Source organism: Leifsonia sp. PARNA 1/14 (genome assembly GCF_055720965.1).
On the sequence record NZ_JBVQSP010000002.1, the window covers coordinates 266,855 to 322,778 of the forward strand.

Annotated in this window: 49 protein-coding genes, 3 rRNA genes and 1 pseudogene; 22 read left to right on the forward strand and 31 right to left on the reverse strand. The window is 68.6% G+C overall.

The window, feature by feature from the left end:
- Positions 1-349: pseudogene (locus AC0HS0_RS06270) on the forward strand (hypothetical protein); the annotation flags it as partial.
- Positions 350-355: 6 nt separating this feature from the next.
- On the opposite strand, the gene AC0HS0_RS06275 reads toward AC0HS0_RS06270, so the two are convergent.
- From AC0HS0_RS06275 to ddaH, 5 genes are all read right to left on the reverse strand, one after another.
- Positions 356-1,018: an MOSC domain-containing protein gene (locus AC0HS0_RS06275; protein WP_472962519.1), complete on the reverse strand. Its 663-nt coding sequence runs from the start codon at positions 1,016-1,018 to the stop codon at positions 356-358.
- Positions 1,019-1,080: 62 nt separating this feature from the next.
- Positions 1,081-1,374, reverse strand: coding sequence for a hypothetical protein (locus AC0HS0_RS06280; RefSeq protein WP_472962521.1), 294 nt, complete (start codon positions 1,372-1,374; stop codon positions 1,081-1,083).
- A gap of 42 nt (positions 1,375-1,416) precedes the next feature.
- Positions 1,417-2,922 (reverse strand): peptide MFS transporter, encoded by a 1,506-nt coding sequence (locus AC0HS0_RS06285; RefSeq protein ID WP_472962523.1) that lies wholly within the window; start codon positions 2,920-2,922, stop codon positions 1,417-1,419.
- 67 nt (positions 2,923-2,989) lie between these two features.
- Positions 2,990-4,255 (reverse strand): ornithine--oxo-acid transaminase, encoded by a 1,266-nt coding sequence (gene rocD / locus AC0HS0_RS06290; protein ID WP_472962526.1) that lies wholly within the window; start codon positions 4,253-4,255, stop codon positions 2,990-2,992.
- Between the two features lie 43 nt (positions 4,256-4,298).
- Positions 4,299-5,159: a dimethylargininase gene (gene ddaH, locus AC0HS0_RS06295; protein WP_472962527.1), complete on the reverse strand. Its 861-nt coding sequence runs from the start codon at positions 5,157-5,159 to the stop codon at positions 4,299-4,301.
- A gap of 204 nt (positions 5,160-5,363) precedes the next feature.
- On the opposite strand from ddaH, the gene AC0HS0_RS06300 reads away from it, so the two are divergent.
- The 3 genes from AC0HS0_RS06300 to AC0HS0_RS06310 all read left to right on the forward strand — a co-directional run bounded on the left by AC0HS0_RS06300 (position 5,364) and on the right by AC0HS0_RS06310 (position 8,037).
- A complete protein-coding gene (locus tag AC0HS0_RS06300; RefSeq protein WP_055921605.1) occupies positions 5,364-5,801 on the forward strand; it encodes an Lrp/AsnC family transcriptional regulator in 438 nt (145 codons plus the stop codon).
- Between the two features lie 89 nt (positions 5,802-5,890).
- Positions 5,891-6,607 (forward strand): response regulator transcription factor, encoded by a 717-nt coding sequence (locus AC0HS0_RS06305; RefSeq protein ID WP_472962528.1) that lies wholly within the window; start codon positions 5,891-5,893, stop codon positions 6,605-6,607.
- The gene (locus AC0HS0_RS06310; RefSeq protein WP_472962530.1) at positions 6,604-8,037 is read left to right on the forward strand and encodes a sensor histidine kinase; all 1,434 of its coding nucleotides are present in this window, start codon (positions 6,604-6,606) and stop codon (positions 8,035-8,037) included. The genes AC0HS0_RS06305 and AC0HS0_RS06310 overlap by 4 nt, the downstream gene beginning before the upstream one ends.
- Before the next feature lie 36 nt (positions 8,038-8,073).
- Here the strand turns inward: AC0HS0_RS06310 and AC0HS0_RS06315 are convergent, their stop codons facing one another.
- Positions 8,074-8,925, reverse strand: coding sequence for an aldo/keto reductase (locus AC0HS0_RS06315; RefSeq protein WP_472962531.1), 852 nt, complete (start codon positions 8,923-8,925; stop codon positions 8,074-8,076).
- A 49-nt stretch (positions 8,926-8,974) separates the two neighbouring features.
- Between AC0HS0_RS06315 and AC0HS0_RS06320 the strand changes: the two genes are divergently transcribed.
- The gene (locus AC0HS0_RS06320) at positions 8,975-9,220 is read left to right on the forward strand and encodes a hypothetical protein (RefSeq protein WP_472962533.1); all 246 of its coding nucleotides are present in this window, start codon (positions 8,975-8,977) and stop codon (positions 9,218-9,220) included.
- Positions 9,221-9,235: 15 nt separating this feature from the next.
- Here the strand turns inward: AC0HS0_RS06320 and AC0HS0_RS06325 are convergent, their stop codons facing one another.
- Positions 9,236-12,868 carry a proline dehydrogenase family protein gene (locus AC0HS0_RS06325; RefSeq protein ID WP_472962534.1) on the reverse strand — a complete coding sequence of 1,211 codons (3,633 nt, stop codon included), beginning with the start codon at positions 12,866-12,868 and terminating at the stop codon, positions 9,236-9,238.
- A 163-nt stretch (positions 12,869-13,031) separates the two neighbouring features.
- On the opposite strand from AC0HS0_RS06325, the gene AC0HS0_RS06330 reads away from it, so the two are divergent.
- The 3 genes from AC0HS0_RS06330 to AC0HS0_RS06340 all read left to right on the forward strand — a co-directional run bounded on the left by AC0HS0_RS06330 (position 13,032) and on the right by AC0HS0_RS06340 (position 16,204).
- Positions 13,032-13,970, forward strand: a complete 939-nt coding sequence (locus AC0HS0_RS06330; protein ID WP_472963527.1) for a LysR family transcriptional regulator — start codon at positions 13,032-13,034, stop codon at positions 13,968-13,970.
- A complete protein-coding gene (locus AC0HS0_RS06335; protein WP_472962535.1) occupies positions 13,967-15,556 on the forward strand; it encodes a phytoene desaturase family protein in 1,590 nt (529 codons plus the stop codon). The genes AC0HS0_RS06330 and AC0HS0_RS06335 overlap by 4 nt, the downstream gene beginning before the upstream one ends.
- 93 nt (positions 15,557-15,649) lie before the next feature.
- Positions 15,650-16,204 carry an SRPBCC domain-containing protein gene (locus tag AC0HS0_RS06340; RefSeq protein WP_472962536.1) on the forward strand — a complete coding sequence of 185 codons (555 nt, stop codon included), beginning with the start codon at positions 15,650-15,652 and terminating at the stop codon, positions 16,202-16,204.
- Positions 16,205-16,237: 33 nt separating this feature from the next.
- On the opposite strand, the gene AC0HS0_RS06345 is transcribed toward AC0HS0_RS06340, so the two are convergent.
- Complete coding sequence (locus tag AC0HS0_RS06345) at positions 16,238-17,191, reverse strand: DNA-3-methyladenine glycosylase family protein (RefSeq protein ID WP_472962538.1); 954 nt, start codon at positions 17,189-17,191, stop codon at positions 16,238-16,240.
- 59 nt (positions 17,192-17,250) lie between these two features.
- On the opposite strand from AC0HS0_RS06345, the gene AC0HS0_RS06350 reads away from it, so the two are divergent.
- Positions 17,251-18,621, forward strand: a complete 1,371-nt coding sequence (locus tag AC0HS0_RS06350; protein ID WP_472962541.1) for an FAD-binding oxidoreductase — start codon at positions 17,251-17,253, stop codon at positions 18,619-18,621.
- Positions 18,622-18,652: 31 nt separating this feature from the next.
- Here the strand turns inward: AC0HS0_RS06350 and AC0HS0_RS06355 are convergent, their stop codons facing one another.
- Positions 18,653-19,198 (reverse strand): acyl-CoA thioesterase, encoded by a 546-nt coding sequence (locus AC0HS0_RS06355; protein WP_472963528.1) that lies wholly within the window; start codon positions 19,196-19,198, stop codon positions 18,653-18,655.
- Positions 19,199-19,386: 188 nt separating this feature from the next.
- On the opposite strand from AC0HS0_RS06355, the gene AC0HS0_RS06360 reads away from it, so the two are divergent.
- On the forward strand, positions 19,387-20,205 hold the full coding sequence (locus tag AC0HS0_RS06360) for a LysM peptidoglycan-binding domain-containing protein (RefSeq protein WP_472962543.1): 819 nt from the start codon (positions 19,387-19,389) through the stop codon (positions 20,203-20,205).
- Positions 20,206-20,227: 22 nt separating this feature from the next.
- Here AC0HS0_RS06360 and menD read toward each other — a convergent pair whose 3' ends face one another.
- Together menD and AC0HS0_RS06370 are read right to left on the reverse strand one after the other, a co-directional pair.
- Positions 20,228-22,027 carry a 2-succinyl-5-enolpyruvyl-6-hydroxy-3-cyclohexene-1-carboxylic-acid synthase gene (menD, locus tag AC0HS0_RS06365; protein WP_472962545.1) on the reverse strand — a complete coding sequence of 600 codons (1,800 nt, stop codon included), beginning with the start codon at positions 22,025-22,027 and terminating at the stop codon, positions 20,228-20,230.
- Positions 22,020-22,376 carry a PLDc N-terminal domain-containing protein gene (locus AC0HS0_RS06370; RefSeq protein WP_472962547.1) on the reverse strand — a complete coding sequence of 119 codons (357 nt, stop codon included), beginning with the start codon at positions 22,374-22,376 and terminating at the stop codon, positions 22,020-22,022. The genes menD and AC0HS0_RS06370 overlap by 8 nt, the downstream gene beginning before the upstream one ends.
- 42 nt (positions 22,377-22,418) lie before the next feature.
- On the opposite strand from AC0HS0_RS06370, the gene AC0HS0_RS06375 reads away from it, so the two are divergent.
- Complete coding sequence (locus tag AC0HS0_RS06375; protein WP_472962548.1) at positions 22,419-22,724, forward strand: DUF4229 domain-containing protein; 306 nt, start codon at positions 22,419-22,421, stop codon at positions 22,722-22,724.
- On the opposite strand, the gene AC0HS0_RS06380 is transcribed toward AC0HS0_RS06375, so the two are convergent.
- The 3 genes from AC0HS0_RS06380 to AC0HS0_RS06390 are packed head-to-tail and all read right to left on the reverse strand — an operon-like array spanning position 22,712 to position 25,852.
- The gene (locus AC0HS0_RS06380; protein ID WP_472962550.1) at positions 22,712-23,695 is read right to left on the reverse strand and encodes a 1,4-dihydroxy-2-naphthoate polyprenyltransferase; all 984 of its coding nucleotides are present in this window, start codon (positions 23,693-23,695) and stop codon (positions 22,712-22,714) included. The two genes, AC0HS0_RS06375 and AC0HS0_RS06380, sit on opposite strands and share 13 nt — an antisense overlap.
- A gap of 26 nt (positions 23,696-23,721) precedes the next feature.
- A complete protein-coding gene (locus AC0HS0_RS06385; RefSeq protein WP_472962551.1) occupies positions 23,722-24,927 on the reverse strand; it encodes an AMP-binding protein in 1,206 nt (401 codons plus the stop codon).
- Between the two features lie 13 nt (positions 24,928-24,940).
- Entirely contained in the window at positions 24,941-25,852 is a 912-nt protein-coding gene (locus AC0HS0_RS06390) for a 1,4-dihydroxy-2-naphthoyl-CoA synthase (protein WP_472962553.1), read from the reverse strand.
- A 57-nt stretch (positions 25,853-25,909) separates the two neighbouring features.
- Here AC0HS0_RS06390 and AC0HS0_RS06395 point away from each other — a divergent pair, with 57 nt between their 5' ends.
- Positions 25,910-26,902 carry an o-succinylbenzoate synthase gene (locus AC0HS0_RS06395; RefSeq protein ID WP_472962555.1) on the forward strand — a complete coding sequence of 331 codons (993 nt, stop codon included), beginning with the start codon at positions 25,910-25,912 and terminating at the stop codon, positions 26,900-26,902.
- Positions 26,903-26,923: 21 nt separating this feature from the next.
- On the opposite strand, the gene AC0HS0_RS06400 is transcribed toward AC0HS0_RS06395, so the two are convergent.
- A complete protein-coding gene (locus tag AC0HS0_RS06400) occupies positions 26,924-27,943 on the reverse strand; it encodes an HAD-IIA family hydrolase (RefSeq protein ID WP_472962557.1) in 1,020 nt (339 codons plus the stop codon).
- Positions 27,918-28,607 (reverse strand): hypothetical protein, encoded by a 690-nt coding sequence (locus tag AC0HS0_RS06405; protein ID WP_472962559.1) that lies wholly within the window; start codon positions 28,605-28,607, stop codon positions 27,918-27,920. Before AC0HS0_RS06405 ends, AC0HS0_RS06400 begins: the two co-directional genes overlap by 26 nt.
- Between AC0HS0_RS06405 and AC0HS0_RS06410 the strand changes: the two genes are divergently transcribed.
- A complete protein-coding gene (locus tag AC0HS0_RS06410; RefSeq protein ID WP_472962561.1) occupies positions 28,566-29,300 on the forward strand; it encodes a hypothetical protein in 735 nt (244 codons plus the stop codon). The two genes, AC0HS0_RS06405 and AC0HS0_RS06410, sit on opposite strands and share 42 nt — an antisense overlap.
- A gap of 427 nt (positions 29,301-29,727) precedes the next feature.
- Here the strand turns inward: AC0HS0_RS06410 and rrf are convergent.
- From rrf to AC0HS0_RS06450, 8 genes are all read right to left on the reverse strand, one after another.
- Positions 29,728-29,844: ribosomal RNA gene (gene rrf, locus AC0HS0_RS06415) — 5S ribosomal RNA — on the reverse strand.
- 133 nt (positions 29,845-29,977) lie between these two features.
- A 23S ribosomal RNA gene (locus tag AC0HS0_RS06420) occupies positions 29,978-33,091 on the reverse strand.
- 415 nt (positions 33,092-33,506) lie between these two features.
- Positions 33,507-35,030: ribosomal RNA gene (locus tag AC0HS0_RS06425) — 16S ribosomal RNA — on the reverse strand.
- Together the 16S, 23S and 5S rRNA genes form the textbook arrangement of a ribosomal RNA operon.
- A gap of 667 nt (positions 35,031-35,697) precedes the next feature.
- A complete protein-coding gene (ccsB, locus tag AC0HS0_RS06430; protein WP_472962563.1) occupies positions 35,698-36,783 on the reverse strand; it encodes a c-type cytochrome biogenesis protein CcsB in 1,086 nt (361 codons plus the stop codon).
- 9 nt (positions 36,784-36,792) lie between these two features.
- On the reverse strand, positions 36,793-38,418 hold the full coding sequence (gene resB, locus AC0HS0_RS06435) for a cytochrome c biogenesis protein ResB (protein ID WP_472962565.1): 1,626 nt from the start codon (positions 38,416-38,418) through the stop codon (positions 36,793-36,795).
- Positions 38,402-39,139 carry a cytochrome c biogenesis CcdA family protein gene (locus AC0HS0_RS06440; protein WP_055921658.1) on the reverse strand — a complete coding sequence of 246 codons (738 nt, stop codon included), beginning with the start codon at positions 39,137-39,139 and terminating at the stop codon, positions 38,402-38,404. Before AC0HS0_RS06440 ends, resB begins: the two co-directional genes overlap by 17 nt.
- A gap of 2 nt (positions 39,140-39,141) precedes the next feature.
- Positions 39,142-39,765 (reverse strand): TlpA family protein disulfide reductase, encoded by a 624-nt coding sequence (locus AC0HS0_RS06445; RefSeq protein WP_472962567.1) that lies wholly within the window; start codon positions 39,763-39,765, stop codon positions 39,142-39,144.
- Positions 39,762-40,469: a histidine phosphatase family protein gene (locus AC0HS0_RS06450; protein ID WP_472962568.1), complete on the reverse strand. Its 708-nt coding sequence runs from the start codon at positions 40,467-40,469 to the stop codon at positions 39,762-39,764. The genes AC0HS0_RS06445 and AC0HS0_RS06450 overlap by 4 nt, the downstream gene beginning before the upstream one ends.
- Before the next feature lie 106 nt (positions 40,470-40,575).
- Between AC0HS0_RS06450 and aspS the strand changes: the two genes are divergently transcribed.
- Entirely contained in the window at positions 40,576-41,904 is a 1,329-nt protein-coding gene (aspS, locus tag AC0HS0_RS06455; RefSeq protein WP_472962570.1) for an aspartate--tRNA(Asn) ligase, read from the forward strand.
- On the opposite strand, the gene AC0HS0_RS06460 is transcribed toward aspS, so the two are convergent.
- Positions 41,828-42,580, reverse strand: a complete 753-nt coding sequence (locus AC0HS0_RS06460) for a JAB domain-containing protein (protein WP_472962571.1) — start codon at positions 42,578-42,580, stop codon at positions 41,828-41,830. The genes aspS and AC0HS0_RS06460 overlap by 77 nt on opposite strands.
- Before the next feature lie 131 nt (positions 42,581-42,711).
- Here AC0HS0_RS06460 and AC0HS0_RS06465 point away from each other — a divergent pair, with 131 nt between their 5' ends.
- A complete protein-coding gene (locus tag AC0HS0_RS06465) occupies positions 42,712-43,917 on the forward strand; it encodes an acetyl-CoA C-acetyltransferase (protein WP_472962573.1) in 1,206 nt (401 codons plus the stop codon).
- A 123-nt stretch (positions 43,918-44,040) separates the two neighbouring features.
- Here the strand turns inward: AC0HS0_RS06465 and AC0HS0_RS06470 are convergent, their stop codons facing one another.
- On the reverse strand, positions 44,041-45,168 hold the full coding sequence (locus AC0HS0_RS06470; RefSeq protein ID WP_472962574.1) for a bifunctional 2-methylcitrate synthase/citrate synthase: 1,128 nt from the start codon (positions 45,166-45,168) through the stop codon (positions 44,041-44,043).
- Positions 45,169-45,343: 175 nt separating this feature from the next.
- Here AC0HS0_RS06470 and AC0HS0_RS06475 point away from each other — a divergent pair, with 175 nt between their 5' ends.
- Positions 45,344-45,982 (forward strand): LysE family translocator, encoded by a 639-nt coding sequence (locus AC0HS0_RS06475; protein ID WP_472962575.1) that lies wholly within the window; start codon positions 45,344-45,346, stop codon positions 45,980-45,982.
- A 23-nt stretch (positions 45,983-46,005) separates the two neighbouring features.
- On the opposite strand, the gene AC0HS0_RS06480 is transcribed toward AC0HS0_RS06475, so the two are convergent.
- Positions 46,006-46,536 (reverse strand): YbhB/YbcL family Raf kinase inhibitor-like protein, encoded by a 531-nt coding sequence (locus AC0HS0_RS06480; RefSeq protein ID WP_472962577.1) that lies wholly within the window; start codon positions 46,534-46,536, stop codon positions 46,006-46,008.
- 10 nt (positions 46,537-46,546) lie between these two features.
- Positions 46,547-47,326 (reverse strand): polyprenol monophosphomannose synthase, encoded by a 780-nt coding sequence (locus AC0HS0_RS06485; protein ID WP_472963529.1) that lies wholly within the window; start codon positions 47,324-47,326, stop codon positions 46,547-46,549.
- 81 nt (positions 47,327-47,407) lie between these two features.
- On the opposite strand from AC0HS0_RS06485, the gene trhO reads away from it, so the two are divergent.
- Together trhO and AC0HS0_RS06495 are read left to right on the forward strand one after the other, a co-directional pair.
- Positions 47,408-48,292, forward strand: coding sequence for an oxygen-dependent tRNA uridine(34) hydroxylase TrhO (trhO, locus tag AC0HS0_RS06490; RefSeq protein ID WP_472962579.1), 885 nt, complete (start codon positions 47,408-47,410; stop codon positions 48,290-48,292).
- A 75-nt stretch (positions 48,293-48,367) separates the two neighbouring features.
- Entirely contained in the window at positions 48,368-49,951 is a 1,584-nt protein-coding gene (locus AC0HS0_RS06495) for a Na+/H+ antiporter (protein WP_472962581.1), read from the forward strand.
- A 6-nt stretch (positions 49,952-49,957) separates the two neighbouring features.
- Here AC0HS0_RS06495 and AC0HS0_RS06500 read toward each other — a convergent pair whose 3' ends face one another.
- Positions 49,958-51,433 carry an LssY C-terminal domain-containing protein gene (locus AC0HS0_RS06500; protein ID WP_472962583.1) on the reverse strand — a complete coding sequence of 492 codons (1,476 nt, stop codon included), beginning with the start codon at positions 51,431-51,433 and terminating at the stop codon, positions 49,958-49,960.
- Positions 51,434-51,478: 45 nt separating this feature from the next.
- On the opposite strand from AC0HS0_RS06500, the gene AC0HS0_RS06505 reads away from it, so the two are divergent.
- Genes AC0HS0_RS06505 through AC0HS0_RS06515 form a run of 3 tightly spaced genes read left to right on the forward strand, consistent with a single transcriptional unit; the run spans position 51,479 to position 53,732 of the window.
- Positions 51,479-52,255: an isocitrate lyase/PEP mutase family protein gene (locus AC0HS0_RS06505; RefSeq protein ID WP_472962584.1), complete on the forward strand. Its 777-nt coding sequence runs from the start codon at positions 51,479-51,481 to the stop codon at positions 52,253-52,255.
- A gap of 47 nt (positions 52,256-52,302) precedes the next feature.
- Positions 52,303-53,325, forward strand: coding sequence for an acrylyl-CoA reductase (NADPH) (acuI, locus tag AC0HS0_RS06510; RefSeq protein WP_472962586.1), 1,023 nt, complete (start codon positions 52,303-52,305; stop codon positions 53,323-53,325).
- Positions 53,326-53,351: 26 nt separating this feature from the next.
- The gene (locus AC0HS0_RS06515; RefSeq protein ID WP_472962587.1) at positions 53,352-53,732 is read left to right on the forward strand and encodes a DUF1304 domain-containing protein; all 381 of its coding nucleotides are present in this window, start codon (positions 53,352-53,354) and stop codon (positions 53,730-53,732) included.
- 15 nt (positions 53,733-53,747) lie between these two features.
- Here AC0HS0_RS06515 and AC0HS0_RS06520 read toward each other — a convergent pair whose 3' ends face one another.
- Positions 53,748-54,968 carry an FAD-dependent oxidoreductase gene (locus AC0HS0_RS06520; protein WP_472962589.1) on the reverse strand — a complete coding sequence of 407 codons (1,221 nt, stop codon included), beginning with the start codon at positions 54,966-54,968 and terminating at the stop codon, positions 53,748-53,750.
- Positions 54,969-54,992: 24 nt separating this feature from the next.
- On the opposite strand from AC0HS0_RS06520, the gene AC0HS0_RS06525 reads away from it, so the two are divergent.
- Complete coding sequence (locus AC0HS0_RS06525) at positions 54,993-55,382, forward strand: DUF1304 domain-containing protein (protein WP_472962591.1); 390 nt, start codon at positions 54,993-54,995, stop codon at positions 55,380-55,382.
- 4 nt (positions 55,383-55,386) lie between these two features.
- On the opposite strand, the gene AC0HS0_RS06530 is transcribed toward AC0HS0_RS06525, so the two are convergent.
- Positions 55,387-55,773 (reverse strand): hypothetical protein, encoded by a 387-nt coding sequence (locus AC0HS0_RS06530; RefSeq protein ID WP_472962592.1) that lies wholly within the window; start codon positions 55,771-55,773, stop codon positions 55,387-55,389.
- Positions 55,774-55,924 lie beyond the last annotated feature (151 nt).

The following is a 55,924-nucleotide window of genomic DNA, read 5'->3' on the forward strand; positions in this document are numbered from 1 at the left end:
CTTCGACCCGACGATCATCTCCACAGACATCGAGTCGGTGCTCCTCGACAAGGATCGCGGGGCGCAGCGCGCGTTCGACTACTTCGCCGAGCGCGGTCCGCTCCCGCACCGCTGGCGCTCGGTCGGCGACTCGCGCAGCGACTACAAGATGGCCGACTTCGTGCACAGCACCGGCCGGGAGATCGCCCACGTCGACGTGCGCCCGGCGGACGGCGTGCTCGAGCGTCCGTACGAGGTCATCACGATCGGCGACGAGATCCACGACAGCGCGGGTGCCGAGTTCCTCGCCCATTGGAGGCGCGAGCTCGGGCTGGACGAGGACGCTGACGGCGGTGCCCCCGCCCACTGAGGCACCTCAGGCCGCGCGACCGCGCACCTTCGCGATCGACTCGGTCATCTCGCGGTAGAGCCCGAGCCGACCGTCGGCCTCGGCGGCGAGCAACGCCTCCGCCTGCTCCGCGTCGGCGCCCGAGAACCACGACGCGACCGTGACCCCGTGCCCGGGCCGGCGCACGACCTCCACCGCGTCGCCCGCGCCGACCGTGCCCGTGTGCACGACCGCCAGGTAGGCGCCGACGCGCCCCGCCTCGGTGAAGCGCCGCACCCACTGCGGCTCGCGCATCCGGCGCTGGAAGGTCGCGCACGGCGTGCGCGGGCAGGTGACCTCCACGACGAGCTTGTCGCCGATGTGCCAGCGCTCGCCGATCTCGGCGCCGTCGACGTCGAGGCCTGATGTCCGCAGGTTCTCGCCGAACAGCCCGGGCGGGATGGCGCGGCCCAGCTGCGCCTCCCAGTAGTCAGCGGCTTCGTCCGCGTACGCGTAGAGCGCCTTGCCGACGCCGCCGTGGTGCTTGCGGTCGGCCTGCACATCGCCGTAGAGGCCGAGCGTGCGCACCTTCAGCCGCGGCTCGACCGGTTGCTTGTCGATCGCGGTCACGCCGACGTTGCCCGCGTCCGGGCGCAACTGCGCCACGCGGCAGACGGCGAGGATGCGTGCGGTGCTCTCGTGCGGTGCCATGCCCTCCAGTATGACCGGGAGGTCCCGGCCCTGCTGACGCACGGTGCGGCCGCGCGCCGGCCTCACACCACCCGTGGTCGCGCGAAGGCCGCGACCGCGCCGGCCAGGAGGAGGAGCGCCCCGACGGCCGCCACGATGAGACCCAGCCAGAGTCCCGTGTAGTCGGGCACGACGGCGTGCTGCGTGTACTGGGCGTACGTGTGGACCGGCAGCGTGGGCATCGGGCCGGAGAGCGTCGCGGACCGTTGCGCCGCCTCGACCGCGATCAGCCCCCAGACGACGCCCACGATCGTGGCCAACGCGCCCACCCCGATCAACCACATCACGTAGGGTCTGGGCCGGCGACGCTCATGCATGAGAAGACCTTAGACCAGACGGCCCCGCCGACCCGAGCACCGCTACCGCACCCCGCGCATCATCCGCAGCACCCACGGGCTCAGGAGCGCGAGGATGAGGCCGATCACCACGGCGACGGCTCCGATCACGCCGAAGTAGATGCCCTCCGTCGCCGGCGAGTAGAGCTTGGCGAGCTGACCCGACATCGCCGTTCCGAGGGCGACGGACAAAAAGTACAGCGCCACCATCTGCGCCTGGAACGCGTGCGGCGCCAGCTTGGTCGACGCCGAGAGCCCGACCGGCGAGATCAGCAACTCGGCGATTGTGAACACCAGCAGGATGCCGACCATCGCGAGCAGCGGCGTGCTGTTCTCGCCGCCGCCGGCCCAGAACAGGAACAGGAAGAACGCCAGGCCCATGATGACCGTCCCGGCCGCGAACTTCAGCGGCGTCGACGGCTGCCGGTCGCCCCACTTGGTCCAGATCGCAGCGAAGACACCCGACAGGATGATGATGAAGATCGGGTTGATGGACTGCACCCACGAGACTGGGAACTCCCACCCGAACAGCATGCGGTCGAGCCGCTTGTCGGAGTAGATCGTGACGACCGTGAACTGCTGCTGGTAGAGCGACCAGAACGCCGCGTTGGTGATGAAGAGCGGGATGAACGCGAGGATCCGGCTGCGCTCGTCGCCGCTCAGCAGGCGCGAACTGAGGATGACGATGAAGTAGGCGATCGCGGCCACGATCGTGATGCCGATCACCCAGAGCGCCAGGTTGATCGCGTTGATCACGCCCGTGAGCACCAGCGCCACGATCACGATGATCCCGACCACGGCGATCCCGATCATGAGCGGGTAGCGCGAGCCGGGCAGCGGGTTCGGCACCTCGCGCGCGCGGTCGGGGAGGCGCTTGCGGCCCAGCGAATACTGGATGAGGCCGATCGCCATCCCGACCGCCGCGAGCCCGAAGCCCCAGTGGAACCCGAGCGTCGACTGCAGCAGTCCGGTGAGCAGCGGCCCGAAGAACGCCCCGAGGTTGATGCCGAGGTAGAACAGCGAGAAGCCCGCGTCGCGCCGTGAGTCGTGCTCGTCGTAGAGCGTGCCGACGATGCGGGTGGCGTTCGCCTTCAGCCCTCCACTGCCGACCGCGACGAGCAGGAGGCCGACGATGACGCCGGCGTAGCTCGGCAGCAGGGCCAGCGAGATGTGCCCGGCCATGATGACGACGGCGCTCCAGAACAGCACGCGCTCCGAACCGAACAGCCGGTCGGCGAGCCAGGCGCCGAGGATGGTCGACAGATACACCGCGCCGCCGTACGCGCCGACGATGCCGGCAGCGGTCGCCTGGTCGATGCCGAGGCCGCCCCGTTGCGCGGAGTAGTAGAGGTAGATGAGGAGGATGCCCTGCATCCCGTAGAACGAGAACCGCTCCCACATCTCCACGCCGAAGATGTTCGCGAGCGAGCGCGGCTGCCCGAAGAAGCCGTGACTCGCGTCGGTCGTGGTGGTCGCCCCCGCACCGCGGGTCTGCCCTTCCGGTCCGTTGCTGCTCCCCGTGTCGGTCATGCCGACCATGCTCCCACTGCGAGCGGCGACGGTGAACGCTGCGTTCTAGGTGGAGGATTTGCGGAGGCTACGACCGCGACGCCAGCTCACCCAGCACAGCCTCCAGCTGCTCGACCGCCCAGTCGAGATCGGCCGGTTCGACCACGATCGGCGGGGCCAGCCGGATGGTGGAGCCGTGGGTGTCCTTCGCGAGCACTCCCCGCTCCATCAGCAGTTCGCAGACCTCGCGGCCCGTCGCGAGTGCCGGGTCGATGTCGATGCCCGCCCACAGCCCGGCGCCGCGCACCTGCAGCACCCCCTGCCCGATGAGCCGCTCGAGGTCGCTGCGGAGGCGGCGGCCGAGGAGCTCGGCGCGCTCCTGCGGTTCCCCGGTCGCGAGCAGCGCGACGACCGCGCGGCCCACCGCGGCCGCGAGCGGGTTGCCTCCGAAGGTCGAGCCGTGCTCGCCAGGGCGGAGCACGCCGAGGACGTCCCGATCGCCGACCACCGCCGACACCGGCACGATGCCGCCGCCGAGCGCCTTGCCGAGCAGGTAGAGGTCGGGCACCACGCCGACGAGGTCGCAGGCGAACGTCGACCCGGTCCTCCCGAGGCCCGACTGGATCTCGTCCGCGATGAGGAGCACCCGATGCTCGTCGCACAGCGCCCGCAGCGCGGGGAGGAACCCGGCAGGAGGCACGACGATGCCGGCCTCCCCCTGGATCGGCTCCACCAGCACCGCGACCGTGTCCGCGTCGATCGCCGCCGCAACGGCGCCGGCATCACCGTACGGGACCGTCCGGAATCCCGGCGTGTAGGGGCCGAATCCGTCGCGCGCGTCCGGGTCGTCGGAGAAGCTCACGATGGTGGTGGTGCGGCCGTGGAAGTTGCCCGCCATCACGATGATGTTGGCGCGGCCGTCCGCGACGCCCTTGACCCGGTAACCCCACGCGCGCGCGACCTTGATGGCCGACTCCACCGCCTCCGCACCGGTGTTCATCGGCAGCACCATGTCCTTGCCGGCGAGCGCCGCGAGCTCGGTGACGAACGGACCGAGCTGGTCGTTGTGGAACGCGCGGCTGGTCACCGTGATGCGCTCGAGCTGGGCGCGGGCGGCATCCAGCAGCAGCGGGTTGGAGTGCCCGAAGTTGACAGCCGAGTAGGCGGCGAGGCAGTCGAGGTACCGGCGGCCGTCGACGTCGGTGACCCAGGCGCCCGCCCCTTCGGCGATGACGACGGGGAGCGGATGGTAGTTGTGCGCCGCGTGCTCGTCCTCGACTGCGATCGCCTGCGCCTGACGCTGAGTCGGGGCGTCGCTCGAGGGGTGGATGCGGTGGGCGACGGTGTCGGTCATGGTCGTCCTCTCAGCGGTTCTGTCTCTTCCTGGGGGTCCAGCCTCATCGCCGGAGTTCGAGGGTGCAGCACTTGACGCCGCCTCCGCCGAGCAGCAGCTCGGAGAGGTCGACGCCGATGGGTTCGTACCCGTGCTCGCGAAGCTGCCGCGCGAAGTCGAAGGCGCGGGAGGCGACCACCACGTGGTACCCGTCGGAGTAGGCGTTGAGCCCGAGCACCGCGGCGTCCTCCCCGTCGACGAGGATCGCGTCCGGAAAGCGCTCGGCGAGCAGGGCACGGCTGTCCGCATCGAACGCGCGCGGGAGGTAGGCGATGTGTTCCCGTCCCGGGGCGTCGTCCAGCACGGCGAGCGCCGTGTCCAGGTGGTAGAAGCTGGGGTCCACGAGCCGCAGCGTGAGAACTTCTCGCCCGAACACGTCCGCCAGCTCGCGATGGCTGGCGTCACTGCTGCGAAACCCGGTGCCGGCCAGTATCGTCTCGCCGACCAGCAAGAAGTCGCCCTCGCCCTCGTTGACCTCCCGCGGCGACACGACCTCGAAGCCGGCGGCTCGCAGCCATGCGCGATACGCCGGCCCCTCCGGCTGCCGTTCGGGATAGGCGAAGCTCGCGCCGTAGGCGACGTTGCCGACCACGAACGCTCCGTTGGCGGCGTAGACCATGTCGGGCAGCCCGGGGAGCGGATCGATGAGCCGCACGTCGAAGCCGAGCCCGACGTAGAGGCGGTGCAGCTCGTCCCACTGGCGCAGCGCGAGCGGAGTATCGGTCGGCAGGCCCGGGTTCATCCACGGATTGATGCGGTACACCACGTCGAAGTGCTCCGGCCGGCACATCAGCACCGTCCGTGCCCGGGGAGTGCGCAGTGGTCGCTCCGCGCGGGCGCGCGCCTCCTCGTCGGTGATGGACATGAGGACAGTGTCACACACGGTTGTCGGCGATTGTCTGCGTCGTCACGCACGAAATCGCCGCCAGAGGCCGTCGCGCGCAGACTTCCTGCGTTTGTGGTGCCGCGGTGTGGCGGCGCGAATCAGCCGCGCTCATCCCTTGCGCACAGGCGCACGATACTCGCGTAATCTTCCCCTGCGCGCAACGATCCACCGTATGCTTGCGCCGTGGACAACCTCGATCGCAGCATCCTCGACCTGCTCCGCCAGAACGCGCGCGCCGGCTACGGCGACATCGGCGGCGTCGTCGGCCTGTCGGCCTCGGCCGTCAAGCGCCGCGTCGACAAGCTCGTCGCCGACGGGGTCATCCGCGGCTTCACCATCCAGGTCGACCCCGCGATCGACGGCATGAGCACCGAGGCGTACGTCGAGCTGTTCTGCCGGGGCACGGTCTCGCCTGAAGAGCTGCTGCGCATCCTCTCCGCGGTTCCGGAGGTCGTGGACGCCGGAACCGTCACCGGGAGCGCCGACGCGATCGTCCACATCCGCTCGCGCGACATCCCGAGCCTGGAGGCCGCGCTCGAGAAGGTCCGCCTGGCGCCGAACGTCGACCACACCCGCAGTGCCATCGTGCTCTCGCGGCTCATCAACCGCGGCAACAACTGACAGCCGTTCTGCGAGAACGTTCAGCAGACGCTCAGCGGCGGAGGGCTTGAACCGGCCACGCATTCGGCGATCAGTGGCACGATGGGCGCATGAAGCTCCTCGTTGTCGAAGACGATCCGGACATGGGAGGCCTCGTCGAGCGAGGCCTGGCCGCCGAAGGCTACGACGTCACCCTGGTCACGAACGGCGTCGACGCCCTCATCGCCCTGCGCGGCGACGCGTTCTCCGCGGCAGCGATCGACGTGATGCTGCCCGGGATGAGCGGCTTCGAGCTGTGCCGCCATATCCGCGAGGCCAACAATCCGATGCCGATCCTCCTCCTCACCGCGCGCGACGCGATCGAGGACCGCGTGCACGGGCTCGACTCGGGTGCAGACGACTACCTGACCAAGCCGTTCGCGTTCGCAGAACTGGCCGCGCGCGTCCGTGCCCTGCTGCGCAGGGAGCCGAGCGGGATGCGTCCCCAGGTGAGCGTCGGCCGTCTGACCATCGACTCGCACGAGCACCAGGCGCTGGTCTCCGGGCACGAGATGCCGCTGAGCCGCCGGGAGTTCACCCTGCTGCGGCTGTTCGCGACGAACCCCGACAAGACTCTGTCGCGGTCCGACATCCTCGAGTCGGTGTGGGGCACCACGGACAACATCGGGACCAACGTCATCGACCAGTACGTCTCGTACCTCCGAAAGAAGCTCGACCTCGCCGGCGCCGGCCTCTCGATCGTGACCGAGCGCGGCCGCGGGTATCGCCTCGACGCGAAGAACGCGCTCGACTCCAAGCAGCCGACGGCGGAGGCTCCGGCGCCGTGACGTGGTTGCGGCGCCTGTCGATCACCGCGCGCATCACGATCGGCAGCCTCGTCGTCGCCACTCTCTTCGGCCTCGTCGCCGTCGTGGTGATCCGGGTGGGGGTCGCCTCCATCCTCCACAACGCCACCAATACGCTGCTGACCAACGACGTCACCGCACCCGCGGCATCGGTCGAGGCCAACCCGGCCGGCCCGTTCGACCTGCCGGGCGGAGGCCAGGAGCTGGCCGTCGTCGACGCGGACGGCGATATCCTCGCCTCGACGCTGCCCGAGTCGCTGGAGGACCGGATCCCCCGGCTCCTCGCGCTCGGCCCCTCCCCGTCGACGATCTCGGTCAACGGCAACACCTACGACGTGTTGGTGCGCAGCGTGCAGACGACCGCCGGCGAGATGCACGTGATCGCTGCGCGCAACGACGAGACGACGTCGCTCATCCTCGACCGGCTCACCCTGGCGCTGCTGGTGGGCGCGCTGGTCCTGATCCTCGGTTTCGGTGCCGCATCGTGGTTGCTGGCCCGCGCGGCCTTGCGCCCGGTCAGCAGGATGCGCGAGCAGGCCGACCGCATCGCTGGCAGCGAGCGCAGCGGGTCGGGCGACGACCCGGAGGGGCTGCTGACGGTCGGCCCCGCCCAGGACGAGCTGTCCGAGTTGGCGACGACCCTGAACGACCTCATCCGGAGGCTGCGGGCCTCCGCGGACCGCGAGCGGCAGATGGTGTCTGACGCCAGCCACGAGCTGCGCACGCCGCTCGCTGTGCTGCGCGGGCAGCTCGAGCTCGCCGAGCTCGACGCGGGCGACGCCGACGCGCTCCTCGACGACATCCGCTCCTCGCACTCGACGGCGCTGCGGCTCGGGCAGCTGGCCAACAACCTCCTCGAGCTGTCACGCATCGAGGCCGGCCCGTCGAGCGGCCGCATCGACTGGCGCACGCTCGTCGACGAGCTGACGGATGCCATCGACCGGGCGCGCCTTCTGGTCAGCAGCGACGAGGACGCCCGCCCGATCTCGGTCGACTTCGACTACGATCCCAAGCGACGCCCCGACCCGGAGTCCCGTGTCGCGCTCTCACCGACGGACTTCGGGCGCATCCTCGACAACCTCCTCGGCAACGCCATCACCGCGATCCGCGGCCAGAAGGACGGCGCAGGGCTGGAGGACGTCGTGAGCGCCTCCTTGCACGTCGAGGCGCACTCGGTCGTGCTCACGGTGCACGACTCGGGCCCGGGGATGCCCGAGGGCTTCATCCCGGTAGCCCTGGACCGCTTCACGCGGGCTGACGGCGCCCGCACGTCGACCTCGGGAGGCAGCGGCGGGCTCGGCCTTGCGATCGTGGCGGCGCTGGCGGGCGCGGCGGGGGGCGATGTGCAGCTCGCGAACGCGGCGAGCGGCGGCCTCGTGGCGACCGTGCGGCTGCCGCTCGTGCGGATGTAGCGGCTCCGCGCGGGAGTTGCCCGGGTCAGCTTCCGCTCAGTGCCCCGTGTGGTCGGAGTCGACGCCCGCGTGCGGACCCTGGTCGAGCCCGTCGAGCGACGCAAGATCGTCCGTGTCGAGCGCGAAGTCGAAGACGGCGAGGTTCTCGGCCATCCGCTGGCGGTTGCGCGACTTGGGGATCGCGACGAGTCCGTTCTGAACGTGCCAGCGCAGCACGATCTGGCCGGGCGTGCGTCCGTGCTTCTCGGCGAGCGCGGCGAGCACGGGCGACGCCAGCAGGTCGCCGGAGCCGCCGATCGGGCTCCACGACTCGGTCACGATCCCGTGCTGGGCTCCGTAGGCGCGCTGTTCGAGGCGCGGGATGGCGGGGCTGAGCTCGATCTGGTTGACTGCCGGCGCCACGCCGGTCTCGGCGATGAGCCGGTCGATGTGGGCGGGCTTGAAGTTGGAGACGCCGATCGCGCGGGCTTTGCCGCTCTGCTGCAGCCCGATGAAGGTCTGCCAGGTGGAGACGTACTGGTCGCGCGCCGGCAGCGGCCAGTGGATGAGCAGCAGGTCGACGTAGTCTGATCCGAGCCGCTGGAGGCTGGCGTCGAGTCCGGCGACCGCGCGGTCGTCGCCCTGGTAGCCGCCGTCGAGCTTGGTGGTCACGAACCAGTCCTCGCGCGCGAGACCGCTCGATTGGAGACCGCGACCGACTCCGGTCTCGTTTCCGTACTTGGCGGCGGTGTCCACGTGCCGGTAGCCGACCTCTGCCGCCGCGACGATCGCGCGCTCGACCTCCGCGTCGTCGAGCGGCCAGGTGCCGAGCCCGAGCTGCGGGATGGTGGTGCCGGAGTTCAGTGCGATCGCGGGCACAGCCGTGGAGAGGGAGGGATTCTCGGTCATGCGTCTCAGGGTACGCCCGGGTAAGGTGGCGCTCGTCGGAAGGAGCGCCATGACCGCCATCCCCCCTGTCCCGTCCGATCCGGACGAGGTCGCCCTCGCCGTGGAGGCCGCGATCGAGGTCGAGGACCTCGCCGAGCTGCGCCGCCTGGCCGATGCGGGAAGCCGGGACGCCGAAGACGCCCTCGTCGAGCTGGCTGCCGAACGGGGCGACCTCGACGAGCTGCGCCGCCTCGCCGCCGCGGGCAACGCCGACGCCGCCGACGAGCTCCTCGAGCTGGAGGAGGAAGAGGAGTAGCCGCCGCCGCTCCCTCTAGATCACTCCTTCCGACAGGCGCGTCGGGTTGCCGAAGCGGTGGTTGGTGATCGAGATCGCCTGCTCGTGCACGAAGGGGAGCACCTCGATCCTCCCGGACGGCGTCACGGCGCCGCTGTAGACCGCGACGTCGGGGGTCCCGCCCAGTGCGGCCGCGATCGCGGACGGGTCGCCGCCGATGAGGCGGATGCGGTGGGCGGCGATGCGGCGTCCACGCACCCGGGAGAGCCAGTGTGCGTCGGTCTCTACGACGACCTCCACGTCTCTGGCCTTGAGCACCTGCTGCGTCGCTCGGGGGAGGGCGATGCTCGTGCTCACGGTGAACGGCGAGCGCGCGACCGTTCCCGCCGCCAGCACGCGCAGCAGTTCGGGGAGTCCGCTGCCTTCCGACAGCCGGATCGCCACGGGGACGGGCCGGTACCGGAAGACGTTGCGCTCGACCCCGAGCCCGCTGACGTCCTTCGCCTGGTGGAACTCGGTGGCGACCGCGATCGCGTCGCTGAGCGCGGAGCGGCGCACGAGATCGAAGGCCGGGTAGTCCATGGCGGACTGTCCGGACTCGATGAGTTCGGTCACCCGCGGCTCCAGGCCGCGCAGGTGCAGGCTGGAGCTCGAGGATCCGGTCTCGGCCTCCCACGACCCCAGCCCGATCAGATAGTTGGGTCCGCCCGCCTTGGCTCCCGCTCCGACGGACGACCGCTTCCAGCCGCCGAACGGCTGCCGCCGCACGATGGCGCCGGTGATCCCACGGTTCACGTAGAGGTTGCCGGCCTCCACCGTGTCGAGCCAGTGCCCCAGCTCCTCCGAATCGAGAGAGTGCAGGCCGGCGGTGAGGCCGTACTCGATGGCGTTCTGGTACCGGATCGCGTCGTCGAGCGTGCGCGCCGTCATCACGCCGAGCACCGGACCGAAGAACTCCGTGAGGTGGAAGTACGACCCCGGCTGCACGCCCGTGCGGATGCCCGGCGACCAGAGCCTGCCGCTGTCGTCGAGGGGCTGCGGACGGACGAGCCACTCCTCATCCGCGCCCAGAGTCGTGAGCGCGTGCAGGAGCTTGCCGGATGCCGGTTCGATGAGCGGACCCATCTGCGTCACCGGATCGCTCGGGTAGCCGACCCGCAGGCTCTTGGTCGCGTCGACCAGCTGGTTGCGGAACCGCTCCGAGCGGGCGACCGACCCGACGAGGATGACGAGGCTGGCCGCCGAGCATTTCTGCCCGGCGTGGCCGAAGGCGCTCTTCACGATGTCGGCGACGGCGAGGTCGTAGTCGGCGCGGGGCGTGACGGTGATGGCGTTCTTGCCGCTGGTCTCGGCGAGCAGCGGGAGGTCGGGCCGCCACGAGCGGAACAGCTTCGCAGTCTCGTACGACCCGGTGAGGATCACCCGGTCGACGCGCGGGTCGGCGACGAGCTGCTGCCCGAGTTCGTTCTCGGCGACGTCGATGAGCGCCAGCAGTTCCTGAGGGATGCCGGCCTCCCACAGCGCTTCGACCATTACCGCGGCCGCGCGCCGCGCCTGGGGCGCTGGCTTGATGATCACGCCGCTTCCCGCGGCGAGTGCCGCCAGCACTCCGCCGGCCGGGATGGCGACGGGAAAGTTCCAGGGAGGCGTGATGACCGTCAATGCCGACGGCACGAAGCGTGCACCCTGCACGACGTCGAGCTCACGAGCGAGCGACGCGTAATAGTGGGCGAAGTCGACCGCCTCGCTCACCTCCGGGTCGGCCTCGGCGATGGTCTTGCCGGTCTCTGCCGCCATGACCTCGATGAGTCGATCGCGGTTCGCCTCGAGAGCGTGGCCCGCCCGGTCGAGCAGAGCGCCGCGCTCAGCCCCGCTGCGTCCACCCCACGCCTGCCCGGACGCGCGCACAGCGGCGATGATCCGGTCGAGGTGCCCGGCGTCGACGACCTTGGCGTCCGCGATGGTGCGCGCGCCCAGCTCGCTCGACACCGACCGGGCGAGGATGCGACGACCCCACCCGCGGTTCGCCGCGAGCGACGGGTCGGTGTCCGCGGTGTTGTGGAACCCCGTCACCGGCGGCTCGAGCCGACCTCCACCCGATCCACGGCTCAGTCCGAGCACGACACTCGTGAGTCCTTCCGCGGCCGACGGCTCGGTCTCGACCGCCGGCGGTCGGAGGAACGACTCGGCGGTCTCCTGCTCCCACTCGCGCGAACGGTCCTGCCTGCGGTTGGGCAGCGGCGCCGCGCCGTACGCGAGCGGGTCGGCTTCGAGATCGGCCACGGAAGCCAGGAACCGGTCGCGCTCGCGATCGAAGAGCGCGGGGTCGGAGTCGAGCTCGAACACGGCCGACATGAAGTTCTCCTGGCTGGCGTTCTCTTCGAGCCGGCGGATGAGGTACGAGATCGCGACGTCGAACTCGCCCGGGTCGACGACCGGCGTGTAGAGCAGGAGCTGGCCGACGGTGCGCTTCACGGCCTCCGCCTGAGCGGTGGCCATGCCGAGCAGCATCTCGAAATCGATGCTGTCGGCCACCCCGCGTCGCGAGGCGAGCAGCCAGGCATAGGCGACGTCGAAGAGGTTGTGGCCGGCCACGCCGATCTTGACAGCATCGGTGTGCTCGGTAGTCAGCGCCCAGTCGAGGACGCGCTTGTAGTTGGCGTCGGTGGCCTGCTTGCTGCCGTAGGTCGCGAGCGGCCAGTCGTGGATGGCCGCGTCGACGCGCTCCATCGCCAGGTTGGCACCCTTGACGACGCGCACCTTGATCGGCGCCCCGCCCTGGGTGCGGCGCTGCGAAGCCCACTCCGTCAGCCGCTGAAGAGCGTCCAGCGCGTCGGGCAGGTAGGCCTGGAGCACGATGCCGGCCTCCAGCCCGAGCAACTGCGGGCGGCTCAGGATGCGCTCGAAGACGGCGATCGTCAGGTCGAGATCGCGGTACTCCTCCATGTCGAGGTTGATGAACTTCGGCGTCGGCGACGATGCCGCGAGCTCGTACAGCGGCACGAGCCGCTCGACCACGCGGTCGACCGTCTCGTCGAACGACCACATCGAGAGCTGCGACGCGATCGACGACACCTTGATGGAGACATAGTCGACATCGTCCCTGGCGAGGAGGGCACGGGTGCCCTCGAGTCGCCGAGCGGCCTCGGCCTCGCCGAGCACGGCCTCGCCGAGCAGGTTGAGGTTGAGCCGGGCGCCGTGACCGGCGGGATCGCGCGGAGCGCGCAGGTGCGCGATGGCGGGGCCGAGCTTCTCGGGAGTGGCGTCCACGACGAGGTGCCCGACCATGCCGCGCAGCACGCGACGTGCGATCGGGATGACCACCCACGGGACGACGGGACCGAAGACGCCTCCGAGCCAGATGGCGGCACGCATGTACCAGGGCAGGAACCGCGGAATCCTCTTGGCGACGCGCTGGAGGTTGTAGCCGGCGACGAACAGATCCTGCGGGCGGGCGACCCCGTCAACGAACCCGACCGCGAAGTCGAGGCCGTCGGGGTCGCGGAGCACGCCGGCGAGGCGCTCGGCGGCCGGATCGCGTGGCGCCTGCGCACCACCCTCCGCGCTGCCTGCCGCACCGCCCGCGCTCTCGGCCAGCCAGCGCCGAACGAGCTCGACCGCCTCCTGGGCCAGCACCGCGGGCCGTACCTCGTCCGTGTGTTCAACCATGTCCACGACTGTAATTCCTCGCTTCTGAGGCGACGCGGGACCACTCCCGATCGGTGGAGAAGTCACAGCCGGCGACGCCTGTGGATACATTCTCGACGGGCAGTACCATCAGGAGAAGCGAACGTTTCCGAACGATATCGTTCACCCCAGCCGAATGGTCATCATGCTCGACCTCCGCAAACTCCGTCTGCTGCACGAACTGAGGATTCGCGGCACCGTGGCAGCCGTCGCCACGGCTCTCTCGTACAGTCCGTCCTCCGTCTCGCAGCAACTCGCCGCACTCGAACGCGAGGCCGGCGCCGTCCTGCTCGTGAAATCCGGGCGGCGCCTGCAGTTCACGCCGCAGGGCGAGCTCCTCGCGCAGCGCGCGGCGGAACTCCTCGACGCGCTGGAGGCCGCCGAGTCCGCTGTCGCCGGATCCAGCACCACCGTCGCCGGGATCGTCCGGGTCGCGGTCTTCCAGTCCGCCGCGCACGCCATCCTGCCCGCCGCGATCGCCGCGCTCGCCCGCGACTATCCCGCGCTGCGGGTGGAGGTCACCGAACGCGAGCCCGAGCAGGGCCTCTTCGAGGTCTCCGCACGCGACTTCGACCTGGCCGTCGCCGAGCAGTACCCGGGCAGCACCCGTCCGCTGCGCTCCGACCTCGACCGTACCGAGCTCGCCGCGGACAGCATCGACCTCGCGGTCTCCGCCGACCTGCGGGCACGCATCCGCGCGACCGAGCTGGCGGGCGCCGCCGACCTCCCGTGGGTGCTCGAACCGGTCGGCACCGTCTCGCGCACGTGGGCCGTCCAGCTCTGCCGCGCGGCGGGATTCGAGCCGGACGTCCGCTTCGAGACCGCGGATCTGGTCACGCACATCCGGCTCATCACCACCGGCAACGCCGTCGGCCTCCTCCCGGGGCTGGTTTGGGCGGGCGGCCGACCGGAGGTCGCCCTCCTGCCGCTTCCCGGCGCCCCTCGCCGGACGATCTTCACCTCCGCGCGCCGGGCGGGCGCGACCAGCCCGGGCGTCGTCGCCGTGCGCGCCGCCCTCGCCGCGGCAGTGCCCGCCGAACACGTCCCGACAGGCCAAGACACTCCCGTAGGCTCTGACGCATGACCGACCCCGCAGCCTCCCCCGCCGCCGCGTCCCACGACGTCGTGATCGTCGGCGGCGGCCACAACGGCCTCACCGCCGCCGCCTATCTCGCCCAGGCCGGACGCAGCGTCATCCTGCTCGAACGCCTCGACGACGTCGGCGGGGCGGCCGTCAGCGCGCAAGCCTTCCGTGGCGTGGAGGCACGGCTCTCCCGCTACTCGTACCTGGTCAGCCTGCTGCCGCAGCGGATCATCGACGAGCTCGGCCTCGACATCCGGCTGGCCCGGCGGCGCTACTCCTCCTACACCCCCGTTCCCGGCGACCCGGAGGGCGCGGGTCTGCTGATCGACAACACCGACGCCGACGCGACGGCCGCCTCTTTCGCACGCATCGGAGCAGCCGAGGACGCCGAGGCGTTCACCCGCTTCTACGAGTCGACGGCAGCTGTCGCCCGCGCGCTATGGCCGACCGTCACCGAGCCGCTGCTCACCCGTAGCGAGGCCAGAGCGCTCGTCGGCGACGACGAGCTGTGGGACGCCCTCGTCGAACGTCCGATCGGCGGTTTCATCGAGTCGCGCCTCAGCGACGACCTCGTCCGCGGCGTTGCGGCGACCGACGCGCTCATCGGCACCTTCGCCAGCGTGTCGGATCCGGACCTCGCCCAGAACCGCTGCTTCCTCTATCACGTCATCGGCCAGGGCACCGGCGAGTGGGATGTCCCGGTCGGCGGCATGGGCTCCGTCAGCGGGGAGCTCGCCCGCGTCGCCCGCGAGGCCGGCGCCCGCATCGTCACCGGCGCGGAGGTCACCTCGATCCGTCCCGACGGCTCCGTCTCGTACACCCGCAACGGCCACGAGCGCCGGGTGGAGGGCCGGCACGTCCTCGTGAACGTCGCCCCCGACGTCCTCGACGCCCTGCTCGGCGAGGCCGCCGATCCGCCGCGTCCGCGGGCGGAGGGCGCCCAGGTCAAGGTCAACCTGCTCCTGAAGAGGCTGCCCCGACTGCGGGACGCCTCGGTCGACCCGGCGGCAGCGTTCGGCGGCACCTTCCACATCAACGAGACGTACACGCAGCTGGAGGCCGCCTACTCCGGGATGCTTCGAGGTGTGATGCCCGAGTTCCTCCCGTGCGAGATCTACTGCCACACGCTGGCCGACCCCAGCATCCTCGACCCCGAACTCGCCGAGAGCGGAGCCCAGACCATCACCGTCTTCGGTCTCCACACCCCGGATCGCTGGCTGACCGACGACAACAACGACGCGACCCGGCAGCGCCTGCAAGACGCGGTGCTCGCGTCGCTGAACTCGGTGCTCGCCGAGCCGGTGGAGAGCCTCCTGCTCACCGACGGCGACGGCAATCCGTGCATCGAGACCAAGACCACGCGCGACCTCGAGCAGGCGCTCAACATGCCGGGCGGCAACATTTTCCATGGCCCGCTGTCCTGGCCGTTCGCCGAAGATGGCGACGCCCTCGGCACGCCCGCCGAGCGGTGGGGCGTGGCCACCCGGCACGAGCGCATCCTGCTGTGCGGCTCCGGTGCGCGGCGCGGCGGAGCGGTGAGCGGGCTCGGCGGCCACAACGCGGCGATGGCGGTTCTGGAGGACTGAGAGGACTCGCACGCGACTCCCGTACCGCCCTCTGCCTTTATCGCAGGAGGGTGACTATGGTGAGGAGCAGGAGGGGCTCCTAAGGAGGTCACCATGCTGCCGCAGCCGACGGGACGACTGGTTCGCAAAGAAGACGGGGTCTATGTGGTCCTCGACCGCATCTTCAAGGCGCCGATCGAGGAGGTGTGGTCGTACTTCGCGAGATCTCCGCGACTCGCCCTGTGGATCGGTGAGTACACGGGCACCGGGTCGACCGGGGCGGTCAAGTTCCGCATGAACGCGGAGGGCGACGGCGCGGAGTGGCAGAACGTGGCGGTCATGCTGTGCGAGTCGCCGCACCGCCTCCACGTCGACGTCGGTGAGGCCCCCGACTCTCTCGTGATGTTCGTCCATCTGACGGAGGCGAGCGGTCACACGACCGTCACCTTCGGGCAGCGGCTGCGCGCGATCGCGAATTCGGCCGACTACTGCATCGGCTGGGACTACTACCTCGACCGGCTCGTCGCCGTGCACGACGGCAAGACGATGCCGAACTGGGACGACTACTACCCGGCGATGCGCGACCACTATGCGACGCTGTGCCACGAACTGGACCACGACTTGCGGCTCGAGCACGCCACCGCGCAGCGGAACGGCACGACGGGCTGAACCTGGCATGCTGCGCGGGAGCGCCGGTGGCGGTCAGTGCCAGCGGTGGTCCTGGAGGGCGACCCGCGGCCCCCTGCGCTGAAACCGGAAGCCGCTCGCGAGGATGAGCCGCACGACGCGCTGACGGTCGCCTCGCCAGGGTTCGAGCAGTTCGAGCATCCCGTCGTCGTCGACACGGGAGCCGGTGAGCGCCTCACCGACCTGGTGGGCGAGGTGGTAGTCGCCGACGCTGACCAGGTCGGGATGACCGTGCGAGCGCTGCAGCGTCTCGGCCGCCGTCCACTGGCCGATGCCGGGGATGGTTCGCATCGCACTGTCGGCGCCGTCGAGGGAGGCGGCAGCAGCGATCGCCCGCTCCAGTGACGGCGCGACCGCGAGCACGGCCTGGATCGCGCGGGCGCGGCGCGGATCGACGCCCGCCCGGTGCCAGTCCCAGGAGGGGATGCCCCGCCATTGCTGAAGGGTCGGGACCACGCGGAGGCCGTCCGGCGCCGGCCCTGGCGCGGGCTCGCCGTACCAACGCAGGAGGCGCGCCCACGACCGGTAAGCCTCCAGACTCGTCACACGTTGCTCCACGATCGCCGGGAGGAGGGCCTCCAGAACGAGGCCGGTGCGCATGAGACGGAGGCCGGGATTGCGGTGCAGGCTGTCGCGCAGCAGCGGATGCGACCGGACGTCGAGACCCGACCAGTCGTCGTCTCTGCCGAGCAGGGCCGGAACGGCGTCGATCGCCCAGTGCGCCCCCGCGCCCCAGGCGGCAGCGCGCACACTGCCGTCGGCCGAGGCGCGGAGTATCCGCAGCGTCGCCGGCCCTTCGGGGGTGCGCCAGCTGCGCCACATCCCCTGCAGATCCCACGCGGTGGTCGGGTCGTACGGTCCGCGTCCGAGCTGGCCGATCGTCCCGGGGACGTCGAGCGCGCCCGCAGGACGGTACACCGTCTCCACGCCACGCCCGGAGCGGGCGTCGGCGGGGAGAACGGCGGTCATGAACGGCATGCTACGTCACACGGCTGACGACTGTCGGTGGTCGCCTCTACGTTCTCCCCATGGGAATCGATATCGAAGCCGATGCCCTCGTGCGCCTGCGCGAGCGCGTCCGGGGAACCGTCTACGTCCGCGGCGACGAGGGGCTCGCCGCCGAAGTCGCCTGCTTCAACCCGGCGATCCGCCACGACCCCGACGTCGTGGTCGCCGTAGAGAGCGAGGGCGACGTCGCTGAGGCCGTGCGCTTCGCGCGCGAGCACGCGCTTCCGGTGCGCGTCCAGGCCACCGGGCACGGGTCGGAGGCCCCGATCGTCGGTGGGCTCATCGTGTCGACGCGCGCGCTCGACGGCATCGACGTCGACGCACAGGCCCGCCTCGTCACGATGGGAGCCGGCGTGCGTTGGGCGCCGGTCATCGCACGGGCGGCCGAGTACGGTCTCGCCCCCATCACCGGGTCGTCCACGAGCGTCGGCGCCGTCGGCTACACCCTCGGTGGAGGCCTCGGGCCGTTGGCGCGCACCCACGGGTTCACCGCCGACTGGGTCCGCGGCTTCCGCGTCGTCACGGCTCAGGGCGACATCGTGACCGCCGACGCGAACTCGCACCCCGAGCTGTTCTGGGCGCTCCGCGGAGGCAAGGGTGGTCTCGGTATCGTCACCGAGATGACTCTCGAGCTGGTGGCGCTGAGCACGCTCTACGCCGGCAGCGTCTTCTTCGAGGGCGATGCCATCGAGCCTGCGTTCCGTGCCTGGGTCGACTGGGCGGCTGGGCTGGGCGAGGAGGCGACGACGTCCGCCGTGCTGCTCCGCGTCCCCGACGTCGACGGCCCTCCGCCGCCGCTGCGCGGACGAACGGTGCTCAGCGTCCGGTTCGCCTATCCGGGCGACAGCGCGACGGGCGAGCGCCTGTTCGCGCCCATCCGGCAGGCAGCACCTGTCTTCCTCGACGCCGTCGCGCAGATCCCGACGACCGCGGTCGCGAGCATCCACAACGACCCCGAGCAGGGATCGCCGTCGTGGATCCGCGGCTTCATGCTCGACGACTTCGACGCCGCCGACGGCGACGCGCTGCTAGACGTCGCCGGTCCGCGTGTCGAGAGCCCGTTCCTCGCGCTCGAGATCCGGCAGCTGGGCGGAGCCGCCCGCCGCGACACGGCGGACGGCACCGCGGTCGGAGGCCGTGACAGCGGCTACACGCTGAGCGCGATCGCCGCCGATCCGGCGACGTTCGAGAACGCCGCTCCGGCTGCGGCGGAGGCGCTCTCCCGCGCTCTGCAGCACCGCATCTCGGCGATCACGAACGTCAACTGGTCCGCCGACCTCAGCGATCCGACCACCTTCGAGAATGCTTGGCCTCCTGCGGTTCGCGTCAGACTCACCGACGTGCGCGCCGCCTACGACCCCGACCACGTGTTCGCGTTCGGGCCGAGCTGAGCCCTCGCCGTCACGGCGCCGACGGAGGCCGTCACTCGCTCCAGACGCTCGGGGCTGCCGCGCGCGTCGAGGGCAGGGCCGCGTCCGCTCCCCATTCCAGCAGCCAGTCCGGCACCGTGACATCGGTGGGGGCGGGCCCGACCGCGTCGAGCAGCTCGGCGATCGAGACGACCCCGCCCGAACGCTTCAGGAAGCGGCCGCGGATGAACGCCTGCGTGTAGATCTCCCCATCGACGGTGAACCGCTGCTCCACGTAGACGGCCTTCTCGTCGAAGCCGAGGATGCGGGACTCCACGATGAACGGCTGCCAGAGCTCCAGCGACTTGCGGAACGAGATGGTCTCCGACGCGACGACGGGATACCAGCCGCGCTGCTCGAAGATCGCCCAGACTCCGTTGCGCCGGAGCAGATCGAAGCGCCCGATGTCCGCAATCGACAGATAGACCCCGTTGTTCATGTGCTTCAGGATGTCGAGGTCGGAGGGCAGCACCCGGAATCGGGTCCGTGCCACGTCCCAGTGGTCGAGCCGAGGCCCGAAATGGGAGAGGAGCGCGTGGAGCATCGTCCGGAAGATCATGTGCACGCGGTCATGTTAGTGAGGCGCCAACGCCATCTCATCTTCATTGTCGACGGCCTCCAACCCCGCTAGGGTTCTTCGAGGGGGAAATCGTGTCGTTTCGAACAAACCACGGTCGAGGTCGGCTGTCGGGCACTTCCGCACGTGCGCGAAGGGGCGCGGCAACGCTGATCGCTGCAGCCGCCATTATGTCGCTGCTCGCCGGATGCGCGCTCTTCGGGGGAGGCGTGAAGCCGAGTGCGTCGGCGACCCGCACGGCGACGCCCACGCCCACGAGCACGCCGAAAAGCCAGAGCAGAAGCCTCGCGACCAGCACTCCGGTGCCCACGAGCACACCCGTTCCTGCTGCGACGCTCACGCCCGTTCCGCAGGGCACCGTCGTCGCCGAAGGCAACGTCGCCTCGCCCCTCGGCAGCATCCACTTCCATTACCGGATGGTCGCGAACGGCAACAACACCTACTCCGCCCAGTACTCGAACTTCACCTCCACGGTTCCCGTGCCGGTCTCGGTCACCCTCATCGACATCGCGCCGAACGTCGGCGACGGACTGACCTACCACGGGGTCGGCGATCAGCTCCTCGGGGGCCCTACCTCGTCGGCGCAATCGGCGACGGCCCTCATCAACGACGGCCAGCCGTCTTACCTGACCACCCTGGTGACCTACTCGTCGGCCGCGTCGTTCGACGGCGTCCCGCAGGAGCTCGGCCCGAACAAGGTTCTGGCAGTCAATACGATCCGGTGGTCCGTGCCGGTGCGGCCGTCGAACGTCCACCCGGTCGACGGCGGAGCCCGCGCCAGCGCCGCGGGGAGTGTCGTAGCCTCGACCGCGAGCGGCGCACCCCGGAGCTATGAGGTCGCCGAGGGCGACACGACGATCGCCGTCGCGGACCGCTTCGGCATCCCCGTCGAGTGGCTGCTCTGGCTCAACCCGGATCTACCGGGTGGCACCGGCAGCCAGTACCTCTACGCGTCGACGAAGCTGAACCTCGACCCGGACAGCCTCTGACCGGGCGGCGCGTCGCACCCGCTCAGCGCGGCAGCGGAACCTCGAGGATGCTCGACCCGGGAGGAGGGGCGGAGAGCGCCTGATCCAGCTCGCCCTTCGTGCGCACCACGCGGTGCTCCCATCCGTACGCGTGGGCGAGAGCCGCGAGGTCCACCGACTGCGGCGTGTACAGCACCCGGTCGAACGCTTCGGCCGGCGCGGTCGCCGCGACTTCGAGACCGTCGAAGATGGTCCCGCCGCCGTCGTTGCCGACGACGACCTGCACGTGCGGCCGCTCCTCCCCCGCTCCGCCCAGGAGGGCGCCGACGTCGTGAAGCAGGGCGAGGTCACCGAGCAGCACCCGGGTGACACCGGAAGCCCCGCCCTCCGCTCGAGCCCGGGCCGCACTGGCGAGCGCGATCCCGGTCGCCGTGGCGATCGTCCCGTCGATTCCCGCGAGCCCGCGATTGGAGTGGACCACGATCTTCTTGCCCGGCACCAGCCGATCGGCGTCGCGGATCAGCCGGGAGGCCCCGAGCACCAGCCGATCGTGGGGCCAGGTGTACCGCCACAGCGCTTCGGCCAGCAGCGCGCGCGTGATCGGCGCCCGCACGGCCGCGAGCTCCGCCCGCGCGAACGCCAGGGCGTCGGACGGCTCGTACGAACGCGCCTTCTGCACATCGGGGGCGGTGGAGGCCGGGTCGGCCGAGCGTTCGGCGTCCTCAGTGAGTCTCCGGCTCGCGAACACCCAGCTGCCCACCCACGAGCGCACCTCGGGGCTGCGGAGGTCGACCTCCGCCGGAGCGTTCGCTTCCCCCACGACGCGTGCCCGATGCCCAGGGTTGTACGCTTCGGCGCCGGTCGGAGCGACGACGATCACCTCGACGTCCGACCGCTGCAGGAGCGCCGGGACCTCTCGGCTGAGCGTGGGGTGCCCGAACACGATGGCCCGCTCGACCCGGCCGCCGAACGCCTCCTCGTGGAGGAGTTCGCGGTAGGCGACGACCAATTCCGGCCCGAACCGCGAGCCGCTCGACACCTCCGCGAGCAGCGGGTAGCCGCCCGCTCGCGCGAGGTCGGCTGCTGCGGGGCCGGCGTCGGCCCCGGCGACGACGACCGTCAGCGGGCCGTCCTCCAGTTCGATGACCGACCGGTTCAGCACCTCCGGCCCGGCGGTCGTGGGGAGCTCGCCCTGCTCGACACCGGCGACGGGCGGCACCGCGACCGAGAGCGGTTCGCGGAACGCGACGTTGAGGTGCACGGGCCCGGGGTCTGCGGTGGCGGCTCCGACGGCCTCCTCGACCGCAGTGCGCGCGAGCGAGCGGGCGGCATCCTGCTCGTCGGCGGCGCCGATCGGTGCGGGGATGTCGCGCGTCGATCGCACGACGCTCCCGTACAGGCCGTCCTGCCGCGTCGTCTGGTTGGCGCGGATGCCGCGGAGCTCATCCGGGCGGTCGGCCGTGACGACGATCATCGGGACACCGGCCTCGTGCGCCTCCAGCACGGCGGGGTGCAGGTTGGCGGTCGCCGTCCCGCTGGTCGTGACGATGACCGTGGGAGCACCGGTCTCGCGGGTGAGCCCGAGCGCCAGGAAGCCGCCGACCCGCTCGTCGATGCGGACGTGTAGTCGCGCGGCGCCTGCGCGTTCCAGTTCGGCCGCGGCGAGCGCGAGCGCCTGCGAGCGAGAGCCGGGGCTCACCACGATGTCGGCGACGCCTGCCTCCACGAAGCCCGCCAGGAGGGCGAGCGCGTAGTCGGTAGCGGGGCTGTCCGCGCGGGGCAGCCGAGCGTGTGGGCCGGCTCCGAGGTCCGCGGGCTCTTCCGAGACCCGCGGGTCACCCATCCCGGCGGCCGGTCTGGTCGTCCGGACCGTTGTCGTCGAGTTCGGCGAGCTCCTTCTCGAGCCGCTTGATGCGCTCTTCCTGATCGTGATCGACTCGCAGCTTTCCGAGGAACTCGAGGTCGTCGTCCGGTGCGCTGATGCGTCGGGCGGCCTCGGCTCTGCTGCGGCGGCCGCGACCGACCAGGAACCAGAGGACGCCGCCGATGATCGGGAACAGGATGATGATGAGCAGCCACACGGGCTTGGGTAGGCCACGCACCCGGGAACGGTCGAAGAGGGCGCAGTCTGCCACCGAATAGATGTAGAAAACCGCGGCTGCGACGCCGAGGACTATCCAGAGGCGAACCATGGCTACATCGTAACTCTCAGAGAGCGTGCCTAAGCTGGGAGGGTGAAGCGGATTCCCTCTTGGTTGACTTACACCGTGCTGCGCCTGGTGGTGTTCGTCGTGCCGCTGATCATCCTTCTCGTGATCGGCATCGTCTGGTGGGCAGCGGTCATCGCCGCCGCCCTGATCGGGCTCTGCCTGTCGTACATCCTGCTCAGCAAGCCGCGTAACGCCGTCTCGTCAGATCTGTACGCCGTACGTCACCGGGACAAGCCGGCGGCGTCGCCCGACGACGATGAAGACGCCGCGATCGACGCGGCGCAGTCCGACGCCGATCACGGCGGAACCGCCTCCGGTCAGAAGGCGTAGGCGGCGCCGAGCGCGAGCGCCACGAGCAGCCCGGTGATGCTGGTGAGCTGCAGTGCGGTGACGAGTTCGCGCGGGGTCTTGCCGAACAGCGTGATGACGCAGGCGGGAAGTGCCGCGAGCAGCGCGAACATCCCGAACCAGGCGAACGGGTAGAACAGCGCGAGAACCGCCAGGATGCCGAACGGCACGAGCAGGAACACGCAGAACACGATCCGCGAGGCCCTGTTGCCCAGGAGGACCGCGAGCGTGCGCTTGCGCGCCTGCTTGTCGGGCCCGATGTCGCGGATGTTGTTGACCATGAGCACCGCGCACGCGATCAGTCCGGCGATCACTCCGCCGAACCAGGCTTCCTGGTTCACCGAACCGGCCAGCATGTAGGTCGTTCCCGCCGTGGCGACCAGCCCGAAGAAGACGAACACGAAGACTTCGCCGAGCCCGTAGTACCCGTAGGGGCGCTTGCCGCCCGTGTAGAACCATGCGGCGGCGATGGCCGCGGCGCCGACGATCAGAATCCACCAGTACTGCGCGAGGAGTACGAGGATGAGCCCGGCGACGGCCGCCAGCCCGAAGAACGTGAGGGCGACCGCTAGCACCTTCTTGGGTGCTGCCTTGCCGGATCCCGTGAGCCGGCCCGGCCCGACACGGAACTCGTCGGTGCCGCGGATGCCGTCGGAATAGTCGTTGGCGTAGTTCACGCCGATCTGGAGCAGCACCGCGACCGCGAGGCAGAGCAGGGATCGCACCGGGTGCCAGATACCGGCGCCCTCGATGACCTTGGCTGCTCCGACTCCGATGAGCACGGGCGCGACCGCTAGCGGCAGCGTGCGCAGGCGCGCGCCGGCGATCCAGTCGGCGGTCGTCGCGGGCCGCACCGTGGAGGCCTTCGCACCGGGGCGTCCGCTCCTGCCGCCACGTGGTCCTCGCGCCGGTGGGGGCGCCATCCGCTGCATCCGGGGGTTGTTCTGGCTCATCACAGAGCGAATCGTAACAACAACGGCTATGCCTCCGACTCCGCGAGGCCGGCGGCGCGAGCGAGACGCGCGGCTCTCACCCGGTCCGGCTTGCCGCTGCTGAGGCGCGGCAGCGCGCTCACCGTGACGATCCGCGCCGGAGCGGCTGCGCGCCCCAGCTCACGGACGACCCGTTCGCGGACGTCGTCGAGGCTCCCGCGTCCCGTCGCGACGACGACGGGCACCTGTCCCCACTCGTCGTCGTCCGCGGCTACCACGACGACGTCGCCGAGCACCGGCATTGCGCGAGCGATGCGCTCGACAGCGTCCAGCAGGATCTTCTCGCCGCCGGAGATGATCACGTTGTCCGCCCTCCCGCGCACCGTCACCCGGCCACCGGCGACCTCGCCGAGGTCGCCGGTGCGGTACCACCGCGCGCCGCCGTCGTCGTGGAACGACGCCGCCGTCCGGTCGTCGTCGCCGATGTAGCCTTCGGCCAGGGTCGGCCCGCTGATCTCGAGCAGTCCTTCCACCGCGCGCACCACCGTCGTGCCGATGGGGACACCGTCGTAGACGCATCCTCCCGCGGTCTCGCTCGACCCGTAGGTGGTGAGGAGGCGAGCCCCGAGCGCCTCCGCCCGCTCCCGCAGCCGGGCGTCGAGCGATTGGCCGCCGACGAGGATGCGGTCGAACCGCCCCAGTGCCGTGCCGACCTCGCGGTCGCCTCCCTCGGCGGCATCGACGATCCGCGCGAGTTGCACCGGCACCAGCGACGTGTAGAGCTGTTCGCCATCGAGCTCGCCCGCCAGTTCGGCGAATCGCCGCGGGTCGAAGTGCCCGCCGCCATAGTAGACGGGCTCCGTTCCCGCGGCGAGCGAGCGCACGAGCACCTGTGCCCCCGCCACGTAGTGAGCGGGAAGCGCGAGCAACCACTGCCCCTGACCCCCCATAGCGCCGGCGGAGGCCGCCGCACTCGCGAGCAGAGCGTCGACGGAAAGCGCCACCCGCTTCGGCACACCGGTCGACCCCGAGGTCTCGATGACGAGCGCCACATTCTGCGGTGCTCGCTCCCCGAGCGCCGGCCACTCGCCCGACGCTTCCGCCAACGTTGTTCCGGCGTCCGCCTCCGCTGCCTGCCGCGGTACGCCACTCCGTGGAACCACCGCCGGCCCACCATCCGTGAGCGCCGCGCGCAGAGCCACGAAGACGTCCTCCGGCCGGCGCGCATCGACCACCTGGTATGGGCGCGTCACGTCGCCACCTCGCTCAGTACTGCCACGGGAACGGCGACCAGTCCGGCTCGCGCTTCTCCAGGAATGCGTCACGCCCCTCCACCGCCTCGTCGGTCCCGTACGCCAGCCGTGTCGCCTCCCCCGCGAAAACCTGCTGGCCCACGAGCCCGTCGTCGACCGCATTGAACGCGAACTTGAGCATCCGGATCGCCGTCGGCGACTTGGTGAGGATCTCCTCCGCCCACTCGACCGCGGTCTGCTCCAGCTCGGCGTGCGGTACGACGGCGTTCACCGCGCCTCGTTCGTAGGCCCGCTTCGCGGAGTACTCCCGAGCCAGGAAGAACACCTCGCGTCCGAATTTCTGCCCGACCTGCCGCGCGAAGTAGGCGCTGCCGTAGCCGGCGTCGAACGAGCCGACGTCGGCATCGGTCTGCTTGAACCGCCCGTGCTCCGCGCTCGCGATGGTGAGGTCGCAGACCACGTGAAGGGAGTGCCCGCCCCCGGCCGCCCAGCCGGGGACGACAGCGATGACGACCTTGGGCATGAAGCGGATGAGTCGCTGGACCTCCAGGATGTGCAGGCGCCCGCTTCGCGCGCTGTCGATCCCCGAGGCCGTCTCTCCGTCGGCGTACTTGTATCCGTCGCGTCCACGGATGCGCTGGTCGCCGCCGGAGCAGAACGCCCAACCGCCGTCTTTCGGGCTCGGCCCGTTCCCGGTGAGCAGCACCACGCCGATCTTCGGGTTGGTCCGCGCGTCCTCGAGCGCGGCGTAGAGCTCGTCGACCGTGTGCGGACGGAACGCGTTGCGCACCTCGGGCCGGTTGAAGGCGACACGGGCGATGCGCCCGGTGACGTCGTGATGGTAGGTGATGTCGGTGAGCGCCCCGAAGCCGGGGGCATCCCTCCACACCGCGGGGTCGAAGAGCTCTGATACTGCCGAAGACATGCCCCAAGCCTACGATCGCACCGATCCGGGCGGCGGCTCGCGTGCCAAACTTGTGGAATGCTGGCCCACCTGGACGACCTGTTAGGGACGGCGCGCGTCGTCCGGCTCCCGATGCGCTCGCGGTTCCGCGGCATCACCGTCCGGGAGGCCGTGCTCTTCGAGGGGCCGGAAGGCTGGACCGAGTTCTCGCCGTTCGTCGAGTACGGCGACGACGAGGCCGCCGCCTGGCTGCACGCCTCCATCGATTTCGGGTGGCGCGCCCAGCCCGCGGCGTTGCGGCACGAGATCCCGGTCAACGCGACAGTCCCCGCCGTCGATGCCGAGGCCGTTGCCGCCATCCTCGATCGGTACCCCGGCGTGCGCACGGCCAAGGTCAAGGTCGCCGAGCCCGGTCAGACGCTCGCCGATGATGTCGCGCGCGTGCGCGCGGTGCGCGACCGGTTGGGCCCGGAAGGCCGCGTCCGCGTCGACGCCAATGCGCTGTGGAACGTCGACGAGGCTGAGCACGCCATCCATGCGCTGGCCCCGTTCGATCTCGAGTACGTCGAGCAGCCCTGCGCGACCGTCGAGGAACTCGCCGAGATCCGCCGTCGCACACACTACATGGCCATCCCGATCGCTGCGGACGAGAGCGTCCGTAAGGCGAGCGACCCGCTCGCGGTTGCGCGCGCCGGCGCTGCCGACCTGCTCGTGATCAAGGCGCAGCCGCTCGGAGGTGTTCATGCGGCCCTGCGGATCGTCGCCGAGGCCGGCCTCCCTGTCGTCGTCTCCAGCGCTCTGGACACGTCGGTCGGAATCGCGATGGGCGCCTCCCTGGCGGCCGCGATTCCCGAGCTCGACTTCGATTGCGGTCTCGGGACGGTCGCCATGTTCGAGGAGGACGTCGCGGTGTCACCCCTCACGCCGGTCGACGGCGCCATCCGGGTCGAGCGTCCGGAGGTCTCGGCCGACCGGCTCGATCGGCTCAGCGTCACCGACGAACGCCGCGACTGGTGGCTTGATCGCGTTCGTCGGTGCTACCGCGTCATCGAACGCGCGACCGCTCTCTGAAGGTGTCCGAACCGCCGACGGTCAGGCGTAAAGCCGTTCCGGAACCTCCAGGCCGTAGATCGCCCGGCCGGACTCCCAGATCGCAGCGCATGCGGCCCTGAGCAGGTCGAGGTCGTCGTCCCCCTCGCTGACGATGCGGACGTCGTTGCCCTCGATGCCGACGGTCGCCTTCCCGACGGTCACCGCGCCGTTGCGCGCTCGCTTCGTCTCGGGATACGGCTCGTCGAGCCCACGCAGATCGCGCAGGATGAACGTCGGCCGGGAGTCCGCGTCGGCGGCGAGGAGCTGCTTCGCCCGGTCGATCCCGGTCAGGACGAGCACCGAGGCGATGCCCGCGCGGTTCGCGCCGAGGATGTCCGTATCGAGGCGATCACCGATGAACAGCGGTGCTGCCGCCTGGAAACGCGCGATCGCTTCATGGAAGATCGCCACCTCGGGCTTTCCCGCGACCAGCGGCAGCCGACCGGCCGCCGTGTGCACCGCGGAGACGAGCGTGCCGTTGCCGGGCGCGATGCCGCGCGCGACCGGGATCGTCCAATCGGTGTTCGTCGCGATCCACGGACGCTCACTGTCGCTGCGCCCCTGGAGGGCGAACGCGGCTTCGGCGAGCTGCGCCCAGCCGACCTCCGGTGCGAAGCCCTGGATCACGGCCGCCGGGTCGTCCTCCGCTGAGCGTGTGACCGAGAACCCGCCCTTCTGCACCTCGTCGACGAGGCCGTCTCCGCCGACGACGAGAATCGTCGAGCCTGCGGGAACGTGTTCGCTGAGAAGCCGGACCGCCGCCTGCGGAGACGTCACGACATCGCGCGGCTCGACATGGAGGCCGAGGTCGCTCAGGTGGGCGGCCACGGAGGCGTCCGTCCGCGAGGCATTGTTGGTGATGTAACCGACACGGACGGTTTCGGCCACGCTGTTGAGGCTGTCGACCGCGTACGGGATCGCGTTCGGTCCGGTGTAGACCACGCCGTCGAGGTCGGCCAGCACGAGGTCGACGCCGCTCAGCGGCGTCGACGCCTCACTCGTCCGTCGAAACAACGCCATCGCCGGGCTCGCCCTCCTGCTCGACCTCGGCTTCGCCCTCCTGCTCGTCCCGGGAGTCCTCGTCGAAGTCCACTCCAGACTCTTCCTCGGCTTCCAGGTCCAAGTCCTCCTCGATGACGTCGATGGTCTCGAGTTCGGCGTCCGCGTGCGCTTCGTCCAGCGCCGCTTCGGCGCGCTCGGCACGCTCTCGCCAGGTGGTGGCGTCCTCGTCACGGCCGAGGGCTTCGAGCACCTCCGCGTAGGCGTGGAAGAGGTCCGGGCTCCAGCTGAATGCACGGTTCGGGTCGAGCTGCGGGATCTCCAGCTCCGCCAGCGCGGCTTCGTCCTGGCCGAGGTCGAGGCGCGCGCCGGACATCGCGATGGCCAAGGAGACCTGCACGTCCGGCGGGAGGGTCGCGCGATCGACGGATCGTCCGAGCTCGAGCGCGCGGTCGGGCCTGCCGACACCGCGCTCGCTGTCCACCATCAGGGCGATCTGGTCGTTGGACCCGGTGATCCGCCGGTAAGTGCGCAGTTCTCGCAGGGCCAGCGCGAAGTCGCCGGTGGCGTATGCGGTGATCGCCAGTGTCTCGCGAACCACCCCGATGCGGCCGGCGCGACGGGAGGCCGACAGGGCGTGGCGATGCGCCAGCTCGGGATCGGTGTCGATGACCCGGGAGGCCATAACCAAGTGCTGCGCGACCCAGTCGGCGTTGTCCTTGCTCAGCGTTTTGAGCTCGACGCGCGCCTCCTTCGCGAGCTGACGCGCTTCGACGTCCTCGGGAAGGTCGGGGTCATCGTGGCGAGGCCGAACGGACCGCAGCTCACGAGCGCGCTTCTCTTCTTCGGTCAGCTCGTATTCACGGTCACGCGCATCCCGGTCACCACGCGCGGGCCGGCCGCCTTTCGTCCAGAGCTTGTCGTCGGAACGATCCCCACCCGCGCGGCCATCGGGCCCGCTCGGCCGACCACCGCGTCGACCGTCAGTGCTCGGCTTGCGGCTCGAGTCCCACGAACCGCCCTGCCGCGGCGCACCCTGGCGCGGAGCACCACCGCGTTGCGTCCGATCTCCGCGCGGGGCACCGTCTCGCTGCGGCCGATCGCTGCGCTGTCCGCCGCGTCCGTCGTGACCGCCGCGTCCGTCGTGACCGCCGCGAACGTCCTGACCGCCGCGACCATACCGGCCGCCCTGACCATCGCGTCGAGTCTGGTCGGCGCCCTGACCGTCGCGGCGGTACTGGCCGCCACTCTGGCCGTCACGGCTGTACTGGCCGCCTCGGCTACCGCCGCCGGCTCCACCGCGCTGACCGTCTCTGCTCCAACTGCCATCGCGTTGCTGGTCCCGATTGCCCGACCGAGCTGGTCCGCCCGAGCGTGACTGGCCGCCGTCGGTGCTTCGGCGCTGGGACCCGTCGCCGGACTGCGGGCGTCCGCGTCCCTGCGCGGACGAATCCCGACGGGGTCCGCCGTCGTAGCCGGCACCGCCCTTGCTCGAGCCTCCACGATTCGCCGAGCCCCCACGGTTCGTGGATCCGCCGCGGTCGTATGATCGGCCTCCGCCCTGGGAGCGCCCTCCCTTGGATGAGTCGTCGCGTCGTCCGCGACCGGTACCGCGGCCGCGGTCGTCCCCGCGGGACGCGGACGTCCTGTCGTCGTCTGCCGGTGTATCGCTCACGACTTCTCCTGTCGGGGTGGCGGGCTTCTGCCCAGCCTAGGTGCGTGGATCGCGCAAAGAACTGTTCACACGAAATTGGACCGTTAACGCGAAATGGCCACCCATCACTGGGTGGCCATCTCACAAAGAAGTCCGGCGGTGTCCTACTCTCCCACAGGGTCCCCCCTGCAGTACCATCGGCGCAGAGAGTCTTAGCTTCCGGGTTCGGAATGTAACCGGGCGTTTCCCTCTCGCTATGGCCGCCGAAACACTATTGATGTATCAAAGTGAACGATCAAGCTTCGCTTGAATCAGTTCTCGACCGTACATCGAGAACCACATAGTGGACGCGAACAATCTTGGGCCTCTCATACCCGCCTTACAACGGTATGAGAGTAGTGATTATCAAATTATCGGCTTATTAGTACCGGTCAGCTCCATGGGTCTTTAGTCCCCACTTCCACATCCGGCCTATCAACCCAGTAGTCTAGCTGGGAGCCTCTCGCCCGAAGGCATGGAAATCTCATCTCAAGGCCGGCTTCCCGCTTAGATGCTTTCAGCGGTTATCCATCCCGAACGTAGCTAATCAGCGGTGCTCCTGGCGGAACAACTGACACACCAGAGGTTCGTCCAACCCGGTCCTCTCGTACTAGGGTCAGATCCTTTCAAATTTCCTACGCGCGCAGCGGATAGGGACCGAACTGTCTCACGACGTTCTAAACCCAGCTCGCGTACCGCTTTAATGGGCGAACAGCCCAACCCTTGGGACCTACTCCAGCCCCAGGATGCGACGAGCCGACATCGAGGTGCCAAACCATGCCGTCGATATGGACTCTTGGGCAAGATCAGCCTGTTATCCCCGAGGTACCTTTTATCCGTTGAGCGACAGCGCTTCCACAAGCCACTGCCGGATCACTAGTCCCGACTTTCGTCCCTGCTCGACTTGTCAGTCTCACAGTCAAGCTCCCTTGTGCACTTACACTCGACACCTGATTGCCAACCAGGTTGAGGGAACCTTTGGGCGCCTCCGTTACTTTTTGGGAGGCAACCGCCCCAGTTAAACTACCCACCAGGCACTGTCCCTGAACCGGATTACGGTTCTAAGTTAGATATCCAGAGTGACCAGAGTGGTATTTCAACATTGACTCCACGAACACTGGCGTGCCCGCTTCAAAGTCTCCCACCTATCCTACACAAGCCACACCGAACACCAATACCAAGCTGTAGTAAAGGTCACGGGGTCTTTCCGTCCTGCTGCGCGTAACGAGCATCTTTACTCGTAGTGCAATTTCGCCGAGTTCGCGGTTGAGACAGCTGGGAAGTCGTTACGCCATTCGTGCAGGTCGGAACTTACCCGACAAGGAATTTCGCTACCTTAGGATGGTTATAGTTACCACCGCCGTTTACTGGGGCTTAAATTCTGAGCTTCGCCGAAGCTAACCCTTCCTCTTAACCTTCCAGCACCGGGCAGGCGTCAGTCCGTATACATCGTCTTGCGACTTGGCACGGACCTGTGTTTTTAGTAAACAGTCGCTTCCCACTGGTCTCTGCGGCCTTCAAACGCTCCCGGAGCAAGTCCGTTCACGCCTCAGGCCCCCCTTCTCCCGAAGTTACGGGGGCATTTTGCCGAGTTCCTTAACCACGATTCTCTCGATCTCCTTGGTATTCTCTACCTGACCACCTGAGTCGGTTTGGGGTACGGGCGGCTGGAACCTCGCGTCGATGCTTTTCTTGGCAGCATAGGATCACCCATTTCGTCAATTAAGACTACGCATCGTGCCTGGGCCTATATGAGAGACGGATTTGCCTATCTCTCGGCTTACACACTTACACCGGGACAACCATCGCCCGGCTGGGCTACCTTCCTGCGTCACACCTGTTAATACGCTAGCCGCACCAGCATGGGGTCGAGCGTTAGGCCCGGACCTTCACCCCGAAGGGATCCGTGTCCAGGATTAGGACTCTTAGCACCACTGGATTAGCTTGGGCGGTTCTTCGCCGGTACGGGAATATCAACCCGTTGTCCATCGACTACGCCTGTCGGCCTCGCCTTAGGTCCCGACTTACCCAGGGCGGATTAGCCTGGCCCTGGAACCCTTGGTCTTTCGGAGGACGGGTTTCTCACCCGTCTTTCGCTACTCATGCCTGCATTCTCACTCGTGTGGCGTCCACGGCTGGTTTACACCGCCGCTTCACTCGCCACACGACGCTCTCCTACCCATCAACACGGCTGGACCACGAAGGCCTACCAATAATGTCAATGCCACAACTTCGGTGGCGTGCTTGAGCCCCGTTACATTGTCGGCGCGGAATCACTTGACCAGTGAGCTATTACGCACTCTTTCAAGGGTGGCTGCTTCTAAGCCAACCTCCTGGTTGTCTGTGCAACTCCACATCCTTTCCCACTTAGCACGCGCTTAGGGACCTTAGTTGGTGGTCTGGGTTGTTTCCCTCTCGACGATGAAGCTTATCCCCCACCGTCTCACTGCTGCGCTCTCACTTACCGGCATTCGGAGTTTGGCTGACGTCAGTAACCTTTTGGGGCCCATCGGCCATCCAGTAGCTCTACCTCCGGCAAGAAACACGCAACGCTGCACCTAAATGCATTTCGGAGAGAACCAGCTATCACGAAGTTTGATTGGCCTTTCACCCCTATCCACAGCTCATCCCCTCAGTTTTCAACCTAAGTGGGTTCGGTCCTCCACGACGTCTTACCGTCGCTTCAACCTGGCCATGGATAGATCACTTCGCTTCGGGTCTAGGACATGCGACTGAATCGCCCTATTCAGACTCGCTTTCGCTACGGCTACCCCTCACGGGTTAACCTCGCCACATATCGCTAACTCGCAGGCTCATTCTTCAAAAGGCACGCTGTCACCCCTACAAGGAGGCTCCAACGGTTTGTAAGCAAACGGTTTCAGGTACTATTTCACTCCCCTCCCGGGGTACTTTTCACCTTTCCCTCACGGTACTTGTCCGCTATCGGTCATCTGGGAGTATTTAGGCTTATCAGGTGGTCCTGACAGATTCACACGGGATTTCTCGGGCCCCGTGCTACTTGGGATACTCTTCGCGCCATTGGACCATTTCGGCTACGGGGTTGGCACCCTCTGTGACTGGCCTTTCAATGCCATTCGCCTATGATCCTCTGTAACGCTTGCAGTTCGGCAGAAGCTGCTGAAAAGTCCCGCAACCCCGACCATGCAACGCCTGCCGGCTATCACACATGATCGGTTTAGCCTCTTCCGGTTTCGCTCGCCACTACTAACGGAATCGCTTTTGCTTTCTCTTCCTGTGGGTACTGAGATGTTTCACTTCCCCACGTTCCCTCTACCCGCCCTATATATTCAGGCGGGAGTCACTGGGTCACCTTACGGGCCCAGCGGGGTTTCCCCATTCGGAGATCCTCGGATCAAAGCTCGTTTATCAGCTCCCCGAGGCTTATCGCAGATTACTACGTCCTTCTTCGGCTCCAGATGCCAAGGCATCCACCGTTTGCTCTTAGAAATTTGAAATCACATGAGTTTGAATCGATCGGCTCATCCGAAGATGAGCAGATTGACCAATGATCTAATAAATCAGATCATCTTTTGTGATCCGAACCCGAAGGCTCGAATCTAAGATGCTCGCGTCCACTGTGTAGTTCTCAAAGTACGGGCGGTACCTTCTCCGCCGGCCGAGTCATGGCCGACTAGAAAAGGTCCAGAGGATTCGGTTCTCATCCGAGTGGATGAGGTCCGGTCCCTCAGGACCCAACAGCGTGCATGTGCGGGGCTTCCCGATCCGAACTGTTCCTTCCTCCGAGGAGGCGTACTGAGTTCGAGCCGATCGGCTCCGCACCAATGTCAATGTTCCACCCATGAGCTAACCGGCTGAGACATTCGCTCAGATCCGGCGCCTGGACACCCGAGGGTGCCAGATGCTCCTTAGAAAGGAGGTGATCCAGCCGCACCTTCCGGTACGGCTACCTTGTTACGACTTAGTCCTAATCACCGATCCCACCTTCGACGGCTCCCTCCACAAGGGTTGGGCCACCGGCTTCGGGTGTTACCGACTTTCATGACTTGACGGGCGGTGTGTACAAGGCCCGGGAACGTATTCACCGCAGCGTTGCTGATCTGCGATTACTAGCGACTCCGACTTCATGAGGTCGAGTTGCAGACCTCAATCCGAACTGAGACCGGCTTTTTGGGATTCGCTCCACCTTACGGTATTGCAGCCCTTTGTACCGGCCATTGTAGCATGCGTGAAGCCCAAGACATAAGGGGCATGATGATTTGACGTCATCCCCACCTTCCTCCGAGTTGACCCCGGCAGTCTCCTATGAGTTCCCGCCATTACGCGCTGGCAACATAGAACGAGGGTTGCGCTCGTTGCGGGACTTAACCCAACATCTCACGACACGAGCTGACGACAACCATGCACCACCTGTTCACGAGTGTCCAAAGAGTTGACCATTTCTGGCCCGTTCTCGTGTATGTCAAGCCTTGGTAAGGTTCTTCGCGTTGCATCGAATTAATCCGCATGCTCCGCCGCTTGTGCGGGCCCCCGTCAATTCCTTTGAGTTTTAGCCTTGCGGCCGTACTCCCCAGGCGGGGCGCTTAATGCGTTAGCTGCGACACGGAAACCGTGGAATGGTCCCCACATCTAGCGCCCAACGTTTACGGCGTGGACTACCAGGGTATCTAATCCTGTTCGCTCCCCACGCTTTCGCTCCTCAGCGTCAGTTACGGCCCAGAGAACTGCCTTCGCCATCGGTGTTCCTCCTGATATCTGCGCATTCCACCGCTACACCAGGAATTCCATTCTCCCCTACCGCACTCTAGTCTGCCCGTACCCACTGCAGGCCCGAGGTTGAGCCTCGGGTTTTCACAGCAGACGCGACAGACCGCCTACGAGCTCTTTACGCCCAATAATTCCGGACAACGCTCGCACCCTACGTATTACCGCGGCTGCTGGCACGTAGTTAGCCGGTGCTTTTTCTGCAGGTACCGTCACTTTCGCTTCTTCCCTACTAAAAGAGGTTTACAACCCGAAGGCCGTCATCCCTCACGCGGCGTTGCTGCATCAGGCTTGCGCCCATTGTGCAATATTCCCCACTGCTGCCTCCCGTAGGAGTCTGGGCCGTGTCTCAGTCCCAGTGTGGCCGGTCACCCTCTCAGGCCGGCTACCCGTCGTAGGCTTGGTGAGCCGTTACCTCACCAACTACCTGATAGGCCGCGAGTCCATCCTTGACCGAAATTCTTTCCACGCACAGGAGATGCCTCCGTGCGTCATATCCGGTATTAGCTTCCGTTTCCGGAGGTTATCCCAGAGTCAAGGGCAGGTTACTCACGTGTTACTCACCCGTTCGCCACTAATTCCCTAGAGCAAGCTCCAGGTTCATCGTTCGACTTGCATGTGTTAAGCACGCCGCCAGCGTTCGTCCTGAGCCAGGATCAAACTCTCCGTAAAATGTTTAGCTCCAAGTCGCAAGCGACTGGAAACATAGTGCAGGATCGGAGAGGAATATCTCTTCTCACTGCGAGTTTGTCTTGACTAAATTCGAATGTCTGACATTCGTTATCTAATCCAAAGGAATCTCTTGCATCGACTTTCAGACCGAGGTCTTCGAATCAATGCCGAGGTTTTTGGCATTTGACATTGTGCACGCTGTTGAGTTCTCAAGGATCGGACGCTCTCACCTTCAACCCTCTCGGGTTTCTCTGTGAGGCAACTTCTCTACCTTACCACTCTCAGTCAGTTTGTCAAGTTGGCCGTTTCGCGCTCTTTCGTTCATCCATCGTGGGATACATCCGATTTGCACGAACCGAACCGGTTAGACCTGCTCAGTGAGTGGGGTGTTAATCCTAAGCGCAGCAAAGCAACTCTTTCAAGTTGAGATTTGCCGCTAGGCTAAGGATTTGGTCCCGCTTGAGGCCGGGGAGCTCTTCCGCTCTCCCGCACCTTTGGGGTGACAAGTAAGTACTTTACGCAGGCCTCCGGGACGTCGCAAATCCCGCCGACATCCCGGGCGTGTCGCGGAGCTCCTTCCGCGTGATTCCGCGGAAGTACGCTCCTCAGACGCAGAAACGCGGCCGCCCCGAGGGGCGGCCGCGTCTGAGATCGGATGCGGAACGGGTCAGGATCCGAGACCGGAATAGGCATGCAGTCCGTGGAAGAACACGTTGACGATGCCGAAGTTGAAGAGCACCGCGGCGAAGCCGATGATCGCGAGCCACGCCGAACGCGATCCGCGCCATCCGCGCGTCGCTCGCGCGTGGATGTATCCCGCGTAGATCACCCAGATGATGAAGGTCCAGACCTCTTTCGTGTCCCAACCCCAGTACCGGCCCCAGGCCTTCTCGGCCCAGACGGCTCCCGCGATCAGTGTGAACGTCCAGGCGATGAAGCCCACGATGTTGATCCGGTACGCGAGGTTCTCGAGTGCGACCGCGCTCGGGAGGGTCGCCAGGAACTTGAACTGCTGCGGGCGCGACTCCACCACCTGACGTTCACGGCGGTACTGCAGCAGTTGCAGTCCGGACAATGCGAACCCGAGCGCGAAGAACGCCGTGCCCAGCACGGCGACGATGATGTGGATCACCAGCCAATACGACTGGAGCGCCGGTTGCAGCGGAACCACCGGGACGTAGTACCGCAGCAGCGCGATCCCCTGGAGCACCAGGACCAGGCCGACGATGAACGTGCCGAGGTACTTGATGTCCCACTTGAGGTTGGCGACGAGGAAGACGCCGATGATGACCAGCGTGCCGGTCATCGAGAACTCCCACATGTTCGCCCACGGGACCCGGTCGGCCGCGATGCCGCGCAGCAGTGTGGCGATGACGTGTGATGCGAAGCCGGCGATGGTGAGGCCGAACGCCCAGCGGATGGAGGCCGACGACGCGTCGCCGTTCATCACGTCGTCCTCGACCCGTGCGCTGATCCGCGAGGAGAGCCTTGCCAGCGCCGACGACGGTGGTGTCGACGCAGGCGGCGGGGGCGCCTGCCCTCCGGAGGCGGAGAGCGTGGTCGTCGGCGCCCCGACGGGCGCGGCGACTTCGGCTCGGCGCGCTACGGCGCTCGGGACGACTGCGACCTCGTCGGCGGTCACCCTCGCCCCACGCCGTGCGAGATCGAGTGCGAACGCGATGAAGGCTGCGGCGTAGAACCCCATCGCCACGTAGATGAAGACCGTGGACAGCTGGGACAGGGTATCGGTCACGTTGTAACTCTAATTCGTCGGTTGTCGGGTGAGGAGGGCGGTGTGCTCGTCCGCGACGGCGGAGACGGCAGCAAGCAGGTTGGGGTCCTCGCCTCGTGCGAGGCCAGCGTACTCCAGCGTCAGGGATCCGTCCGGGTTCTCGACGGCCTTCACCCAGATGCGCCTGCGCGGCACGAACAGCGAGGTCAGCAGGCCTCCGAGGATGAGCACGGCGAACAGCAGCACCCAGACCTGGGCGGGATCGTGGTGCACGTCGAGCGATGCGTAGCGTTTGACATCGCCGAGCGAGATGGTCCCGAGCCCGTTCGGGAGCTCGACCGTCTCACCCGGCTTGAGCTGGAGCGCCTTGGCCTTGGTGCCGGGCCCCGCCAACTGGGTCATCTTGTCGGTGTTCAGGCTGTAGACCGATTGCGGGACGCCGTTGTCGACGCCGAGGTCGCCGGCGTAAACGTTGAGGCTCAGGACGGGGTCGTCCAGGCCGGGGAACGTCGAGGTGAGGGCTCCTGCAGCGGTGTCGCTCTTGCCGACGGTCGGATAGAAGAAGCCGATCATCCCGACCTGCTCGCGCAACCCGTCCGGAATCTTCACCCAGCCGAGCGACGTCAACCGGGCATCCTGAGCGATGAACGGGACCGAATCGCTGAACACGACTTTGCCCTGCGGGTCCTTGACCGTGATCGTCGGCGCGTAACCGTTGCCGAGGAGGTAGACGTTCGTGCCGCCGATGGCGAGCGGGTCGTTGACCTTGATGGTCGCCGATCCGGAGGAGTCGCCCGGGCCGGTGGTCGTCACCTTGGCGGTGTAGTCGAGCGGCGTGCCCACGGCGTTCGGGTTCTTCGTCTCGTACGCCACGTCGAGGCTGTCGACCCGGATGGAGAACGGCTCGAGCGAGCCGTCGGAGAAGAACCGGCCGGGATTGAACGAGTTGTAAGACGGAAGGCTGTTCACGAAGCTCTGCCCGACGACCACCACCTTCTGCCCGGTGTAGCCGAAGCCTCCGCCGATGCCGACGGCGACCAGGACGCCGAGGAGTGCGATGTGGAACACGAGGTTGCCGGTCTCGCGCAGGTAGCCGCGCTCCGCCGACACCGAGGTCGACCTGGCGTCCTGGTAGAGCGAGACCCGGTAGCGGGAGCGGCGGAGGATCTGCCGGGCCGACTCGATCGGGTTCGGTGCGTCGTCGCGGAGATCGGCCGGCAGGATCCGCGACTGGAAGCCGGACATCCGCGTGAGCCGCACCGGTGTCTTGGGCGGTTTCGCCCGCAGCGCTCTGGCGTGGTGCGCGGTGCGCGGGATGATGCAGCCGATCAGGGACGCGAACAGCAGCAGGTAGATGGCCGAGAACCAGAACGACGTGTAGACGTCGAACAGCTGGAACTTGTCGAGCACCGGGGCGAGCTGCGGGTTGTCGCTGAAGTACTTCGTGACGCCGCTGGGGTCGGCCCCGCGCTGCGGGAACAGCGAGCCGGGCACGGCCGCGATGGCCAGCAGCAGGAGCAGGAACAGCGCCGTGCGCATGCTCGTGAGCTGGCGCCACGCCCAGCGCACCCAGCCGAGCGGGCCGAGCTTGGGCTGGGCGACGTCCGAGTCCTCGCGGGGCGGCGCGGCGTCGATGTGATCAGATGGCCGGGACAAAGCCGGAGATCACCCCCAGGAACTGGGACATCATGGCGGTCCACAGACCGGTCGCCATCAGGATCCCGATGACCACGAGCAGTGCGCCTCCGATGATGTTGATGACGCGGATGTGCCGCTTGAGGAAAGCCACGGAGCCGGCGACCCAGTCGAAACCGAGTGCGACGAGCAGGAACGGGATGCCGAGGCCGATGCAGTAGAAGAGGCCGAGGAGGGCTCCGCGCCACGGGGAGCCGCTGCCGACGCTCAACGCGCTGATCGCCGCGAGGGTCGGGCCGATGCAGGGCGTCCAGCCGAGGCCGAAGACGATGCCGAGGAGGGGGGCGCCGATCAATCCCGTGGCCGGCCTCCACGTCGGCTTGATCGTGCGCTGGAGGAACGAGAACTGGCCGATGAACACGAGCCCCATGAGGATGACGAGCACCCCGAGCACGCGGATGACCACCTCCTGCCAGCGCACCAGCCAGAGACCGAGGGCGCCGAAGGCGGCCCCGTAGGCGACGAACACGACGGCGAAGCCGAGGACGAAGAGGGCCACCCCCAGGAGCACCCGACTGCGGTCGCGCTTGGCGCCGGGGTCGCTCATCCCGCCGACGTAGGCGAGATAGCCGGGCACGAGCGGGAGGACGCACGGCGACGCGAACGACACCAGCCCCGCGAGGACCGCGATGGGCAGTGCGAGCAGGAGCTGTCCGCTGAAGACGATCTGGCCGACGTCCACGGCTACTTCCCGGCCACGGCGTCGGAGATGAGCGAGTCGAGAATGCTCTTGTCCGGGATCGCGCCGAGGATGCGGGCGGCCACGCGGCCCTGCTTGTCGATCACGAGGGTGGTCGGCGTCGCCTTGGGCGGGACGGTCTTGCTGAACGCGAGCAGCACGGAGCCCGTGTCGCGGTCGAGGACAGACGGGTAGGTGACTCCCTTGTCGTTCTCGAAGCTGGCGGCGGTGCTCGCCGAGTCGTAGAGGTTGACGCCGAGGAAGCTCACGCCCTGCGAGGCGTACTTCTCGGACAGGGACTGGAGGTCGGGAGCCTCCACCCGGCACGGCGGGCAGCCCGCATACCAGAAGTTGACCACCAGGACCTTGCCCGCATAGTCCTTCGACGACACCGCACTGCCGTCGGCCAGCGTGCCGGAGAACGCAACAGGGGCGCCGCGATTGCCAGCCGCGAACTCGCTCACACTGCCGTCACCCGCGATGTAGTTCTGGCCGGAGCCCGACCGGTACTGGTTGGCGAGCGCGTCGTTGGAGGTGCAGCCGGAGAGGAACAGGGCCGTCGCCGCGGCGATGGCCGGGACAGCCAGCGCGAGTCGCGCGCGAGCGGAGAAGCGAGAAGCGGAGATCACACCGCCCCCACATCGGTAGCGGTGGAGATCAGGCTTCCCGCGGGCTCGGCGTATTCGACCTCGACGAGGCGGAGCACGGGCGGCGCCGACGGGTCGGCCGGCACGGGCTCCTCGCCCGGACGCGGCTGAGGAGCCGGCGCGGGCTCGGTTGTGCGCTCGAAGGTCGTGATGCTCGAGAGGGCGCAGCGGCGCTTGCGCGGATCGTGCGGGAAGCTCTCGCCCGCGACCGAGAGGTGCGCCACCCAGATCGGGAGCTGGTGGCTCACCAAGACGACATCGCCGGATTCCACGGAGTCGAACGCGTCGTGGATCGCTGCCAGCATGCGCTTCTCGATGCTCGAGTAGGCCTCGCCCCAGCTCGGCCGGGGCGGGTACACCAGGAACGGCCAGTTGACCGGGTTCTTGAGGGCGCGACGCATGTTGGTGCCCTCGAAGTGGTTGGTCGGCTCGATGATCCGTTCGTCGACGATCGGCTCGAGATCGAATGCCGTCGCGATCGGCGCTGCCGACTCGCGTGTGCGTTGCAACGGAGAGACGCGCAGCGATGAGACCGGCCGGCCGCGCACCGCCAGGTCGTCGGCCGCCGCCTGGGCCATGCGATGGCCGAGCTTGGAGAGGCCGAAGCCCGGCAACCTGCCGTACAGGATGCCGTCGGGATTGAACACCTCTCCGTGACGGACGAGATGGACTTGGCTTGCTACCACCGCTCCAGTCTACGGAGCGCTTTGCCTTGAATTCACTGAGCGCCGGAGCGCGAGGGCTGCTCTCGGCCCTCTTCAGCGGTAGACGCGGGCGGTAGGCTTGTCGATCGTGACCGCACGCGTTTTGATCAAGGACCTCGCCGCTCTTCCCGACGGCCCCGTCAGCGTCGCCGGATGGGTCGAGACCGTCCGCGACCAGAAGAAGGTGCAGTTCGTCGTGCTGCGCGATGAGTCGGGGGCTGTGCAGCTGGTGAATCCGCGCACGGTCGGCGAAGACGGCACCGTCGTCGCCGACGAGCCCGCCACAACGATCTCCGCCCTGTCGCAGGGCTCGTTCGTGCGCGCCACCGGCGAGCTGAAGCACGACGAGCGCGTGAAGCTCGGCGGCATCGAGATCAAGCTGAGCACCCTCGAAGTCGAGACGGCCGCCATCCCGGAGACCCCGATCGCGGCGGACAGCGGCATCGACAAGCGCATGGACTGGCGCTTCCTCGACCTCCGCGAGCCGAAGCACAACCTCATCTTCCGCGTGCAGACCACACTCGAGCACGCGATGCGGCAGTACTGGGTCGACAACGGCTTCATCGAGATCCACACGCCAAAGCTGATGGCGTCGGCCTCCGAGTCGCGCGCCGAGCTGTTCGAGCTGCCGTACTTCGAGACGACCGCGTACCTCGCCCAGAGCCCGCAGATCTTCAAGCAGATGGCTCAGGCAGCAGGCTTCGGTCGGGTGTTCGAGATCGGGCCGGCGTTCCGCGCCGACCCCAGCTTCACCAGCCGCCACGCGACGGAGTTCACGAGCGTCGACACCGAGCTGAGCTGGATCGACAGCCACGAGGATGTCATGAAGGTTCACGAGGACCTCCTCGTCGCCGGCTTCACCGCGGTCAAGGAGAAGCACGGGGCCGAGATCGAGACGCTCTTCGGCGTCGAGGTCACCGTGCCGACCACGCCGTTCCCGCGCATCCCGCTGGCCGAGGCCAAGCGCATCGTGGCCGAGCAGGGCTACGAAGTGCCGCGCGCCGACGACGACATGGACCCGGAGGGCGAGCGCCGGATCTCCCAGTACGTCAAGGAGACCTACGGTCACGAGTTCGTCTTTTTGACCGACTACGCCTCGAGCATCCGCCCGTACTACCACATGCGTCACGCCGACGACCCGTCGATCACCAAGAGCTACGACCTGATCTTCAACGGTGTCGAGATCTCGACCGGCGCTCAGCGCGAGCACCGTGTGGACATCCTCGAGAAGCAGGCCGTGGACAAGGGCCTTTCGGTGGAGGAGCTCGAGGATGTGCTCGCAACGTTCCGGTACGGTATTCCCCCGCATGGCGGTTTCGGGATGGGGCTCGCGCGCGTGCTCATGCTGATGCTCCACCTGTCGAACCTGCGCGAGACGACCTATCTCTTCCGCGGCCCGACGCGGCTGACCCCGTAGCCGTCAGCGCGGTCCACCGCTCGCCGGCGACCAGGATGTGACCCAGGAAGCGGAGCCCGATCGTGGCCGCCGCCTGGTCGAGCCGGCGTGTGAGCACGGTGTCGGCCACCGAGGGGTCGAGCGATCCCGACGGATGGTTGTGCGCGACGGCGAACGACCGGCCGCCGCGGGTGAGGACAGCCTGCAGGATGTCGGCCGGCTGGATAGCGCGTTCGTCGACGCCGCCGTCGCGCAGCATGACGATCTCGAGCGGACGGGCGGCGCGGTCGGCGACCACGACGACGAAGCGTTCGCTGTCGCGGTGCAGCAGCTCCGGCCGCACCACGTCGGCGACCGCCGTGTGATCGACCAGTCGCGTCCACGCCGACGACCGGCCGGCACGCCTCCAGATCTCGATGATCGCGACGAGCCGCCCCGCGGTGGCCGGCCCGACGCCGGGAAGGTTCTCGAGCCGGGCGAAATCCATCGTCGCGAGCCCCGGGAAGCCGCCGCAGCGCCCCAGGATCGACCGGGCCAGCGACAGGACGCTCCGACCCGTCTGGCCAGAGCCGAGGATGAGCGCGAGTACCTCGTCGTCGGTGAGCGAGCCGATGCCGAGGCGCCGCATCCGCTCTCGCGGCCGGTCGTGGCTGGGGACGTTGGCGAGTGACGGCGCGGCTTCTTCCGTGATCGACATGGATCCACGCTACGAACGCAACGCGGACCCGACGGCGGGAGCCGGCCAATCTGTGGACAACTGGCTCTGAACCTCATCCTGTGGATGACAATGGACGGAGAGTATCCCGGCAACGAAGGAGTCGCCCCGCAATGACCAGTCCCCTCCCCGAACCCCGACCGAACGACGTCGTCATCCTGTCGGCCGCGCGCACCCCGCAGGGCAAGATCCTGGGCGCGCTCGCCGGTCAGAGCGCCGTCCAGCTCGGCGCCGTCGCCCTCCGTCGCGCGCTGGAGCAGTCCGGTGTCGATGCCGCGGACGTCGACGCGGTGATCTTCGGCCAGGTGCTCCAAGCAGGCGCCGGCCAGAATCCCGCCCGGCAGACCGCCATCGGCGCGGGGATCGGCTGGAACGTGCCGGCCACCACGATCAACAAGGTCTGCCTCTCCGGCCTCGCAGCCGTGATCGACGCGGCCCGCCTCATCCGCGCGGGCGAGGCGACGGTCGTCGCGGCCGGCGGTCAGGAGTCGATGACGAACGCCCCGCACGTCCTGCCCGGCTCGCGGAAGGGCTGGACCTACGGTTCGATCGAGGCCGTCGACTCCGCCGCCCACGACGGCCTGACCGACGCCTTCGACAAGATCTCCATGGGCGCCTCCACCGAGCAGTACACCGAGAAGCTCGGGCTCACGCGCGAGGCGCAGGACGCCTTTGCGGCCTCCTCGCACCAACGGGCAGGCGCCGCGGCGGCCTCCGGAGTCTTCGATGACGAGATCGCGCCGGTCAGCATCCCGCAGCGCAAAGGCGACCCGGTGGTCGTCACCGCCGACGAGGGCGTGCGACCGGACTCCACGGCGGAGGTGCTCGCGAGACTGCGGCCCAGCTTCGCCGCCGAGGGCACACTCACGGCGGGCAACTCCTCACCGCTCAGCGATGGGGCAGCTGCGCTCATCCTCACCTCGCGCGAGAACGCCGAGCGTCTGGGTCTGGAGTGGCTCGCGGTGGTCGGGAGCAGCGGACAAGTCGCCGGCCCGGACAACTCGCTGCACTCGCAGCCGTCGAACGCGATCCAGGCGGCGCTCACGCGCGCGGGCTGGGGGGTCGACGACCTCGACCTGATCGAGATCAACGAGGCCTTCGCCGCCGTCGCGCTGCAGTCGACGGCGGATCTGGACCTCGACCCGGAGAAGGTCAACATCCACGGCGGCGCGATCGCGCTCGGCCATCCCATCGGGGCCTCCGGGGCACGGCTCGCCGGTCACGCCGCTCACGAGCTGGCCCGACGCGGGTCGGGGCGCGCGGCGGTCGCGCTCTGCGGCGGCGGCGGGCAGGGAGACGCGCTGCTGCTCTGGCGCTAGCGGAGGAGATCCGGTGCTGTGAGGCGCCGGAACGCAGTGAACGGAGGAGATCCGGCCCGGGATGGGGCGGATCTCCTCCGTTGCGTCATCTCCTCCGTAGCGACGGGCGGCGGGCGCCGCGGGTCAGCGGCGCAGGTGGCGCTCGGCCGGGCCGGTGTACTGCGAGAGCGGGCGGATGAGGGAGTTGGCGGCGTACTGCTCGAAGACGTGGGCCGTCCAGCCGGTGACGCGCGCGGCGGCGAACAGCGGCGTGAAGGTCTCGGTGTCGAAGCCCATCAGGTTGTACGCGGGGCCGGAGGGATAGTCGAGGTTCGGCTTGATGTTCTTGCGCTCGCCCATCGCATTCTCGAGGGCGTCGTAGAGGTCGAGCATGTCTTGGCGGTCGTAGTGCTCGGCCAGGGTCTCGAGCGACGCACGCATGGTCGGCACCCGGGAGTCGCCGTTCTTGTAGACGCGGTGACCGAAGCCCATGATCTTGCGCTTCTGCGCCAGAGCATCGTCGAGCCAGGCCTCCGCCCGGTCGGCGCTGCCGATCTCGTCGAACGCGTGCATCACGGCCTCGTTCGCGCCCCCGTGCAGCGGCCCCTTGAGAGCGCCGATCGCCCCGGTCACGGCGGAGTACACGTCGGAGAGGGTGGAGGCGATCACGCGTGCGGTGAACGTGGAGGCGTTGAACGAGTGCTCCGCATAGAGCACGAGCGAGACGCGGAACGCGTCCACCACCACGTCGTCCGGGACCTCGCCGAACGTCAGCCAGAGGAAGTTTCGCGCGTAGTCGAGGTCGTCCCGAGGCTCCACGAGGTCGAGCCCGCGTCGGCGGCGCTGGATGTACGCCACGATCGTCGGCAGCTGCGCGAAGAGGTACACGGCCCGCCCGAGGTTCAGCTCGGGGTCGAGGATGCCGTTCTCCTGCTCCAGAGTCGGATCGAGGCCGCCGAGCTGGCTCACCGCCGTGCGCAGCGCATCCATCGGGTGCGCGGACGCCGGGATGTCGTCGAGCGCCCGCCGCGTGCGATCGTCGAGCGTGCGCAGACCGCGCTCGAGCTTCTCGAAGCCCTCGAGCTCGTCGGCCGTGGGCAGCTCGCCGTGCCAAAGCAGCCAGGCGACCTCCTCGAACGAGCACTGCGCGGCCAACTCCTGCACGGGGTAACCGCGATAGAGCAACGAATTGGTCTGCGGGTTGACGGACGAGATGGTCGTGGTGTCGACCACGACGCCGGCGAGGCCCTTGTGGATCTCGGGGTCGGTCATGTGTGCTGCTCCTTCGCTGCGGTGGCAGGTGTCGGCGGCGCACCTCGGGTCGTGCACCGAAGTGTCGTACGCGTCGTCTCCTCGTAGTCAATCAGGTCGTGGAGGTCGGCGCGATGTCGCAGGCCGACGTCGTCGAGCTTCCCACGGCCGCCCTCCGTCGCCTACGCTCCTGGACATGGTTCCGGCTCCGTCTCTGCTCGCGTTCGCGCTCGCGTCGATCGCGCTCATCGTCATCCCCGGGCCGAGCGTGCTGTTCGTGATCGGGAGGTCGCTGGCGCTCGGGCGGCTCGGGGGCCTCCTGAGCGTGCTCGGCAACGCCCTCGGGATGCTGCCGCTTGTGATCGCGGTGGCGCTCGGGATCGGCGCCATCGTCGCACAGTCTCTGGTGGCGTTCACGATCATCAAGTTCGCCGGGGCGGCCTACCTGATGTACCTCGGCGTGCAGGCGATCCGGCACCGCCGCCATACAGCGGTGACGCACGAGGCGACGCCGCCTCGACGTTCCCGGCTGCGGATCCTCGGCGAGGGATTCCTCGTCGGGCTGACGAACCCGAAGTCACTGGTCTTCTTCGTCGCGGTGCTCCCCCAGTTCGTCGACTACCACGCGGGCGCCATCCCGCTGCAGCTGTTCGAGCTCGGCGTCGTCTTCCTGCTGCTCGCGCTGACGTTCGACAGCATCTGGGCGCTTGTCGCCGGCACCGCCCGCACGTGGTTCGGGCGCTCGCCGAAGCGCGTCGAGCGGCTCGGCGCCACCGGCGGCGTGCTGATGATCGGACTCGGCGGTGTGCTCGCCCTGACAGGGAACAAGCACTAGAGACGCCGGCCGCCGCCGAGCGGCTAGATGTCGCCGGCGGTCGCTACCGGCACCAGCACGGCGCGGCCGAGCGAGTGGAAGTGGGCGTTGAAGCCGAGCACCGCCGGCGTCGACTCGGGGTCGAGGTCGAGGTGCTCGACATCCAGCGCGTGGACCACGATGAAGTAGTGGTGCGTCCCCGTTCCCGGAGGCGGACCCGCACCCGTGAAGCTCTTGGCCCGAAGCTCGTTGGAGAGCATGGCCGCGCCCTGCGGCAGGGAGGCCCCGCCCTCGGCGCCCGCGCCGGCTGCGAGCGAGGTCACCGAGGCCGGGATGTTGTAGACGGCCCAGTGCCAGAACCCGGAGCCGGTCGGGGCGTCGGGATCGTGGATGGTGACGGCGAAGCTCTTGGTCTCGGCGGGGAAACCGCTCCACGACAGCTGCGGCGACACGTCACCGCCGCCACCGCCCGCTCCCCACTGCGCCCGCGCCAGCGGTCTGTCATCGGCGACGTCGTCGCTCGTGAGGGTGAACTGCGGAACGGCGCCGAAGCGCTCCAGCGGATCTTTCGACATGGACGCAACGCTACGCGCGCTGCGTCGACTCCGTCAGTGCCGATGCCTCCGGCTGCTTGCGGAACCGCTTGGGCAGACCCACGATGCCCCAGCCGGTCACCCGCAGCATCGCCTCCACCACGATGCCGCCGGTCATCTTGGAGGCGCCATGCTCGCGCTCGACGAAGGTGATCGGCACCTCGACCACCGCGAGGCCGGCGTCGTATGCGCGCCGCAGCATGTCGATCTGGAAGCAGTAGCCCTGGCTCTCGACGTCGTCGAAGTGGATGCGTCGCAGTGCGTCCGCCGTGAAGGCCCGGTAGCCTCCGGTGACGTCGCGCGCCCGCATACCGAGGCAGAACCGCGAGTACGCGCTGCCGCCGCGGGAGAGCAGGCGGCGATGGGCCGGCCAGTTGACGACGCCGCCACCGCTCACCCAGCGGGAGCCGAGCACCAGGTCGGCGCCGTCGCCCGACGGCACGGCGCGCAGCGCGGCCAGCAGCGCCGGGAGCTCCTCGGGGCGGTGCGAGCCGTCGGCGTCCATCTCGACGACCGCCTCGTAGCCTGCATCGAGCGCCCAGGACATCCCTGCGCGGTACGCGGCGCCCAGGCCCTCCTTGCCCGCCCGGTGCAGGACCCGCACGCTGGCGTCGGTCGCGGCGAGCGCGTCCGCGATCTCGCCCGTGCCGTCCGGCGATCCGTCGTCGACCACGAGCACATCGACCTCCGGCGTGGAGGCACGGATCCGCCCGACGACGGACCCGATGTTCTCGCGTTCGTTGTACGTCGGAAGGATCACGATGGTTCGCATACTCATACCATCATCCATTCTGCTGAACGGGAGGCGAACGAATCTGTCGGTATTCGCAGTCGGCGCTGCTAGCATCCCTCGGTGCCCGTCGCCAAGGTCCTGCTGTTCTACGTCTTCACCCCGCTCCCCGATCCTGACGCGGTGCGGCTGTGGCAGCGCGATCTGTGCGAATCCCTCGGCCTGCGCGGACGCATCCTGCTGTCGAAGGACGGCATCAACGGCACGCTCGGCGGTGAGCTCGGCGCGCTCAAGCGCTACCTGCGCAAGACGAAGGACTACGCCGCCTTCCACGGGCTCGACGTCAAGTGGAGCGAGGGCTCCGGCCTCGACGAGGAGGGCACGAGCCTCGACTTCCCGCGGCTCTCGGTGCGGGTCCGCGACGAGATCGTCTCGTTCGGCGCGCCGGACGAGCTGCACGTGGACGACGGCGGCGTGATCGGCGGCGGCGAGCGCCTCGACCCCGATGGCCTCCACGCCCTCCTCGACCAGCGAGACGACGTCGTCTTCTTCGACGGGCGCAACCGGTTCGAGGCGGGGATCGGACGCTTCCGCGACGCGGTCGTGCCCGATGTCGCGACGACACGGGAGTTCGTGGCCGAGCTCGACAGCGGCCGCTACGACCACCTGAAGGACAAGGCCGTCGTCACCTACTGCACCGGAGGGATCCGCTGCGAGGTGCTCTCGGGCCTGATGCGCTCCCGCGGGTTCGGCGAGGTCTACCAGCTCGACGGAGGCGTGGCGCGCTACGGCGAGCGCTTCGGCGACGACGGGCTGTGGGAGGGCTCGCTGTACGTCTTCGACGGCCGCGGCTCGGTGCGATTCTCGGACCACACAGCGGTCGTCGGCCGCTGCGCCGGGTGCGGTGCGGCGACGGACCGGATGCGGAACTGCACCGACGTCTCGTGCCGTGAACAGCTCGTGGTCTGCGAGGACTGCACCGCGGTCGCCTGCGCCGTCCACGCGTGAGCAGGCGCGGCTGATCCGAACGGGATCGCCGGGAACCATTGCTGCCCCTTTCGCGTTGCGGCCATCATGAACACCATGGATCCGGTCTCCACCATCGTCTGGATCGTGTCGTTCGTCGTCGTGACGGTCACGGTCACGGGGCTCTCACGCCGCGTGGGCTGGTCGGCGCCTGTCGTCCTGGTGGTCGTCGGCGCGATCGCGTCATTCATCCCCGGGGTCCCGCAGGTGGCCCTCGAGCCCGAGGTGGTGCTTTACGGTCTGCTGCCTCCGCTGCTCTTCGCGGCGGCCATCCAGACCTCCATCGTCGACGTCAGAGCGAGGCGCGACGGCATCCTGCTGCTCTCCGTCGGACTGGTGGTGTTCACCGTCGTCGTCGTCGGGTTCACGACCTGGCTCGTGGTTCCGGCGATCACGGTCGCCGCGGCCTTCGCCTTCGGCGCGGTCGTCGCCCCGACCGACACGGTCGCCGTGACGGCGATCGCGGGACGCGTGCACCTCCCCCGGCGACTCGTGACCGTGCTGGAGGGCGAGAGCCTGCTCAACGACGCCACCGCCCTCGTGGCGCTGAATGCGACGATCGCGGCGATCGTCAGCGTCGTCAACCCCTGGGCGATCGCGGGCGACTTCGTGATCGCGGTCGTGGTCGGCGTCGGGATGGGCCTGCTGGTCGGGTGGGTGCTGTCGCTGATCCGCAAGCAGCTGCGGTCACCCGTGCTCGACACCTCGCTCGGCCTGATCACGCCCTACCTGGCGTTCATCCCGTCGCAGTTCCTGCATGGCTCCGGCATCCTGTCGGTCGTGGTCGCCGGTCTCTACCTGGGCTATCGCTCGCCGACCATCCAGACCGCGGAGGCCCGGATCGCGGAGACGATCAACTGGCGGACGATCGAGTTCCTGCTCGAGAACGCCGTCTTCCTGTTCATCGGGCTCGAGCTCTCGAGCATCCTCAACTCGGCGTTCCGCTCCGGGATCACCGTGGCCGAGACAGTGTGGATCAGCATCGCCGTGGTCGTGGCGCTGTTCCTCGCACGGTTCCTCTGGATGCTCGCCACGACCGCCCTGTACCGCTTCGGGCCGCAGAGACTCCGCGAGCGCGGCTGGACCTGGCGGACGGGCATCGCGGTGTCGTTCGCCGGCATCCGCGGAGTGGTGACGCTCGCCGCCGTGTTCCTCCTGCCCGCCGAGACGCCGCACCGGGAGTTCCTGCAGTTCCTCGCGTTCGTGGTCGTGGTGGCGACCCTCCTCGAAGGGCTCGCCCTGCCGTGGGTCATCCGCCGGCTCAGGCTGCCTGCACCCGACTTCGCGCAGGAGGCCGGCGAGATGCAGCGGCTGCTCGCGGAGGCGCAGTCCGCGGGGCTGGAGCATCTGGAGTCGCAGGTCACGGGAGAGGAGGACGACCGGGTCATCGAGCGGCTGCGCATCAACGCCGTGTTCCTCTCCGATGCCCTGGAGAACCCGACGCCGGAGGACACAGAGGACGCGCCGCTCGAATACCGACGGCTCCGGAGGTCCATGATCGTCGCCGAACGTCAAGCGGTGCTCGACGCGCGGGCGGAGGGGCGCTACCAGGAGTTGGCGGTGCGCTCGGTGCTGGCGTTCCTGGACGCGGAGGAGTCGGCGCTCAAAGCCGGAGGGACCGACGGCAAGAAGCTGATGTGAGCGGCCTCAGCGGACGGTCGTATCGTCGGCGGGTGCGTCGGCCGCGGCGAGCGCCTCGGCCTGCTCCCCGGCCGCACCTCCGACCGCCTCGCGCGATCGCGCCCCGGGCCGCCGTGCCCACACCCGCGCACGCTGCGACGACAGGGCGAGCACCACGAGGATGTCCAGGGGCAGCCCCAGGATGTTGGTGTGCAGCGTCACCTGCTGCCCGCCGTCGAAGAAATCGACCGCCGCCAGCACGACGAGCAGCGCGCTGTACGACATGGAGGCGATGCGCGCCCAGTTGCTGCCGCTGAAGACGAGCAGGGCGAGGGCGAAGTAGAACACGAGCCCGGCCGCGAACATGCCCATCGCTATCCCGAACACCAGGTCGGCGCTCTGCTGCTCGGACGCGGTCAGCGCCTCGCCCGTCGTCGAGACCAGTTGCGAGCGGATGAACTCCGGCCACGCGAGCACGGTGAGCACCACGGTCAGCACACCGGCGAGCACGCGCAGCACCATGAGCAGGAAGCCGAGGGTCGTCGGCACGGGCCGCCGCTCGGCGCGCGCGAACCGACGCTGGTCGGCGCCGGCCGCCCGCGCCACCGCCCACGGCTCCACCGTCACCGCCGTGAGGTCGATCACCGGGAGGTCGCCGTCGGTCTCGATGCTGTCGCCGCCCCCGTTGCGCGCGTGGTAGCCGGACGAGAAGTCGCGGATGACCGACACCTCCGCCCCGACCGCCGCCTCCCGCAGCGTCGAGACGATGTGGTCGCGTTCGATGTCGGTGTTCGCGTCGATCTTGTGCGTGATCTGCAACGTGAAGAGCGAGAACCCGACTGACCGGTCGAACGTGCCGGCGGCCAGCCAGTCCACGCGATGTCCGCCGGGCAGGAGCCACCCCTCCGGGCAGCGCCAGAACCGCACGTGATGCCGCTTGGCCGGGTTGCCGAGTACCTCCTGCTGATACGCGAGGTCCTGCTGGTGGCCGAACAGGAACAGCGGACTCACCGGCGCCTCGTCGTAGCTGCGACGCAGCAGTGTCGACGTGATGATGCGGCGGCTGGAGGCGGCGGTGACGTCGTCAGCGCGGGTCCAGCCCGCGGCCGTCATGGCCTCGTCGAGCTGCGCCTCCGACCCCAGCAGTGCCAGGTTGATCGGGTCGCCGAGCAGGCCGTCGCTCGTGCGGGCCCTTCCGATGAAGTAGTCGGGCACATAGATCTGGGTGAGGATGCGGTGCAGCCGCGGCAGCACCAGGTACGCGAGCACGATCCAGAACAGCAGGAAGAAGAGGACCAGGAACCAGCCCCACCCGAAGCTCTCGGTGAGCACGAGCCACGCCAGCCAGACCGCCGCGACGCCGCCGAAGACGAAGAAGACGTTGTCGACGACTGCGTTGACGGACACCCGGCGACCCGTGGCCGACAGGGTCTTGGGCGGCTCGGGTCCCGGCGCCGCGGGCTCACCCCGTGGCGGCCCTCCCGGCTCCCCGGCGCCCACCATGGGGCCATCCTAGAGGCGCTGAGGCGCTGGTCGTAGGGTGGCGTCATGACCTCGATCACCGAACGCGGCGCCGAGCTGCGCCGACTGCACGACGCACCCGAGCTGCTCCAGGTCGTCAACGTGTGGGATGCGATCAGCGCGAAGGCCGTCGCCGCCCTGTCGGAGACGAGGGCGCTGGCCACGGCCAGCCACTCCATCGCCGCGACCCTCGGCTACGAGGACGGCGAACGCATCCCGCGCGAGCTCATGCTCGACATGGTCGGCCGCATCGTCGCCACGACCGACCTCCCCGTGAGCGCCGATCTGGAGGCCGGCTACGGCGACGCGGGCGAGACCATCCGCCGGGCGATCGGAGTCGGCGCGGTCGGCGCGAACCTGGAGGACCAGGTGCGCCCCTTCGACGAGGCCGTCGCCGCGGTGCGCGCCGCCGTCGCGGCGGCCGACGCGGAAGGCGTGCCGTTCGCACTCAACGCCCGCACCGACGTCTTCATCCGCGACGGGTTCCCCACGGCCGCCGAGAAGACCGAGGAGGCCATCCGGCGCGGCCGGGCATTCCTCGACGAAGGTGCGACGTGCGTCTTCGTGCCCGGACGGCTCGACGAGGAGACGGTGTCGCGGCTGGTCGGAGGCCTGGGCGAGCGCAAGCTCAGCGTCATCGCGGTGCCCGGCTCGCTCTCCCCCGCCCGGCTGCACGAGCTCGGCGTGTCCCGGGTGTCGTACGGCCCCTGGACGCAACGGGTCGCGCTCGCCGCGTTGCAGCGTACGGCGGCGGAGCTGTACGCAGGCGGGGAGCTGCCTGACGGCATTCCGGTATTGAACTGACACGTCTCGACCTACCGCAGTTCCGACGCACCGACCGAAGGAGAGCCATGGGCGACTTCCGCGCCATCGTCATCGAGCAGGAGACCGAGGGCAGCCGCATCCTCGCCCACACCGCGGAGGTCCGGCAGCTGACCGACGCGTTCTTGATGCCCGGCGACGTGACGGTCGCCGTCGAGTTCTCCGACCTCAACTACAAGGACGGACTGGCAATCGCCGGGCGGCCGGGCGTCGCGCGGGTGTCGCCACTCATCCCGGGCATCGACCTGGTGGGCGTGGTCGAGTCGTCGGAGGACCCGCGCTGGCAGCCGGGAGACCGCGTCGTGCTCAATGGCGACGGCATCGGCGAGAACCACCACGGCGGCCTCGCCGAGCGCGCCCGGGTGCGCGGCGACGCTCTCGTCCGGGTGCCGGACACGCTCCTGAACGAGCAGGCGGCGGCGATCGGCACAGCCGGCTTCACCGCGATGCTCGCCGTGCTCGCCCTGGAGCGCAACGGCGTCGATCCCGACGACGTGCGCTCGTCGGGATCGAGCGTGCTGGTCACGGGCGCGGCGGGAGGTGTCGGCTCGGTCGCGGTGTCCGTCCTGGCGAAACTGGGATACCCGGTTACGGCCTCAACCGGCCGCGCGGAGGAGCAGGGCGGCTACCTGACCGATCTCGGCGCCACGGACATCATCGACCGGGCGGAGCTCGCCGACCCCGGCCGGCCGCTGCAGACGCAGCGCTGGGCCGGCGCGATCGACTCCGTCGGCAGCCACACGCTGGCGAACGTGCTCGCGCAGACCCGCTACGGAGGCACGGTCGCCGCCTGCGGGCTCGCCCAAGGCGGCGACCTCCCGGCGACCGTCACGCCGTTCATCCTGCGGGGCGTCACGCTGACCGGCATCAACTCGGTGGAGGCGCCGCTCGCGCTCCGCGAGACGGCATGGCGACGGCTCGCGACCGACCTCGACGAGGAGGCCCTGGCGGCGATGACCCGGTTCATCACGCTCGCCGAGGCGATCCCGGCCGCCGAGGACATCCTGGCGGGCCGGCTGCACGGGCGCACCGTCGTCGATGTCCGGGCCTGACCTCCGCCCTGCCGTAGGCTGACCGCATGATCGTCCTCGCGACCGTCGTCGTCACCCTGGCAGCAGCCCTGCACATCGGGATCTTCGTGATGGAGAGCGTGGCCTGGGCGCGGCCCGCTGTCTGGAAGCGCTTCGGCGTCGCCGACCAGGCCGCGGCCGACACCACCCGGCCGATGGCCTACAACCAGGGCTTCTACAACCTCTTTCTGGCGATCGGCGCGATCATCGGGCTGATCCTGTTCGGCGTCGGACTGCACGCCGCGGGCCTGGCCCTCATCTACTTCACCATGGCGAGCATGCTCGCCGCGTCGATCGTGCTCGTGACCACGGGCCGCGGTTACCTCCGCCCCGCGATCATCCAGGGCGTGCTGCCGCTGATCGGAATCGTGCTGATGCTGTTCTCCTGAGCCGCCGGCGCGGGCTCAGCGGAGTTCGGGCGCGACCGACTCGGGTCGCAGTCCGCGCCCGATCAGCCGGGCGGTGACTCGCTGGGCGAACGGCGTCGCGGCGGCGATCGCCAACCGCACCCCCGGAGGCGGTGGCGACGGCAGGATCGGCCCCGCGCCCGGCCGCGAGATGCGACGGTGCGCCGCCAGCTGGATGCGCTGCATCCATTCCACCGCGGGCAGCCGGCGCCGCTGCAACGCGTCCAGCAGCCGCAGGTCGACCGGGCCGTCGCGCAGCGGAGCCGCGAGAGCGTTCGCCGTCGCCACGGCATCCTGCACCGCGTAGTTCACGCCGACGCCGAACGCCGGGGACATCGCATGAGCGGCGTCGCCGATCGCCAGGAACCCGTGCCGGTACCACCGCGGCAGCCGGTCGATCTGCACGCTCAACAGTTTGAGCGGCTCCCAGTCGGTGATCGTCTCCAGCGACTCCCGGAGGAACGGAGCCGCACCGGCGACTGCGGACCGGAACGCGGGGAGGCCGGCCTCGCGCAGCGCGTCGATGCCCCCCTTCGCGATCACCAGCCCGGTCTGGAAGTAGTCGCCGCGGTCGATCGTGACGACCATCGCGCCGCCGCCGAGATACGCGAGGGTCGAGGGCTGCGTCACGGCCGGCTTCGGCAGCCGGAACCAGATCACGTCGATGGGCACCCCGAAGCGACGCGGGCGGAGGCCGGCAGCGGCGCGCAGCACGGAGTCGCGCCCGTCGGCCGCCACCGTGAGGTCGGCCTCCACCCGCAGCTCGCCCTGCGGCCCGCGCGCCCGGAGCCCGCGCACGATGTCGCCCTCTCGGATCAGGTCGGTCGCCTCCGTCTGCAGCACGAGTCGGAAGTTCGGATACCGTTCGCCCTCCTGCGCGAGAAAGGTCAGGAAGTCCCACTGCGGCGCCAGGACGAGGAAGTCATCCGGCGGTTTCAACCTCCCGAAGTCGATCGGGTGCAGCCGCGTGCCGTCGACGACCGCGTCGAGTGTGCGGATGCTGTTGTGCGGAAGACCGAGGAACGCGTCGCGCAATCCCAGCTCGCCGAGAACCCCGACCGTCGACGGGTGGATGGTGTCGCCGCGGAAGTCGCGGAAGAAGTCGGCGTGCTTCTCGAGCACCACCACGTCGAGACCGGCGCGCGCGAGGAGGAGTCCGAGCATCATGCCCGCCGGGCCGCCACCGGAGATGGCACAGGACGCCTGCATCACTTCCATGATCCCGAAGCGTATCCTCCCCACATGGCGATCATCGGATCCGTTCTCATCGCACTCGCGGTGATCGTGCACCTCGTGTTCTTCGCCATGGAGAGCATGCTGTGGTCGTCGCCGAACGTGTGGCGCCGATTCGGGATCGCGGACCAGCGGGATGCCGACGTCGTGCGGCCGATGGCCTACAACCAGGGCTTCTACAATCTCTTCCTCGCCGCCGGCGGCGCGGTCGGCCTGGTGCTGTACTGGACGACGCTGCGCCACGTCGGATTCGGCCTGATCTTCTTCACCGGAACGTGCATGGTGCTCGCCGCTATGGTTCTGCTCACCACCGGCCGCCGCTACTGGCGCGCTGCACTGCTGCAGGGCCTCCCGCCACTCGTCGCGCTCGTGCTGTTCTCGATCGCGCACGCGGGGTGACGCGTCAGTCGATGATCTCGCCGTCGGCGGGGATCTCGGTGACGTCGACGCGCAGCGCCTCCACCAGCTTGGCGGCGTGCGGGGTCGAGACGATCACGCGCGAGAACTCCTCGCCGTCGAGGTCGACCACGACGGCCGCGCGCTGCTTGCCCTTGATGAGCAGGAAGTCCTTGCCTCCGTGGAACTTCCAGGTTCCGACCGAGAGCGTGAGCGGAACGGCTGCTCCCGGGGCCCGGATACCGCGGATCCAGATCCACGGGTCTTCGGTGATGGCCACCGACCGGATGCTGTCGCGGGGGATCACCAGATCGTCCCTGCGCATGGACAGCACCTTCTCGGCCCGCGTGAGATGGATCTCCAGGCGATCGGGGTGAACGTGCAGGTCGGCCATAGGTCTATCCTGCCCGGCGGCCGCCGCCGATGGGTGTCGTGAATCTCACAAAGCCATAACCGTTGCCTTGGAGGACGGAAAGGACCGTGAGGGCGCACGGACCGTTCCGCAAGCCGTGCGTGGACTCTCATCATGTGCTTCTCGGCGTGCC

What these genes read in the sequence shown, in the direction of transcription:
- AC0HS0_RS06480 (WP_472962577.1), bottom strand. Translation starts at nt 46,536, where the DNA reads ATGTCGAAAGATCCGCTGGAGCGCTTCGGCGCCGTTCCGCAGTTCACC.
- ddaH (WP_472962527.1), bottom strand. Translation starts at nt 5,159, where the DNA reads ATGTCCATCACCGACGAGGAGGCGCGCGCCCGCGCGGAGCGACCACTG.
- AC0HS0_RS06465 (WP_472962573.1), top strand. Translation starts at nt 42,712, where the DNA reads ATGACCAGTCCCCTCCCCGAACCCCGACCGAACGACGTCGTCATCCTG.
- AC0HS0_RS06390 (WP_472962553.1), bottom strand. Translation starts at nt 25,852, where the DNA reads ATGTCTTCGGCAGTATCAGAGCTCTTCGACCCCGCGGTGTGGAGGGAT.
- AC0HS0_RS06525 (WP_472962591.1), top strand. Translation starts at nt 54,993, where the DNA reads ATGGCGATCATCGGATCCGTTCTCATCGCACTCGCGGTGATCGTGCAC.
- AC0HS0_RS06460 (WP_472962571.1), bottom strand. Translation starts at nt 42,580, where the DNA reads ATGTCGATCACGGAAGAAGCCGCGCCGTCACTCGCCAACGTCCCCAGC.
- AC0HS0_RS06330 (WP_472963527.1), top strand. Translation starts at nt 13,032, where the DNA reads ATGCTCGACCTCCGCAAACTCCGTCTGCTGCACGAACTGAGGATTCGC.
- AC0HS0_RS06315 (WP_472962531.1), bottom strand. Translation starts at nt 8,925, where the DNA reads ATGACCGAGAATCCCTCCCTCTCCACGGCTGTGCCCGCGATCGCACTG.
- rocD (WP_472962526.1), bottom strand. Translation starts at nt 4,255, where the DNA reads ATGACCGACACCGTCGCCCACCGCATCCACCCCTCGAGCGACGCCCCG.
- AC0HS0_RS06325 (WP_472962534.1), bottom strand. Translation starts at nt 12,868, where the DNA reads ATGGTTGAACACACGGACGAGGTACGGCCCGCGGTGCTGGCCCAGGAG.
- AC0HS0_RS06405 (WP_472962559.1), bottom strand. Translation starts at nt 28,607, where the DNA reads ATGGCCTCCCGGGTCATCGACACCGATCCCGAGCTGGCGCATCGCCAC.
- AC0HS0_RS06515 (WP_472962587.1), top strand. Translation starts at nt 53,352, where the DNA reads ATGATCGTCCTCGCGACCGTCGTCGTCACCCTGGCAGCAGCCCTGCAC.
- AC0HS0_RS06305 (WP_472962528.1), top strand. Translation starts at nt 5,891, where the DNA reads ATGAAGCTCCTCGTTGTCGAAGACGATCCGGACATGGGAGGCCTCGTC.
- AC0HS0_RS06275 (WP_472962519.1), bottom strand. Translation starts at nt 1,018, where the DNA reads ATGGCACCGCACGAGAGCACCGCACGCATCCTCGCCGTCTGCCGCGTG.
- AC0HS0_RS06350 (WP_472962541.1), top strand. Translation starts at nt 17,251, where the DNA reads ATGGGAATCGATATCGAAGCCGATGCCCTCGTGCGCCTGCGCGAGCGC.
- AC0HS0_RS06505 (WP_472962584.1), top strand. Translation starts at nt 51,479, where the DNA reads ATGACCTCGATCACCGAACGCGGCGCCGAGCTGCGCCGACTGCACGAC.
- AC0HS0_RS06395 (WP_472962555.1), top strand. Translation starts at nt 25,910, where the DNA reads ATGCTGGCCCACCTGGACGACCTGTTAGGGACGGCGCGCGTCGTCCGG.
- AC0HS0_RS06355 (WP_472963528.1), bottom strand. Translation starts at nt 19,198, where the DNA reads ATGATCTTCCGGACGATGCTCCACGCGCTCCTCTCCCATTTCGGGCCT.
- AC0HS0_RS06400 (WP_472962557.1), bottom strand. Translation starts at nt 27,943, where the DNA reads ATGGCGTTGTTTCGACGGACGAGTGAGGCGTCGACGCCGCTGAGCGGC.
- AC0HS0_RS06410 (WP_472962561.1), top strand. Translation starts at nt 28,566, where the DNA reads ATGCGCCAGCTCGGGATCGGTGTCGATGACCCGGGAGGCCATAACCAA.
- AC0HS0_RS06500 (WP_472962583.1), bottom strand. Translation starts at nt 51,433, where the DNA reads ATGGTGGGCGCCGGGGAGCCGGGAGGGCCGCCACGGGGTGAGCCCGCG.
- AC0HS0_RS06285 (WP_472962523.1), bottom strand. Translation starts at nt 2,922, where the DNA reads ATGACCGACACGGGGAGCAGCAACGGACCGGAAGGGCAGACCCGCGGT.
- AC0HS0_RS06370 (WP_472962547.1), bottom strand. Translation starts at nt 22,376, where the DNA reads ATGGTTCGCCTCTGGATAGTCCTCGGCGTCGCAGCCGCGGTTTTCTAC.
- AC0HS0_RS06475 (WP_472962575.1), top strand. Translation starts at nt 45,344, where the DNA reads ATGGTTCCGGCTCCGTCTCTGCTCGCGTTCGCGCTCGCGTCGATCGCG.
- AC0HS0_RS06320 (WP_472962533.1), top strand. Translation starts at nt 8,975, where the DNA reads ATGACCGCCATCCCCCCTGTCCCGTCCGATCCGGACGAGGTCGCCCTC.
- AC0HS0_RS06280 (WP_472962521.1), bottom strand. Translation starts at nt 1,374, where the DNA reads ATGCATGAGCGTCGCCGGCCCAGACCCTACGTGATGTGGTTGATCGGG.
- menD (WP_472962545.1), bottom strand. Translation starts at nt 22,027, where the DNA reads ATGGGTGACCCGCGGGTCTCGGAAGAGCCCGCGGACCTCGGAGCCGGC.
- AC0HS0_RS06360 (WP_472962543.1), top strand. Translation starts at nt 19,387, where the DNA reads ATGTCGCTGCTCGCCGGATGCGCGCTCTTCGGGGGAGGCGTGAAGCCG.
- AC0HS0_RS06470 (WP_472962574.1), bottom strand. Translation starts at nt 45,168, where the DNA reads ATGACCGACCCCGAGATCCACAAGGGCCTCGCCGGCGTCGTGGTCGAC.
- AC0HS0_RS06380 (WP_472962550.1), bottom strand. Translation starts at nt 23,695, where the DNA reads ATGAGCCAGAACAACCCCCGGATGCAGCGGATGGCGCCCCCACCGGCG.
- AC0HS0_RS06485 (WP_472963529.1), bottom strand. Translation starts at nt 47,326, where the DNA reads ATGCGAACCATCGTGATCCTTCCGACGTACAACGAACGCGAGAACATC.
- AC0HS0_RS06345 (WP_472962538.1), bottom strand. Translation starts at nt 17,191, where the DNA reads ATGACCGCCGTTCTCCCCGCCGACGCCCGCTCCGGGCGTGGCGTGGAG.
- AC0HS0_RS06530 (WP_472962592.1), bottom strand. Translation starts at nt 55,773, where the DNA reads ATGGCCGACCTGCACGTTCACCCCGATCGCCTGGAGATCCATCTCACG.
- AC0HS0_RS06335 (WP_472962535.1), top strand. Translation starts at nt 13,967, where the DNA reads ATGACCGACCCCGCAGCCTCCCCCGCCGCCGCGTCCCACGACGTCGTG.
- AC0HS0_RS06495 (WP_472962581.1), top strand. Translation starts at nt 48,368, where the DNA reads ATGGATCCGGTCTCCACCATCGTCTGGATCGTGTCGTTCGTCGTCGTG.
- acuI (WP_472962586.1), top strand. Translation starts at nt 52,303, where the DNA reads ATGGGCGACTTCCGCGCCATCGTCATCGAGCAGGAGACCGAGGGCAGC.
- AC0HS0_RS06340 (WP_472962536.1), top strand. Translation starts at nt 15,650, where the DNA reads ATGCTGCCGCAGCCGACGGGACGACTGGTTCGCAAAGAAGACGGGGTC.
- AC0HS0_RS06520 (WP_472962589.1), bottom strand. Translation starts at nt 54,968, where the DNA reads ATGGAAGTGATGCAGGCGTCCTGTGCCATCTCCGGTGGCGGCCCGGCG.